This is a genomic window from Microthrixaceae bacterium, from assembly GCA_016702505.1.
Lineage (GTDB): Bacteria > Actinomycetota > Acidimicrobiia > Acidimicrobiales > Iamiaceae > Aquihabitans.
On sequence record JADJDU010000011.1, the window covers coordinates 115,344 to 173,014 of the forward strand.

Genomic DNA, 57,671 nt, shown 5'->3' on the forward strand with positions numbered 1-57,671 from the left:
TCGGAATCCTGAAACGTGATGTCGAAGACCTTGGCGAAGTTCTGACCCAGCTCGTGGCTGGTCCCCATCTGGAGGGCCTTTCCGTCGCCCATCATCGCCTCACAGGCCAGGGTGTTGGTGGCGCCGGCGAAGCGTTCCTGACGGGTCTTGCGCCCCACCAGCACCGGCAGCGCCAGCACCTCCACCATGAAATCCCGGTACACGTCGTGCAGGATCCGCAGCGCGTAGGCGGCAGCGTCGGCCTGGGTGGCATGCGCGGTGTGTCCCTCCTGCCACAAGAACTCGCTGGTACGCAGGAAGATCCGGGTCCGAAGCTCCCAGCGCACCACGTTGGCCCACTGGTTCAACAACAGCGGCAGGTCACGGTGGCTCTGCACCCACTTGGCCATGAACTCACCGATGACCGTCTCGCTGGTAGGGCGAACCACCACCGGCTCCTCCAACTCCTTGCCCCCGGCGTGGTGACCACCGCCAGCTCGGGGCTGAAACCCTCTACGTGCTCGGCCTCGCGGGTCAGGTAGCTCTGGGGGATGAACAGCGGGAAGTAGGCGTTCTCGGCGCCGGCCGCTTTGATGCGCCGGTCGACCTCGGCCTGCATCCGCTCCCACAGCCCGTAGGCGTAGGGCCGGATGACCATGGTGCCCCGCACCGGCCCGTTGTCGGCCATCTCGGCCTTGGCCAGAACATCCTGGTACCAGCGGGGGAAGTCGTCAGCCTGGGGGAGTGAGAACGGGAGCCTTGGCCATGGACGCCGAGCGTAATGGCCCCCTCGTCGCCTCCTCGTCGCCACTTCCGCAGCGGGCGACGTCTGCTTCCCTGCATCTCGCATCGAGGGTCAGAGGCGTGAACCTCGATCGTGGTGTGCCACACAGGCGACCGTGACGCTCAGTCGTCGGGCTGGGCCCACAGCTCGGTAATGGAGCGGCCGAACTCGGCCAGCAGGTCGCGCAGGGTTGGCAGGCTGAGCCCCACCACGTTGGTGTGATCGCCCATCACTCCATCGATGAAAGGGGCAGACCGGCCGTCGAGGGTGAACGACCCAGCTACCACCAGCGGCTCACCCGTGGCGACGTAGGCGTCGACCTCGGCGTCGGTCATGGGACCGAAGTGGACGGTGGTGGCCGCCACCCTTCCCGCGGCCTGGCCCGAGGCGGTGTCGATTAGGTGATGTCCGGTGTAGAGGGTGCCCTCCCGGCCCCTCATTGCCCGGATCCGTTCGGCGGCCTCGCCCGGCCCCGACGGCTTTCCCCACACCCGACCCTCGATCTCGAACATGGAGTCGCATCCGAGCACCAGGGCATCGTGGACCCGGGTGGCCACCTCCTCGGCCTTGGCCCGGGCCAGGGCGCCGACTAGTTCGGTGATCGGAGTCTCGCCGATCACCGAACTCACCTCGTCTTCGTCGACCCGGCTCACCACCACCAACGGTTCGATGCCTGCTGCCCTCAGCAGGGACAGGCGGGCCGGTGAGGCCGAGGCCAGGACGAGGGTTGAGGTCATGGCCACAATCTTGACCGGCGCGTTCGCCCGCTTTGAGCCATACCGCCACGCAACCGGTCTCGACGTCGGCCACAATGGCCGGGTGACCGAGGAGCATCAGCCCGCCGCACACTCCGGCGCACAACCGCCGCAGTCACCGATCGAGGAGCCATACGGGGTGCGGGCCGAACTGGCCGAACGCCTCGAGGTGCTTCGTGATGCCGCCATCGAAGCTGAGTACGCCACCGGCAAACGCGAAGCCACCGAAGAACTGGCAAAGCGCCACGTGCTGATCCGGTTGGCCACCATCGTCGTCGGTTTCGTGGTGCTGACCGGCGGCTTGGCCATGCTGGTACTGCCCGGCCCCGGGGTGGTCGGCGTGGTGGCGGGCTTGGGCATACTGGCCCGGGAGCTGCCGTGGGCGGCCCGGATGGTTGAGTATGTCAAGCGCAAGGCTCGCTACGAGGACATCCAGGCCCAACCCATGTGGCTCCAGGCGTCGCTGGGGCTGTTGGCGCTCACCACCATGGCCGGCTCGCTGGTGTACTTCACCGTCATCCGCTGACTCGGTCGGCCGATGACGTCGCCGCGCTCGCGCATCGGGCCTCGGCCAGACGAGTAGTGATACCGAAACGGGGACTCACTTCGTGAGGTGATCGTCACCTCGCTCTCGGTGGTCGTAGGCAAGGCCATTTGGGTGTGGTACACCATGGCCAACCCAGTCAGTCGTTCCCGGATCCACGGGAACGGGAACGAAAGTGGTGCAGCATGCGGGCACGGAAGTACTTCACCGTGGGGGTGGTGACCCTCGGGTTGCTCGCCTCTGCCTGTGGTAGCAGCGGCGGTGGCGACGCCAAGAAGGATGACGCCAAGGGAGGCGACAAGCAATCGACCTCCTCCGGTGCTGTCGACAGTGTCGAAGATGTACAGACCGCGGTGGTCCAGATCATCGCGGCGGGATCCTTCGTGGAACCCTCCGAATCCATCGCCGTCAGCGAGACCTATGAGGGCAAGAGCAGCGGCACCGGGTTCATCATCGACCCGTCGGGCATCGTCGTAACCAACAACCACGTGGTCACCGGCAACGCCAGCCTCGAGGTGTACGTCGACGGCAAGGACAAGCCGGTCAGCGCCAAGGTCCTCGGTGTGTCCGAGTGCAGCGACTTGGCCGTGATCGACCTGGAAGGCGACGGCTACCCGTTCCTGGCCTGGTCCGACAAGGACCCCAAGGTCGGCCTCGAGGTGCGGGCCGCCGGCTTCCCCCTCGGTGACCCCGAGTTCACCATGACCAACGGCATCATCTCCAAGGCCGAAGCCGCCGGAGACACCAACTGGGCATCGGTGGACAGCGTCGTCGAGCACGACGCCAACATCCAGCCCGGTAACTCCGGTGGTCCCCTGGTCGACGCGGCCACCGGCAAGGTCGTGGCCGTCAACTACGCCGGTGGCGACGTAGGCGGCACCGGGACTTCGCAGTTCTTCGCCATCTCCAACGTGCTGGCCGAACCGCTCGTGGAAAAGCTCCAGAAGGGCGACGTCGACTCGCTTGGCGTGAACGGGCGGGCGATCTACGACGAGGAATCGGGTCTGTCGGGCATCTGGGTGTCGGGCGTGGACACCAACAGCCCCGCCGGTGAGCTGGGCCTCCAGGGCGGCGACATCATCGAGAAGATCGAAGGCCTGTCAATGGGCGCCGACGGCACCATGGCCGATTACTGCAAGGTGCTGCGGTCCCGCAACGCCGACGACAAGCTGGCCGTCCAGGTCCTGCGCTTCGATGAAGACGTCCGCATGCGGGGAGAGTTCAACGGCGACGAGTTGGAGCCCATCGAGTCGCTGGGAACCGCGGTCGAAGAGGAGACCGGACCACTCCAGACCGGTGGCGCCTACTCCGGCTTCACCCGGGTGTCAGACGACTCTGGTGCCATCAGCGTAGAGGTGCCCAACGAGTGGACCTCGATCGACGGGGCTCCGGTCACCCTCGAGGACGGCAGCACCTGGGCCAACGTGACCGCATCCACCAACGTGCAGGGATACAACGACACCTGGAACACCCCTGGTGTGTCGATCACCGCAGCACCTGGTTCAGCGGTAGACGCTGATCCGACCACGGTTCTGAACCTGTTCTCAGAGGGTGCTCTCGGTGCTTGCACCAACGACGGCCAACAGCCCTACGACGACGGGCTCTACACCGGCACCGTTCAGTACTTCAGCAACTGCGGTGGTAGCGGTGCATCGGCGGTGTACCTGGCGGCCAAGCCAGCCGACGGGTCCTTCATGGTCCTGGTCCAGGTCCAGATGGTCACAGAGGCCGATCTGGCCGCCCTCGACCAGATCGTGGCCACCTTCATCGTGACCGTCTGAGTCACGCGGGCCGGCCCAGGCCGGCAGCCAGCTCCCTCGGGGGCGGAGTCTTCGGACCCGCCCCCGAGGCGCGTCACAGCCCGGGTTCAGACGATCGGCCCGAACCTTCGACACAGAGCGGACAGGTCACTCCCAAGTCGGCTCATGTCGCGAACCGCGGCCGGGACCGCCCGTCGAGACGTCAGTTCTCGGCCAGGTGACGGCGGATCAGCTCGACCGTCTGTTCACTGTGGTTGGCATCGGCGCCCTTGTCGTCGAGCAGCGCGGCCCGATCGGCGTCAGCCTCGGCTTGAGCCTTGGCATCTGCGTGGGTGAGCGCCCCTTCGATGCCTTCGTCATTGATGCGGTTGGCCCACTCGACCAAGGCCTCGACCATCGCTCCCTCGGGCACCACCTTGACCACTTGGCCCTTTACGAACAGGTGACCCTTCTGACGACCGGCGGCAATACCCAGATCAGCATCTCTAGCCTCTCCCGGCCCGTTCACCACGCAACCCATGACCGCCACCTGGATGGGGATCTTGAGCTCCTCCAACGCCACCTGGGCATCGTTGGCCACCTGGATCACATCTACCTCGGCCCGACCACACGAGGGACATGCGATCAAGTCCAGGCCCTTGCGTTCGCGCAAACCCATGGCTTCGAGCAACTGGCGCCCCGCCTTGGCCTCCTCCACCGGATCCGCGGTGAGCGAATAGCGGATGGTGTCGCCGATGCCCTCGGCCAATAGCGCCGCAATCCCGGCGGTGGCCTTGATCAGGCCCGCCGGTGGAGGTCCGGCCTCGGTGACCCCGAGGTGCAGAGGGTGGTCGGTGACTTCCGATAGCTGCCGGTAGGCCTCGATCATGAGCGGCACGCTGGACGCCTTGACCGAGATCTTCACCTGGTCGAAGCCGACCTCAGCGAAGTAGGCCAGCTCCATCTGTGCCGACTCCACCATGGCCTCGGGGGTGACCCGGCCGCCGTACTTGCGGTAGAGCGACTCGTCGAGTGAGCCGCCGTTGACCCCGATGCGAATCGGCACGCCACGATCTCGAGCTTCACTGGCGATCAGCTTTATGTGTTCAGGTCGGCGGATGTTGCCAGGGTTGAGGCGCAGGCAATGAACGCCAGCCTCCAACGCGGCCAGCGCCATCCGATGGCTGTTGTGCACATCGGCCACGATCGGCACCGGAGCCCGGGGCACGATGTGGGCCAGACCGGCGGCAGCATCGGCGTCGTTGCACGTGCAGCGCACGATGTCTGCCCCGGCTCCGTAGAGGGCGTAGATCTGTTGGAGAGTGCCCTCCACATCGGCCGTCTTGGTGGTGGTCATGGACTGCACCGACACCGGGGCGCCACCCCCGACCGTTACCGGATGAGACCGATGGTTCAACAACAACGCCCGGGTGGGGCGACGTTCAGCTACAGCAGCCGTCTCGTTCATCGGGCTACCAACGGGTTGGCGATGTCGAGGTAGATGGTGGACACGAACAGCATCCCCATGAGCACCACCACCGCATAGGTGAACGGGATGAGCCGACCTACGTCGGCCAGGTAGCGGCGACGGCGCAGTCGGACCTCTTGGATCCGTTCGTACACAGCGATGGCCACATGGCCACCATCGAAGGGAAGCAGGGGCACCAGGTTGAACACGCCGATGAACACGTTGATCATGGCGAACAACACGATCAGAGCGCCCGGATCGATCGCAGCCATGTCCGAGCCGATCGACACCAGCCCGTAGATCGACAAGAGCCGGTTCTCGCCCGAAGCGGATACCTCGCTGTCGTCGACCAGCCTGGTGGTGTTCTCTGTGACCGGGGCCGACGACTGGCGCTCCTCCTCCACCACCGCGGCCCGATCGGTGCGGGCGCCGGTCACCTGACCGGCGAAGTCAGAGATTCCGCTGGGGGTGAAGAACTGGCCCAGAGCTGCCACCGAGGTGACGGTCAGGTCGAAGAACTCCCGGGGCGCCGCCACAAGGCCCTCGACCACGCCGAGCCGTTCTGGCTCTGGCATCTCCCGACCGATGCCCACATATCCAGGCGATCCGGCCAGGGCCAAGGTATCCACCTCCATCGATGTGGTCCTGACCACCTCGTCTCGTTCATAGGTGACCTCGACGGGACCAGAGACCCCGGCCAGCATCTCCTCCAGCAACTGAGGGGTGGTGGCCTTGCTGAGCAGGTTGCCGTCTATGCGAACGATCTGATCGCCGGTTTGAAGGCCGGCTTCACGCGGGCTGACTCCCCTCGTGGACCCGTTCTGCCAGCCAGGTCATGAACGGTTCGAGGGTGACCGGAACCTCATGGCTTTGACCATCGCGCTCATAGACCACCGGGACGGTCTTGCCCTTCAACGGTTCGACCACCTCTCGTAGGTGGGTGAAGTCGGCGATCTCGTGACCGTCGATGACCGTGATTCGGTCACCGGGCTGGATCCCGGCCGCTTCGGCGCCGGATCCCTCCACCACGCCACTCACCCGCCAAGACGCCGCCTGTTCGGCACCGTCGAGGGTGCCGGCCGGCTGGCCGACCACCACCAGGGCCACATAGATCAGCACCGTGGCCAACATGAAATGCATGGTCGACCCGGCCACCGCCACCCCCACACGAGGCCAGAACCCCTTCTGCCGGTAGGTCCGGTCCTCGTCGGCGGGGTCGACAGGCTCGATGTTGTGCATCCCGATGATCTTCACGTACGCACCTGCCGGTATGGCCTTGATGCCGTACTCGACCTCGCCGCGCCGGGTGGACCAGATCCGAGGTCCGAAACCCAAGAAGAACTCGGTGACCTTCATGCCCGCTCGGCGGGCCATGACGAAGTGGCCCAACTCGTGCAAGAAGATCATGAGCACCAAGGCCAAGACCACCACCAGCGTCCACGGGCTTGAAACCCCGAGCAGGACCAATGCCCCAATCAGGCCGGCCAGACGGAGACCGGCAAATCGCACCCCGACGGAGCTTCGACGGGAGGAGCCGGGGTGACCAGCACCCACGGCGACATCCGACTCGGTGTGCGCCTCGGCGGCGGGAATGTGGTTCTCGAGCTCGGTCATGGTCCCGTGGCGGTCGACGGCGGATCAGCCATAAGGGTACGGGCAACCGAGCGGGCCTGGGCATCGGCCTCTACGACATCTTCCACCGTTGCCAACGGGCGCCCATCGTGGCGGTCCAGCACCGCGGCGCACACCCCGGCTATGTCCACCCAACCGATCGCACCGGACAGGAACGCCGCCACCGCCTCCTCGTTGGCGGCGTTCAACCAAGCTGGCGCCGAACCCCCGGCCCTACCGGCGGCGTAGGCCAGACTCAGGCAGGGAAACGCGTCCAGGTCAGGGGGTTCGAAGTCCAGGCGAGCCAAGCTGGTCCAGTCGATGTCACCAAACGGTGTGCCCAGCCGATCGGGCCAGGCCAGGGCGTAACCGATGGGTAGGCGCATGTCGGGCATGGATAGCTGAGCGATCGTGGAGCCGTCGGTGTAGGTCACCATCGAATGGACCACCGACTGGGGATGAACCACGACATCGATCTGATCGAAGCCGATGCCCACGCCGTGGACGCCGGCTGGGACGCCGAACAGCTCGTGGGCTTCGATCACCTCCAAGCCCTTGTTCATGAGCGTCGACGAGTCCACGGTGATCTTGGGACCCATCGACCACGTCGGATGGGCCAAGGCGTCGTCGATGGTCACCCCGGCCAGGTCGGAGGCGCTGCGACCCCGGAACGGGCCACCACTGGCGGTGAGGACCAGGCGGTGCACCCGGGCCGGACCGGTCTCGTCGCGGGATCGGAGGCACTGGTGGATGGCCCCGTGCTCGCTGTCTACCGGGACCAGCTCGGCCCCTGGGGTCAGCCGGGCCTCCTGCACCACCGGACCACCGGCGATGAGCGACTCCTTGTTGGCCAGGGCCAAGCGCCGCCCGGCCTCCAGCGCGGCCAAGGTCACCCGGAGCCCGGCGAAACCGACCACCCCGTTGACGCAGACCTCGGCCTCGGCCCCGAGGCTGGCCAGGCCGTCCTCACCGGCACGCACCTCGATGCCGGGAGACGAGCCGACAGCTCTGACACGCCAGCCGGATCGGCCACCGCCACCACCCTCGGATGGAACCGCTGGGCCTGGTCGATCACCTCGTCCAGTCGACGGCCGCTGGCCCCCAGCGCCACCACCTCGAACCGATCGGACTCGGCCTCTACGACCTCGAGCGTCTGCGTGCCGATCGACCCGGTGGACCCGACCAGAGAGACAGTGGTCACCCTGCGAGGGAGACGGTGAGCCAGTACATCACCGGCACCACGAACAACATCCCGTCGATGCGGTCCAAGGCCCCGCCGTGGCCGGGGAGAAGACCCGACATGTCCTTGACCCCGAGATCACGTTTGAGCAGCGACTGGCACAGGTCACCCAGCGGCGCCGCCACTGCGGCCCCGATTCCGAGCAGGATGCCGGGCCCGGCGCCGGTCTCGACACCCCATCCAAGAATGGCTACGCAGATCAACGTCACCGCGAAGGCCGCGCCCATGCCTCCCAGAAGCCCTTCGAGGGTCTTGTTGGGGCTGGCTGCCGACAACGGCCGGTGGCCCATGGCTCGCCCGACGAACAAGCCTCCGACGTCGTAGGCCACCGTGGCCAGCAGGGCGACCAGCAACAACCAGCGCCCGTCCTCGGGGATGGCGAGCATGGCCGCTGCCGTGGCCCCCAGGCCACCGATCCAGGCGATTCCCAGCAGGGTTGCCCCCGACCCTTCGAGCACGCGGGGATCAGACCCGCCCGCACCCACCAGGTACCAGGGGTTCGCCGGCCGTACCCGGCTCGGGGAAATCGCTGGCCTCGGCGTTCCAGTCCTCGTCGCCAGCCCTCTCCCGGGCCCGTCGTCGTAGCTGTCCACCGATGCGCTCCAGTCGTCGTCCGATGCAACTGCTGTCTCACCCGCCTCCGAGCGTCGCTCCTCCACCCGAGCCTCCAGGTCGTCGAAGTCGACTGGTCGGTCGTCTCCACCCAGGGCGCCCATCTTGACCTGCTCGCTGTCGGTGGCGAGCCGTTCCATGAAGCCGTCGTCCTCCCAGGCATCGTCTGCGTCTCGCCAACGAGGAGTGGATGTGGCGAACGACGACCAGGCGTCGAGGTCCTCACCGTCTTCGGAAAAGGGCGAATCGTCGCCGATGAGCACCGCCGGCACCTCCCCGGTGGGGGGTTCGGTCCAGTGGGGCATGTCGACCGGTCCGGTGACCGGATCAGGAGCGGGCTGGATCGGTGGGCGCTCGATGCGGGTCGGGTCCGAACTGGCGTCTAGGGGGAAGCGCAGCGACGGCCGGGGCCCGACCGGCGGGGAAGCGGGACGATCGCCGTAACGCTTCTGGTTGTCTCCCCGCCTCTCCGCCACGTCGCCCCGCTCCATGGCCTCGGCCGCCTCGTCGGCGCCGATGATCCGCACCCCCTCACCAGGTTCGGTAGGTGGGGTGTCATCTGAGTGGGGCCTGCGCTGGTCGTCCATCGTCTCTCCTGTAGCCCGGGGCGGCGGTGGCCGTCAGTCCTCGAGCAGCTCCTGCTCCTTGATTCCCAGGGCAGCATCGATCTCGGCCTCTGAGGAGTGGGTGATCTTGTCGAGCTCCTTCTCGGCTCGGGCCAGCTCGTCTTCTGACAGCTCCCCGTCCTTTTCGAAGGCCTCGAGCTCCTGACGGCCCGAACGCCGGACGTTTCGCACCGCGATGCGCCCGTCCTCGGCCATGCCCTTCACCACCTTCACGAACTCCTTGCGGCGTTCAGCGGTGAGCGGCGGGAACGACAGACGAATGCTGGCACCGTCGTTGCTGGGGTTGAGCCCGAGGTCAGACATGCGTATCGCCTTCTCGATGGCACCGATCGCCGCCTTGTCGTAGGGCGTCACCACCAGCATCCGAGCCTCGGGCACCGAAAAGCCAGCGAGTTGCTGCAACGGCACGGTGGAGCCGTAGTACTCAACGGGGAGCTTCTCGACCAGGGCCGGGGCGGCCCGGCCGGTGCGTACGTTCCCGAACTCCGAGCGGGTCCGAGTGACCACCTTGGCCATGCGCTCGCGGGCGTCGTCCAGCACCATGGACACGGTTTCGTCGGTCATGACTGGGGCTCGTGGAGAACGGTCACCGGACCAGGGTACCGACTCCCGCCTCGCCGGTGAGGACACGCCGCAGGTTTCCTACCAGCAACGCATCGAACACCACGATGGGGAGGTCGTTGTCCATGCAGAACGTGATCGAGGTCGGGTCCATAACCTTCAGGCCCCGGTTCAACACATCCATATACGTGATCTCGTCGAGCTTGGTGGCCGACGGATCCAGCTTGGGGTCGGCGGTGTACACGCCATCGACGCCCGAGTGGGTGCCCTTCACCACCGCACCGGCCGACAGCTCGGCGGCCCGGGCGGCCGGGCGTGTCGGTGGTGAAGAACGGGGCGCCCGAGCCCGCCGGCCAGGATCACCACTCGGCCCTTCTCCAGGTGACGCTCGGCCCGGCGACGGATGTAGGGCTCGGCGATCTGCTCCATGTGCAGCGCGGTCATCACCCGGGTGGGCTGCTCGAGCTGTTCGAGGGTGTCCTGAAGGGCCAGGGAGTTGATGACCGTGGCCAGCATGCCCATGTAGTCGGCCTGGGCCCGATCCATGCCGGCTCCGGCGCCGGTCATCCCCCGCCAGATGTTCCCGCCACCGATGACGATGGCCACGTCCACGCCCATGGACCGGGCGTCGACCACCTCCTCGGCCAGCTGGCGCACGATGGTGCCGTCGATGCCGAAGCCGGCCGAACCGGCGAACGCCTCGCCCGACAGCTTGAGCACGATCCGACCCCAGCGGGGGGTCACCCCGCCGGATCGGGTGCCGGCATCCGTGGCGGCCACCGTCAGGAACCGATCGCGACCAGAGCGAAACGCACGATCGACGCATCACCCAAGAGCTGGGTGATGGTCTGCTTCTCGTCCTTCACGTAGTTCTGCTCGAGCAAGACCCGCTCCTTGAACCACCCGGTGAGACGGCCGTCGACGATCTTGTCCCAGGCTGCCTCGGGCTTGCCCTCGGCCTTGGTGATGTCCACCAGGGTCTCGCGTTCCTTGGCCACCTCTTCGGCGGGCACCTCGTCCCGGTTCAAGAAGCCGGGCTTGGCGAAGGCGATGTGAACGGCGATGTCGTGGGCCAGTTCGTCGGAGCCGCCCTGGAGCTCGACGGCCACGGCGAGCACGCCCCGGCCGTCCTGGCGGTGGACGTAGGTGTCGACCACGGCACCCTCGGAGGCGGCGATCCGGACCACGCGGCCCAGCTCGATGTTCTCCTTGAGCACCACCTTGAGGTCGTCGATGGCGTCGGCCTTCTTGGCGGCCGCCTCCTCGCCGTCGATGGCGACGATGGTGGCGATCTCCTGCACCAGGGTGGAGAACTGGTCGGACTTGGCCACGAAGTCGGTCTCGCACTTCAGTTCGGCGATGGCGGCCACCCCGTCGAGGGTGGACACGGCAACCGTTCCCTGGCTGTTGTCACGGTCCTCACGGGCACCGGCCTTGGCCAGACCCTTCTCCCGCAGCCACTTAGTGGCGGCTTCGCGGTCTCCGCCGTTCTCCTGGAGGGCCTTCTTGGCGTCCATCATCCCAGCGCCCGTGGCCTGGCGAAGGGCCTGGACGTCCTTGGCGGTGAACTCAGACATCGGGGGTGCTCTCCTCGGTGGTGTCGGTGGCCTCGGCAGGGACCTCGGCGACGGGGGCTTCGGCGGCAGGGGCAGCGGCCTGGGCGGCGATGCGGGCCTCTCGCTCGGCGGCCGCAGCCGCGGCCTGGCGGCGGGCCTCGGCCTGCTGGGCGGCGATGGCAGCTTCTTCTTCGTCGGTGCGCTGGCGCGGCGGCGGGGTGGCACCAGGGCGCTTGGAGGCCATGAGGCGCCCCTCCTCGACAGCATCGGCGATCACCCGGCACATGAGGGTGCCCGAGCGGATGGCGTCGTCGTTACCCGGGATCACGTACTGGATGACGTCGGGGTCGCAGTTGGTGTCGACCACGGCCACGATCGGGATGCCGAGCTTGTTGGCCTCGGTGACGGCGATGTGCTCCTTCTTGGTGTCCAGGATGAACACCACATCGGGGAGCTTGTCCATCTTGGCGATGCCGCCGAGGTTGCGCTCCAGCTTCTCGAGCTCACGGGAGATGAGCAGCGCTTCCTTCTTGGGCATGGCTTCGAACTCGCCCGAGATGCGCATGCGGCGGTACTCGGCCATCTTGGAGACGCGCTTGGCCATGGTCTCGAAGTTGGTGAGCATTCCGCCCAGCCAACGCTGGTTGATGTAGGGCGAGCCGCTCTTCTCGGCGTAGGACTGGATCGGGTCCTGAGCCTGCTTCTTGGTGCCCACGAACAGCACGGTTCCACCGTCGGCGACCGTGTCACGGATCAGGGTGTAGGCCGTCTCGATGCGCTGCAGGGTCTGCTGCAGGTCGATGATGTAGATGCCGTTGCGGTCTCCGAAGATGAACCGCTTCATCTTCGGGTTCCAGCGCCGGGTCTGATGGCCGAAGTGGACTCCGGCGTCTAGCAGTTGCTTCATGGTCACGACGGGCTGCGTCATGGACCTCTCCTTTTCCAGCGGTTGGGCGAAGCCCGGATCCCACGTCGGAGGCGACAGAAAGCCGATCCGACGACCGTGGGTGGACCCGGGCGAAGGTTGACAGACGGCACATCGGGGTGACGGGCCGACGGATGATTGTAGCGACGTCGCCCAGCAGGCTCCCAAAGGGCGCAGGAGGCGAGCCGATCGTGAGCCGATCGCCTGTCTATCCGTGAACCACACCTGGCTACAGCGCGGGGCTACCCCGGCAAAGCCGGTTCTCTGGGCGGCCACCGCAGGTGGTTCAGCTGTCTGACGATCCCCAGCGCGAAGACTCGGCGGAGGTTCGGGGGCAGAGCCCCTTGTGGCGGAGTCCCCGACCTGCGGAGATCGGCTTTGCCTGTCGCAGCAGTGAAGACGTCGGCCGTCAGGCCGGCGACCGTCAGGCCGGCGACCGAACTCCGCCGGAAGGCTCTGCCTTTCGGCGGATCCAGGGGCCCCGGCGGCGACCAACACCGCGCCACTCACCGACCGGGCGACGGCGGCCAACTGCTGACCGATGGCGGTAGTTGGCCTGAAGGGGGCCGGTGGGGATCTGGTCCCACCCTGTGGAACCAAGAACACCGTCGCCGCCCCCACCACCTGGCCGAAGAGAGCGGCCGGGTCTATGTAGGTGGAGCCGACCCGGGCTCCGAGGTGGAACGTCTCACCGGTGGAGCCGACCACCTGCCCACCTCGGACCCGCTCCCCCACCTCGACGGCGATGGACCCCAGGAACGAATACGACGACCGGATTCCGTCGGGATGGAGGATGGTCACGTGAAGGGAGCCGCCAACCTGGCCGGCGAACACCACCAGCCCGGGACCGATGGCGCCTACTGGAGTGCCAGGGGCCGTCTGGTACTCCAACCCCCGGTTACCGGCCAGCCACGGCTGATCGGGGGGTCGGAACGGATCGACCACCGCGGCGTGAACCGGAGGTTGGTAACGGGGCGGGCCATCAGTCGCGGCCGGAACCGCTGCCGAGACCAGGCCCTGGACCAGAACCAGGAAGGGACCAAGCAAACCGATCACCCCTCCACCGGCTCCCGGCCCGACGGAACCTCGAGGCCCGTGCCGTCACACCAGCCGAGCCGCTCGATCGGCTTGTCGGCCCAGCCGAAGGCTCGGCTCAGGCGGGTTCGCGCTGGGCCGCCTGGAGGCGGCTCCTGAGTTGCAGCACCGACTTGGTGTGGATCTGGCTGACCCGGCTCTCGGTCACTCCGAGCACCTCGCCGATCTGGGCCAGCGTGAAGTTCTCGAAGTAATAGAGCGAGAGCACCACCTTCTCCCGCTCGGGCATCCGGTCTATAGCCGCCGCCAGTTGGCTGCGCAGCTCTCTTTGCTCGAGCATGGCCATGGGCCCGTCGGCCTGATCGGGGATGGTGTCGGCCAGGGTGGTGGCGTCTCCTCGATCTCCCAGCATCTCGTCCAAGGCAGCCATGCCGGTCAACGAGAGCTGACCGAGCACCTGATGGAGTTGAGACTCGGTGTAACCCAACTCTTCGGCCAACTCGGTCTCGGTGGGTGACCGGTGCAGCTTGGCCTCCAGTTTGGAGAAGGCTCGCTCCACATCTCGTCCACGGGCCCTCACCGATCGAGGCACCCAGTCGATGGCCCGGAGACCGTCGAGGATCGCGCCTTTGATCCGAGAGATGGCGTAGGTCTCGAACTTGAAGCCACGCTCCACGTCGAACTTCTCGATGGCGTCGATCAACCCGAAGATGCCGTAGCTCACCAGATCGGCCTGCTCGACGTTGTGGGGCAGACCGGCCGCCACCCGACCGGCCACGTACTTGACCAGCGGCGAGTAGTGCAGGATCAGTCGATCGCGCTGCTCGCGCGAGGGATCGGCCCGGTACGAGCTCCAGAGCTCGGTGATGGCTTCGGCCGTCATCACGGCCGCTTCCGGGGGTGGGACGCGCTACGCACGGGGATGAGTCTGGTCGAAGACCCGACGTAGCCGCTCCCGGCTCACGTGGGTGTAGATCTGGGTGGTGGCCAGATCCTGGTGGCCCAACAGTTCTTGCACGCTTCTCAGGTCTGCCCCGCCGTCCAGGAGGTGGGTGGCGAAGGTGTGACGAAGCGCGTGGGGGTGGGTCGGCTCGCTCGAGCGGTGGTCGAGTATTCGTCGGACGTCTCGCGGCGTCAGCGGGTTTCCCCGCAGGTTCACGAACACCACGTCGCGAGGGGTGGTCGGCGCGGCCAGGATGGCCCGCCCATCGCTCGACCAGCGCCTCAACGCCGCCACAGCCGGTTCGCTCAGGGGCACGAGGCGGGTCTTGGAACCTTTCCCGATCACCGACATGCGTTGAGCGTCCAGATCCACGTCTGCGGCGCGCAACGAGCACAACTCTGCCACCCGAAGACCCGCTGCCATAGAGCACCTCGACCACCGCGTCGTCGCGCCAGCGCCTCGCCTCGGCTACCTGGCGTGCACGTTCTGTGGTGCGGGTGCCGTCGGCTCCGGGGTGGTGGAGCAGGGCGTTGAGCTGCTGATCGTGCACGACCCTGGGCAGACGGCCAGTCCCCCGCGGAGCCCGCAACGAGACCGACGGATCCGACGCGGTGATACCAACCCGGGTGGTCCAGCGGAAATAGCGCCGCAGGGCCGAGGCTCGACGGGACATGGTGCGGGGGGCAGCGTCGTTGTCTGCCAAGTGCACCATGTACAGGCGCAAAGTGCGTCGGTCGACCTGACCTGGACCTGACACTCCCTGATCGGAGGCCCAGGATCCGAAGTGAACAAGGTCGCGTCGGTACGCGTCGAGTGTGGCCGGTGCCGCCGCGGTCAATGCCGCCAGGAACCCATCGACGTCCCAGCCCACGTGCACACCGTACCGGCCCGGCGAGCATCAAGCTCCCAGAAACGCGCTGGCCTCGAACGGGAGTCATCTGGCTGCCCGGATGTGGGGCGACGGCTCGTACCAGCCCTGGCTTTCCTGGACGAGCCCATCGGCCAGCAATCCGGCCAGGGCATGGGAAACCTCGGCGACTGTCCTCCCGGTCTCGGCCACCACCTCGGCCAGGCTCGATGGCGTGGGTCCCAACACGTCGAGCACCGCACGCCGGGCCGGATCCAGCGGCTGCGCCGCCAGGAGGGCGCGGTCCTCGGTGGCGGTGACCGGAGGGGTGATGCCGAGAATCATTAGAACATCTGGCGCGTCACGAACCAGGCTGGCTCCGTCGTAGAGCAAGGCGTTGGTCCCTGCCGACGCCGGGGCCGACGGGTGCCCGGGCACGGCCGCGACCGGTACGCCTCGAGCCAGCGCCTCGTCGACGGTGAGCAGGGAACCTCCCGCGACGCGCGATTCCACCACCACCACCAGATCGGCCAGAGCGGCCAGGATCCGGTTCCGGGCCGGAAACCTCCACGGGTCGGGACGAACGCCAGCGGGGGTCTCTGAGATCACCAACCCGCTGCGAGCCAGGTCTCGCTGGAGGTGCAGGTGGCGACGGGGATAGGCGATGTCGAGACCAGAGGCGATCACAGCGACGGCAGGGGCGGATCCGGCCCGCAATGCCCCACGGTGTGCCGCTCCGTCTATTCCCAACGCCAGGCCCGAGAGGACCGCGATCCCACATCGGGCCAGGTCGGCGCCCATCTCCTCGGCCAGGGACCGGCCCGCCAGGGTGGCGTTGCGGGTCCCGACCAGTGCCACCCCGGGAGACAAGAGCGCACCTAGGTCTCCTTCGGCGAAAAGCAGGGCCGGCGCTGCCGGATCAGCCAGAAGCCGTTGGGGGTACCCCCGTCGGCCGTGAACGAGCACCTGTCGGCCAGCGTCTAGCTGCCGGGCCAGATCGGCGGCGGGGTCACGCAGACGGGCCTGTGCCACCAGCCGCTCAGTGAATCCGGCCTTGGATCTCGCCGCTTGAGTGGCGATGGGCACGATTCGCTCTGGTCTCCCGGCGAGGAGATCTGACCACGTCTCCTCGGCACCATGTTCCAGATGGCATCGCCTCAGGGTGGCCGGCCCGATGCCGTCGAGGTACGCCAGCGAAACCAGGCAGGCCGCGGTGCGATCTGCCGTCTTCATCCCACGAAGGGCGGGGCCGGTCACGCGGCCAGACCCCTGGTACCGACCACGTCTATCCGCATCGCCATGGCCGTGGTGATGTGGAAGGCGGTGAGCCGGTCGGAGTGCCCGGCCAGATCTGCCACCGTCAATGCGACCCTTCTGACCTTGGTCAGCCCTCTGGCGCTCAGCCGACCGGTGCCCAGGGCTGTGGCCAAGGCAGCTGTGGCCTCGTCGTCCAGCGGGGCCACGTCTTCCAGATGGGCACCGTCGAGCATGGCGTTGCACGACACCCCCCGCTGCGCAGCCCGTTCCCGAGCAGCAGCCACTCGACGAGCGGCATCGGCGGTCGAGGGACCTGGTTCACCGCCTAGCAGCCGATCGACCTCGGGCCGGAAGACCTGGACTCGGAGATCGAAGCGGTCCAGCAGCGGGCCCGAGAGCCGACGCCGGTACCGGGCCAGCATCCCGTCGGGGCACCGACAGGCTCCCGGTCTACCTGCTTCTCCGCACGGGCAGGGGTTCATGGCCGCGATCAGCAGAACCCGTGCCGGTAGGTCAGCGCTGAAGCGAGCCCGGCTGACCCTGATCACGCCTTCTTCGAGTGGTTGGCGGAGCGAGTCGAGGACCGTCGGTGAGAACTCTCCCAACTCGTCCAGGAAGAGCACACCCCCCGAGGCCAGGGATATCTCGCCGGGCCGGAGGGCGTCGGTACCACCCCCGACCAGGGCCACGGTGGTGGCGGTGTGGTGAGGTGCCCGAAATGGCGGCCGCCTCACAACACCGCCCACCGTGAGGCCTGCTGCCGAATGCGCCTTGGTGGCCTCGATGGCCTGGCGGCGGTCCAGGTCGGGAAGAAGCCCGGGCATCCGACTGGCCAGCATCGTCTTGCCCGCTCCCGGCGGACCGACCATCAACAGGTGATGACCACCAGCGGCGGCAAGCTCCAGGGCGAAACGGGCCGCCACCTGGCCTCTCACATCGGCAAGATCTGCAACGGGAACCTCGGGCACGGGTGACGCCGGTATGGGGTGGTCGGGCCATGCTCGGGGTTCGGTCCGCAGCGCCACGAGGACCTCACCGAGGCTGACCACACCGTGCACCGCGGCGGAACCCAACAAACAGGCATCTCCCACCACCGACTGTGGGACCACCACCGCGGGCGCAGAGACGGCATCCACTCGACAGACGACCCCGGGGACGGCCCGTACGGTCCCGTCGAGCCCGAGCTCGCCGATGAAGGCCAGGTCTTCCACCTGCTCGGCCGTCAGTTGTTCCGATGCCACCAGCACCCCGACCGCCATGGCCAAGTCCAGCCCGCTTCCTACCTTGCGGGTGTCCGACGGGGCCAGGTTGATGGTGATTCGCTTCAGCGGCCATTCGGCGCCGGCTGCCATGACCGCGGCACGCACCCGGTCTCTGGCTTCACGACAGGCAACGTCGGGCAGGCCGACGATGGTCAGGCCGGGAAGGCCATTGGCCACGTGGACCTCTACGGTGACGGGGCGACCGTCGACACCCACGACGATGGCCGAGGGAATGCTTGCGAACATGGCGGATCTCCTGCTCCGGTGGGGAGTCCACGAACGATCGTGGTGGTTGACCCGAGACCGTCACGTCGGTCACCAACGGGGTCTGAGACCCGAACGGTGCCGCCGCACCGAAGAGCGGCCCACGTACCCACCCCCGTGCCTCCGCAAACACAAAGCCGTCAACCGCCATACTGAGCCCATGGGCTTCAACCCGCACCGCCAGTACAAGCGAACGCCTGCTGACTACGCCATGGTGATCGCCGCGGTGCTGGTGTGCATCGCCCTAGTGGCTTGGGCGTTCCTTGGTTAAGGAGGCGAGCCGTCAGGCGAGCCGACTCATAAATACGGCATGGCTGAACCGAGGCGAAGTCTCGGTCTGATCAACCTCGCAGCGACGACGGCCAGCCCTGTCCGCGATTGCCCTCGACGATCAGAACGCGGCCTGGATCACTTCTAGCTTGCCGGCTAGCACCGATGCCACGTCGAAGCGAAGCGAACATCCCGCCGAGCCCGTCGATGATTCCAGCCAGCGGACAGCCAGCAGCCGGAGTCGTTTTTGCTTGGCCGGCGTGACCGCCTCGGCTGGGTGCCCGAAGGCCGCCGATGACCGAGACTTCACCTCACAGAACACAACCACCGATCCCCGACGGCACACCAGATCCAGCTCGCCTTCTCGACACCGCCAGTTGCGATCCAACACCCGATACCCATTGGCCTGGTACCAGGCCGCGGCCTGAGCTTCGCCTGCCGCCCCCAACTGACGGCGGGCCTCGGTCACAGCTGGAGATCGGGTTTGGGGAGCTCCTCGATGTTCACGTCTTTGAACGTGACAACCCGTACCGACGGCACGAAGCGCATGCGCGTCTCGCGGTACATGTCCCACACCCAGGCGTCGTGGAGCTCGAGCTCCACCCTGGTCCGTCCCCCCACATCGTGGACGGTCTGGTCGACCTGGTTGGCCAGGTAGAACCGGCGTTCGGTCTCCACCACGTAGCGGTAGGTGGGCGCGACGTCCCGATACTCTTGAAAGAGCTGGTGCTCGATCTCTGCTTCGTACTGCTCGAGGTCGTCAGAGCTCACGACTGCATCGTATGCACACGCGGTGACGACGAGGCCCGTGGAGGGGACCGGGCGCGATCAGTTGTCGCGCTTCTCCTTGACCTTGGCCGCCTTACCGACCCGGTCACGGAGGTAGTAGAGCTTGGCCCGGCGGACGTCGCCCCGGGTGTGAACCTCGATCTTGTCGATGATCGGGGTGTGCACCGGGAAGGTGCGCTCGACGCCGACGCCGTAGGAGAGCTTGCGGACCGTGAAGGTCTCGTGGACGCCACCACCCTGACGCTTGATAACCACGCCTTGGAACACCTGAACGCGCTCCTTGTTGCCCTCGATCACGCGGACGTGCACCTTGAGGGTGTCGCCGGGCGCGAAGTCTGGGACATCGGTGCGGAGGCTGGCCTGGTCGACGAGCTCGGTGGAGTTCATCGGGTTTCCTGAAACGGGGTGCGACATCTTGGACGGGTCCCGCCGGGGACCCATACGGCAGAGGGCAACGCTAGACGGCGACCCTCCGGGCGGCCAACTCAGGGCCGAGCATCGGGATCCGAGGCCGACACCTCGGCGGGAAACTCCGCCATGAGCCTCTCTTCGTCTGCGGTGAAGCCACCGCGAGCCACAACGAGGTCGGGCCGGTTCCGCAGCGTGCGGTGTAGGGCCTGGGCCTGGCGCCATCGGGCGATGCGACCGTGGTCTCCTGACCTCAGAACCGGGGGTACCTCCCAACCCCGGAACTCGGCCGGGCGGGTGTAGTGGGGATACTCGAGGAGACCCTCAGAGAACGACTCCTCCTCGGCCGAGGTGTTGTTGCCCATGACGCCGGGGACCAACCGGCCCACGGCTTCCAACACCACCATGGCCGCAACCTCACCCCCGTTCAGCACGAAGTCACCGATGGACAACTCACCGTCGACGAGGTGTTCAGAAACTCGGGCGTCGACCCCCTCATAGCGCCCGCACAGCAAGCTGAAACCCGACCCGGTGGCCAACTCCCGGGCCATCGACTGGTCGAAGCGCCTGCCCCCAGGGCCGAGCAGGTAGAGCGGACGCGGCGGGTTGACGGCCTCCACGCAGGCGAAGAGGGGCTCGGCCATCAGGACCATTCCCGCTCCCCCGCCGAATGGAGAGTCGTCTACAGAGCGGTGTGGGTCTTGGGTTTGGGACCTCAGGTCCTGGGCCCGCACGTCGAGCAGCCCGGCCCTGCCGGCCTTGCCCAGCAGACTCCGCCCGGCGAAGTCGGTGATCAGGTCCGGGAAGATGGTGAAGACGTCTATGCGCATGGCCACCCTCAGAGGTCAGCGCCCAGGAGCCCCTCGGGCGGATCTACCACCACGACGTCGGGCAACCGTGACGAGTCGGCCACGAACCCCACCGGGATCAGAGTCCCGTCGGCCAGCTCCAAGAGGTCATCAGCGGGGTTCTGGAGTACGGCCACGACCTCACCCCATGAACGTCGATCCGGGGTTTCGACCGTGGCCCCGACCAGGTGGTGGACCCACAGGGCGTCTGGGTCGTCGATCTCTTCGGCCCGAACCACCTGTCCGGTCAATGCTTCGGCGTCTTCACGGGTGTCCACACCGTCGAGGCGAGCGATCCATCGCTGTTGGAACGGGCGGATGGCGACGACGGTGACCACTCCCCCGTCGAGGACCCAACGGGCACCCGGTTGGGTCCGTTCGGGCCGGTCCGATGTGATCGCCACCGTCACCTCCCCCTTGAGGCCATGGGCCTTGCCCACCCGCCCGATCTCCAACAGGGCGGCGGGTCCGAGACCCGATTGGGACGATGACTGCATCGGGTCAGTCTCGCCCACCGACCTGCCCGACGCGCCAACCGGCAACCAACAGCCCGACCGCAGATCCCGCGTGAGCCGGCAAAGAACGGGTTGCAAAACTCTGAATGCTGTTCAATAATTTGGGAGCGCGGCACTGGGGACCGCGCCCTGAAGACCAAGGACGGCTCAGATGGACCCGACCACGATCATGGCCGTGACCGGCGCTCTCCTGTTCGGCGCCGCGGTATGGACCCTGGCCGAATACGTCCTGCACCGCTTCGCAATGCACCACCTCCACGGCAAGGGCATCATGAGCCGCGAGCACCTAGAACACCACGTCACCTCGCAGTGGCACTTCGACGTCAACCACATCTTGAGCTGGACCGGGATGCTTCTGGTCGGCTTCGGTGGCTTCGCTCCCCTAGTGGCCTGGCTGAGCTCGTGGCCGCTCGGCGTGGCAGTGGCGATCGGTTGGGCCCTCGGGTACTTCCACTACGAAGCTCGCCACGCACTGGCCCACCTCAAGAACCCGACTACTACCTACACCCGATGGGTGGCGCGCCATCACTTCCACCACCACTTCGGCCACCCGATGGCAAACCACGGCGTGAGCGTTTCGTGGTGGGACCACGTGTTCGGCACATACGAACGCCCGGTACAGGTCAGGGTTCCCCGTCGACTGGCACTGCCGTGGATGGTCGACGACAACGGTGACCTCATTGCCGAGCACGCCGGCGACTACGTCCTGGTCGGTTCCGCTGACCCCACCGACCGGACCGCACACCTGGACCGGGCTCGTGCCTTCGCCTCGGTAGCTCCCGTCGACTGAGCCGAACCCCTGACGCGACGGAGCCGGACCCGAGGGTCCGGCTCCGTCTAGTTCGATCACTCGTTCAGACCGACGTCAGTCTACGAACTCGATGTCTACCGTGGTGCCGTCCTTGGTGGCAGCGGCCCGGGTGACGGTACGAATCGACTGGGCGATACGACCCCGCTTGCCGATCACACGCCCCATATCACCATCTGCGACCCGCACATCGAGCTGCACCTCGGACCGACGGCCCGGACCGGTGGTAACCGACACCTGATCAGGGTTGTCCACCACCTGCTGCACCAGGTACTCGAGCACCCGGTTGGCGTTATCGACAGACCCGGAGGTCTCAGCCGAGTCGGTCACGACTCGGCGCCAGCGGGCGCGGGGGCCTTGCCCTTGAACTCATCCCATGCACCGGAGACCTTGAGGAGCTTCTCCACGGTGTCGGTGGGTTTGGCGCCGTTGCGGAGCCACTTCAGGGCCTTCTCGTTGTCGATGTTGATGCCGGACGGCTCGAGACGCGGCTGGTAGGTGCCGACGATCTCGATGAAACGGCCGTCGCGTGGGGCCCGCGAGTCGGCGGCGACGACGCGGTAGGTGGGCTGCTTCTTCTTGCCCATCCGCATTAGGCGGAGCTTGACGGCCATTGGAATCCTTACTGTTTCGAATGTCTCGTGATCGATCGATGGCGGGGGCACAGGTCCCAATCGGCCATACATGGTGGGCCACCGGAACCCCCGAGCGCAAACGTGGAAACGCGATCGACGATCCGACACCCACTACTCGCTGGCCCGATAGCCCGGACGTCATCACAGCAGGGTTGGCCAGCCCGAGACTTTGCCTCGGATCGCCGTCGGCTTTGCCGGCAGCCGAACTGGGCCGGAAGGCTCAGTCTTTCGGTGGATCCGGGCTAGTTCGGCGAGCACCAGCGACCAGAGCCTTCGGTGAAGGGAGTCATGGTCAACCTCAAGCCATCGGCTATTGCCACCACCGCCACCGGTCCCTCTGAAGACACGGGCAACGGCACCGATCCGTGCGACGCAACCTTGACCCAGGCGATCCACTGACCCGAGACCACCACCGATGCGCCCCGCTCCAGAACCACGTCCTTGGACACTGAAGCCTCCCGACAGGCGATCGAGGAACCGGCTACGGGTTCCACTTCGAAGGCGAGCCGCCTGGTGGCCTCGGTCACCGCCCAGTCCGATGATGCATCGGAGGGGATTTTGCCGTCATGACGGGCATCGACCAGCCAACCTGCGGTCACGTGCCGGAAACCGGTGACCCCAGGGAAGACCTCCCGATCCCGCTCGACATCCTCGAGCAGCGCTGAGTTGGCCACCGCCAACACGAGATCGGGCGGAACATCTCGGTTGGAACGGATCTCAACCGATTTCAAGTTGGCCGGCACACCGGCCAACAGGACCGCCAGGACAGGGACCAGCAGGAACCGCCACCGCCGGGCCACACCCTCTACGCCGACCACCACCAGCGGTAGGCCCATCGCCAAGGCCAGATGCGAGTAGCGCGGCCGTTGGGAGAACTCCACGCCGTGCGACTCGGCACGGGAGTAGCCGATCATGAACCAGTTGGCCAGCGCGGCCACCGCCAGACCCAGCGGTGCCGCTACCCGTCGAGCAAAGGGTCCAAGTCCTTCATCACCGATTTGCAAGGCCAGACCAAGGCAGGCCACCAGCCCCACCAGGACCGAACCCCAGAGCCCTACCGTGGTCCGCTCCACCGTGATCCGAACCCCCTCGGCCACGAAGCGGACAACCAGAGCGGGGGCCGACCCCGCACTTGCGTCACGGCCGAGCAGGAACCAGAGTCCCATCGGTCCCAGGAGCGGGACGGTGTGGAATGCGGCCACCCTCAAACCCCGACGCAGCAGGGAAGTGATCCCGACAGCCACGACCATGGCCACAGCCGGACCCGAGCTGAGCACCGCGACAATGCCGACCGCCAAGGCCGCAACGTCCCGTCGCCGCAGAGGCCCGTCGTGCATGGTGAGGTACAGGTACAGGTATCCCGTGGCGATCGAACCGCTCAACCCCACCTGGAAGGCCCAGACGATGTTCTCGGACCCCCGCCCGAAGGCAAGGAACACAATCGCCCCCGCCGTCGCCACCCACGCGCCAACTCCGGAGCGGACCAACACGAGGCGCATGAGCACAGCGATGGCAACGTGCGTCACCACCACCACCACCTGGTAGGGCAGGTACTGGTTCAGACCGAACACCGGCCACAACACCAGATACATCAGCCGAGTCGGCACGATCAGGTGCTCGTTGTGCGGGTGGAACAGATCGAGCGGCGAGCGGACCTCGCTGACAAGGACCGCGAACTCGTCCTGGAAGAACCACTGGTCCCGTCCGGCCCACAGGTAGAACGGCACCGCCAGCACGCAGACGGCAAGGAAGATCCCCAGGGCCAGACGATCCCCCGTCGATCCTTGGTCTGGAACCGGATCTGCTCGGGACTGAACCACGGCCACGGGGTTCAGCCACCAGGCGTCGGCTCAGAGGCCGGGAAGCCGGAAACCACCGGTCCCACCGTCGGAGTCACCGCCCGATGGCGGCAGCGTGAACTTCGGTTGCCCTCCGCCCTTGGGGGTGGTGCGACCCCCGCCCTTGCCCTTCTTCTTGGCCTTCTTGTTCATGCTGCGCCCGAGCAGGCCCCCGCCGAGCCCCTTCATCATCTTTTGCATCTCGGTGAACTGGCGCAACAGGGCGTTCACCTCAGAGGTGGTGACCCCGCTGCCGTTGGCGATGCGAAGGCGACGGGAGCCATCGATGAGCTTGGGGTCGCGTCGCTCGGCCGTGGTCATCGAGTGGATGATGCCCTCGATGCGTGCCAGTTCCCGATCGTCGATCTCGGTGTTGCGGAGCTCCTTGGGCATGCCCGGCATGAGCTTCATGAGGTTGCCGAGGTTCCCCATCTTCTTGACCTGGGCCATCTGCTCGAGGAAGTCCTCGAGGGTGAACTGGCCCTCGAGAAGCCGGTTGGCGGCTTCTTCGGCCTGCTTCTCGTCGAAGGCATCCTTGGCCTTCTCGATGAGGGTGAGCACGTCGCCCATCCCCAAGATACGCCCGGCCAGCCGGTCGGGATGGAACAAGTCGAACTCGTCGAGCTTCTCGCCGGTGGAGGCGAAGGCAATCGGCTTGCCCACGACCTCCTTGACCGAAAGCGCGGCACCGCCACGGGCGTCACCGTCGAGTTTGGTGAGGATCACCCCGTCGAGCGAAAGGGTGGCGTGGAAGTTCTCGGCCACGGTGACGGCGTCTTGGCCGGTCATGGCGTCTACGACCAAGAAGGTGTAGCGGGGGTTGGTGGCCTCGGAGATCTGGCGCACCTGCTCCATGAGCTCGGCGTCGATGGCGAGCCGACCGGCGGTATCCACGATGACCACATCTCGGCCCAGGCGTTTGGCCTCGGCCAGACAGCCCAGCGCCACGTCGACGGGGTTGCCGGTGCCAGAAGCGACGACGTCATCGGGAGCGGAGTAGACGGGTACATCGACCTGGCGAGCCAGCGTTCGTAGCTGTTCGACTGCGGCCGGCCGCTGGAGGTCGGCACCGACCAGCATCGGGTTGCGGCCCTGCGCCTTGAACCAGCGGGCCAACTTGGCCGAGTTGGTGGTCTTGCCCGACCCCTGGAGTCCGGCCATGAGGATCACGGTGGGAGGCTTGGCCTCATATGTGATCCGAATGGTCTCGCCGCCCAGGGTGGCAACCAGCTCCTGGTGGACGATGTCTATGACCTGTTGCGCCGGGTTGAGCGCCTCGTGCAGGTCCGCCCCCACCGCCCGGTCTCGAATACGACCTACCAGGCCTTTGACCACGGTGAAGTTGACGTCTGCTTCGAGGAGGGCGAGACGGATCTCGCGCAGGACCTCGTCTACGTCGGCCTCGCTCAGGCGGCCTTTACCCCTGAGCTTCTTGAAGATTCCGTCGAAGCGATCTGAAAGTGACTCGAACATGGCCCGGCGATGCTACCGGACGAGGTCAGGGGGCGAACCCGGCACCCTCAGGCACCTCACGGTTGGCGCGGATGCGAGCCTTGAGCTCGGCCCGGAGCCGGGCCCCCGACGTTGGGGCGACCATCGTGCCGATGACAACGCCTACCGCCAACAGCAACGCCCCGCGGACCCCGGCCAGCTTCAGGAAGGTACGAACGAACTTGATGGGGAGCATCAGCAGCTTGGTCACGGAATCTCCTGGGAACGGCGGGGGCGAATGGGCCCGGGCTGGGATTTGCTCGAACCGTAGGCGACACGCAGCCGCTTTGATCCAGTTCTCGGTGAGGGGCAGGCTCAGACAGCGAGCAGGCCTTCGACGAACTCCTCGGGATCGAAGTCGACGAGATCGTCGGCGGTCTCACCCAAGCCCACCAACTTCACCGGGATGCCCAACTCCTGGTGGATGGCGAACACGATCCCGCCCTTGGCTGAACCGTCGAGCTTGGTCAGGACCACGCCGGTCACCTCGGTGGCTTCGGTGAACTGCCGAGCCTGCACCAGGCCGTTCTGGCCGGTAGTGGCATCTAGCACCAGCAGGACCTCGGTCACATGCCCGGGGTCTTTGTCTGCCACCCGCCGCACCTTGCGCAGCTCTTCCATGAGGTTGGTTTTGGTGTGGAGACGGCCAGCGGTGTCGGCCAGCACCAGATCGGCACCGCGGGCCGCGGCGGCCTCGATGGCATCGAAGATGATGGCGCTCGGGTCTGCCCCCTCGGCCCCCCGCACTATCTCGGCCCCGGCCCGGCCAGCCCAGGTCTCGAGCTGCTCGGCGGCAGCGGCGCGGAAGGTGTCTCCCGCCGCCATCACCACGGTGTGGCCGTCGGCCACCTGGCGTTTGCCGAGCTTGCCGATGGTGGTGGTCTTGCCCACTCCGTTGACCCCGACGAATAGCCAGACGTTGGTACGGCCGTCATCGAGCCGCAGCGAACGGTCAGATACCGCGAGCTGGGCCTTCATCTCGGACTTGAGCGCTTCGACCAGTTGCTCGCCGGTCTCCAACCCCTCAGCTTTGACCCGTGCTCGGAGCTGATCGAGGAGCTCGGTGGCAGGTCCGACGCCGAGGTCGGCGCGGATCAGAGCTTCCTCGAGTTCGTCCCACGTCTCCTCATCGATTCGGGTTCGACCGAGGAACCCGGCAAAGGTGGCTCGGGCTTTGGCCAGTCGGTCCCGGAACGACGGTTTGCGGACAGGCTCGACGACCTCGGGCTCGACGACCTCGGGCTGTGGGACCGTCGGCTCCAGTACCGAGGGCTCGCGGTCGAGCACCGCAGTCGACCCACCCGCGGCCGATTCCTCGGGGGTGGCGACGTCAGGCTCGGAACGCCGCTCGGTCAGGACCCCGCCACGGGCGGGAGGCTCTAGGTCTGGCCCCCGCCGGCCGGTGCTGCGGTTGACGAAGAAGAAGGTGCCGGCGATCAGAACGACGGCGAGCACCGTGAGGATTACGAGGATTGGCTCCATGAGGCGTCCGAGCCTACCGGTGACCTCAGTACGGCGAGCGGTCCAGCACCACCGTCACCGCCACCCGTTCACCGTCTCGCACCAGGGTCAGCTCGACCTCGTCACCAGGGGCATGGGTGGTGACCGCAGCCACCAGGTCGATGGCGCTGCCGATCGAACGGCCGTCGAAACCGACGACGATGTCCCCGACCGCCACACCGGCGCCGTCGGCGGGCGAGCCGGTCTCGACCTCTTGGATCTCGGCACCGGCCGACGAACCAGCCGAATCCGAGCTGCTCACGCCCAGGTATCCGCTGACGGGCGACGTACCGGCCACGAGCCGGTCGGCCACCGCCTTGGCGATGTCGATCGGAACCGCGAACCCGACGCCCACGTTTCCGCTGGAGGATTGGTCTGCGGTGATGATCGAGGAGTTGATGCCGATCACCCGACCCTGACGGTCGGCCAGCGCGCCACCTGAGTTGCCGCTGTTGATGGGGGCGTCGGTCTGGATGGCAGGGATGGCCCGGATGACCCCATCTTGGCCCTGGGTTTCGGTGGAACGACCGATGGCGCTCACGATGCCGGCAGTGACGGTCTGGTGCAGACCGAACGGGCTACCGATCGCCACAGCGGTCTGGCCGACCTGGAGGTCCACGCCGAGAGCGAGGGACGCGACCTTGAGGTTCTCGACCCCTTCCACCTGCACGACACCGACATCGGTGCTGGAATCGGTCCCGACCACGGTGCCGGTGACGCGGGTCCCGTCGGCGAAGCGCACGGTCACCGATCGGGCCCCTTCGACCACATGGGCCGCGGTCATTATGAGGCCTTCGCCGTCGTAGACGAACCCTGATCCCAAACCGGTATCGGTCTCGATCTGGACCACGGCGGGAGCGAGTACGGAAGCCACTGCGGCCACCGGCTCGGCCGTCGAACCCGACACCGGGCCCGAGGTGGGTACTGCGGTGCTGTCCATGTTCGGGGCTTCGGCGACAGTGTCGCTCCCCCCTGTTCCACCGACCACGTTGGCGCCGACGGCAACGCCGGCTGCGCCCGAGGTGAACACGGCCAGAGCGACCAATGCGGCCTTCATCGACCTACCCGCTCCCCCACCGCCGCCTCGGGAAGGGAGGGGACCCGAGGTGGCTGGTGAGGGAGCGAACGGTGGCCCCGCGAGCCCGGCTGGTGCGTTCCACGGGGGCGGTGACGATGCCGGCGGAGGGGTCGGGGGACGGTCCCACGACGTCGTGGGGCCGCCGCCGGTCGGTGGCGACGGGGGCAGCGACGAGCTGGGCCGCGGGTCGGCCCACGGGCTGGCCTTGGGCTGGCTGGCTTCGAACGGGCGGGTCGTATCGGTTTCCATGAGATGGTTCGTCCTCCTGTGCGCTCAACCTAGGGAGGGGTGCCGAAAGCGACGGTAAGCCCGGGCCATTCGCCGCAAGTCTTTCATCGGGCGTCTCGGTGGGTCGGTAGGTGGATGGTGAAGGTGGAGCCGCCGGTGCCCGAATCTTCCAGATCCACCCGGCCACCGTGGTCTCGGGCGATCTGGTCGACGATGGCCAGGCCCAGTCCGCTGTGGGTGCCGGCGTCGCGACTCGAGCGATCTCCGCGCCAGAACCTCTGGAACACCTGGGAGCGGTGCTCCTCGGAGATGCCCGGTCCATCGTCGCTGACGCTCATCCATGCCGAGGTTGCGTCGCCCCCCGATCGGACCCTGATGGTGGTGCCGGCTGGCGCCAACCGGACGGCGTTGGCCAACAGGTTTGCCAACGCCTGGCGCAGTCCCAGACGATCCCCCCATGCCGCTGGAGCCGAGACGACGTCGACGTCGACGTCCACGTGGAGATGCCGCTCGGCCGCCGGGGCCCTGAACTCCTCGGCCACCTCACCGACCAGTGGTCCGAGGTCGACCGGTCCAAGCTCGTGGGCTGGTGCTCCGAGGCGGCCGTAGACCAGGAGGTCGTCGACCAGGTGGCTCATCCGGGCGGCGGTGCGCCGCACCACGTCGAGCGTGCGGCGCAGGTCGGCGGGGTCGGGATCCGGGTCCGACAGAGCCACGTCGAGGTTGGTGCGGATCACCGCCAGGGGGTTGCGCAGCTCGTGGGAGGTCTCCTGGATGAACCGGCGCTGGGCGCCGAAGGCATCGTCGAGGCGTTCGATCATGGCGTCAAAGGTGTCAGCGAGCTCCTTGAGCTCATCGGGCGGACCGTGGAGGCCGATTCGGCGAGACAGATCTGTGGCCTGGATATCTCGCGCCACCGCGGTGATCCGCCCGATCGGGGCCAGGACCCGCCCTGCCACCAACCATCCCACCAGCAGGCTGACCAGGAACAGGAGCAGGAGCGCACTGGCCGAGTACGTCCGCAGCAGGCTCAGGGCTCTCTCGTTGGCCAACTGTTCGACGCTGCGATAGCTGGACTGAACCTGGGTGGGGGTGAGGATCACCCCCCCCGGTACAGGTTCGACCCTGGTCACCTGATAGCTGCGGTACAGGTACTCGTCACCCAAACGGGAGGCCAGGACGCCGTATACCCCGGCCACGGTGAAGGCGGTCAGCCCGAACAGCACCAACGAGTAGATGGCGGTCAGCCGGAACCGCACCGAGCCCAGCCAGGCCGGCAAGGCGTCGACCAGTCGGACCGCCGCGCGTGCCGTAGTCGACATCTCTTCCATGCCGCTCGACTCGAATCGGCCACCAGGGCCGGCTGGGTTGGGGACCGGGATCGGGCTGTCGGCGGTGGGCGGCTCAGCCGGAATCTGGGGGGTCGATGGACCCGAGGAGGTCACTGCGTGTCGTCCCGGTCCGGTCCGCTCGGGGCGAGTAGGTCGGGGCGAAGTCGGTATCCGGCACCGATGACCGTCTCAATTGGCGGTTCGGGGTCGTCGTCTCTGGTGATCTTGCGTCGCAGGGTCCCCACCGTCACTCGGACCGTGTTGGTGAGCGGATCCGCGTTCTCGTCCCAGACGTGTTCGAGCAGCCGCTCCTGACTCAGAACCTCGCCGCAGTGGGACATGAAGTAGCGCAGCAAGGCGAACTCCTTGGCTGTCAGGTCTACGAGCCGTCCCCTACGGGTCACCTCGAACCGGGCCGAGTCCAACACCAGATCACCCACCGACAGTCGGGCGCCGCTACGACCCGCGTCACGGCGCAGCAGGCTGCGGATACGGGCCGTTAGCTCCGCGAAGTCGAACGGCTTGACCAGGTAATCGTCTGCGCCCTCGTCCAAGCCGATGACCCGCTCTCCCACGCCGTCTCGAGCGGTGAGCATCAGCACCCGGGGCGCAGGCTCGTCATCTGTCGGGGCCAACAGCGGGTCGCTGCGAAGCCGGGCCGCCAACTCCAGGCCATCGCCGTCGGGCAGGTTGAGATCCAACGTCACCAGGTCGTAGCTGGACACGCTCAGACGATCGACCGCTCCGGCCACGTCATTGGCGACGTCGACGGCGTACCCCTCTCGTCGCAGACCCATGGCAATCGCCTCGGCCAGGTCCACCTCGTCTTCGACCACCAGTACGCGCATGGTTGGACCGTACCGGCCGCCACCGAAACGAGGGCGAAACACATTTGAGCCGAGCGGATGGGCCACACCTCGCCTGGACCGGGCACATCCCTGCCGGAGTTTGGAGAATCCCGGTTGGCTTTACGCTGACGTTCGCCTCGGTCGACTCCACTGGGGCGGACCAGCCATTCGAGGAGCGTCCATGACCAATCCCATCACCAACGCCGAGGTCGGCCAGGCCGCCGAACGACTCGAGCAAGCGCTGTTCGAGGTCAAGAGGGTGATCGTGGGGCAGGACCGGGTGGTCGAGCGGCTGCTGGTCTGCGTGCTGGCCGGGGGACACACCCTCCTGGAAGGTGTCCCAGGTCTGGCCAAGACACTGGCTGCCGAGACCATGGCTCGGGTGGTCGGGGAACCTTCGCCCGCATCCAGTTCACGCCCGACCTCCTGCCCGCCGACGTCATGGGCACCCGCATCTACCGGTCCGGCAGCGAGACGTTCGACGTCGAGCTGGGCCCGGTGTTCGCCAACTTCGTACTGGCCGATGAGATCAACCGGGCCCCCGCCAAGGTCCAGTCCGCCTTGTTGGAGGTCATGGCCGAGCGACAGGTCTCCATTGGTGGCACCAGCTACCCGGTGCCCCGTCCGTTCCTGGTGCTGGCCACGCAGAACCCGATCGAGCAGGAAGGAGTGTATCCGCTGCCCGAGGCCCAGCGGGACCGCTTCCTCATGAAGATTGTCGTGGGCTACCCCACGCCGGCCGAGGAGGTTGAGATCGTCCAGCGGATGGGGGTCACCCCGCCCGTGCCGCGCGAGATGCTGACCGTCGATCGATTGGCCGAGATGCAGTCCGTCACCCAACGGGTGTTCGTACCTCGCGAAGTGGTCGACTACGCGGTGTCGCTGGTTCTGGCCACCAGAGAGCCCGAGCGGTTCGGGTTGTCGGACCTGCTCGAGCTGGTGACCTATGGGGCCAGCCCCAGAGCCAGTCTCGGGCTGGTGGCTGCCGGCCGGGCCCTGGCCCTCATGCGGGGCCGCACCTACGTCCTGCCTCAGGATGTCTTCGACGTCGCGCCCGACATCTTGCGGCACCGCCTGGTGCTCTCCTATGAGGCACTGGCTCGCGACATCGGCGTAGATGACGTGTTGGTCCGCTACCTGTCCACCGTGCCCGCACCTCGGGTCACCCCGTCCCAGGACCACTCCGCGGTGTCGACCGCGGCGCGCCCCGCGCCGACGACGGCCGGGGCTCCGCCTGGGGCTGGCCTTCCGGCAACCGGGGTGATCACCGCCGCGCCTGGGCCGTTGCCTCCAGCACCGAGCTCACCATGGGCGCCCACCGGCCCCGGAGCCGAGCCGGGCGACGCCACCGCCGACGGCCGGAGCGCCTGAGATGGCCACGCCCGGCGCCCCGCCACCGCGCATGGTCCACACCGGACCCGACGAGGTGCTGCGGAGGCTCGACTTGGCGGTCACGCACCGTATCGACGGACTGCTCCACGGCGAGTACCAGGGCCTGGTGCCCGGTCACGGTTCCGAACTCGGCGAGACCAGGGCCTACACCCCTGGCGACGACGTCCGCCGGATCGACTGGAACGTGACGGCCCGCACCATGGCTCCCTACGTCCGTGACACCATCGCCGACCGAGAGTTGGAGACGTGGACGCTGGTGGACCTGGGTCCGTCCATGGACTTCGGGACCGCGCTGTGCGAGAAGCGGGACCTGGCGGTGTCGGCCGCGGGAGCGGTCGGGTTCCTGACCGCCCGGACCGGCAATCGTTATGGCGCCGTCATCGCCCAGCCCGGGCTGACCGATGTGGTCCCTCCCCGCGGCGGCCGAACCCATCTGATGGCCACCCTTCACCGGATGGTCACCGCGCCCCGAGTCGAGGCAGGCACCGTCGATCTGGGCGAGGCGATCCACCGCCTCGGGACCTATGCCCGACGACGTGGCCTGGTGACGGTGGTGTCGGATTTCCTCGCCGAACCCGATACGTGGGCGCAACCCCTGCGACGGCTGGCCACCCGCCACACCGTCATCGCCATCGAGGTGATCGATCCCCGTGAGCTCTCGTTGACCGACGTGGGTCTGCTTACGGTGGTCGACCCCGGCACCGGTAGGACCCGGGAGGTACCGACGGCGTCGCGCAAGCTGAGGGCCCGCTATGAGGCCGCCGCTGCCGAGCAGCGATCGGCGACCGCCGGGGCCATCACCGCCGCCGGCGCCGACCACCTGGTGTTACGCACCGACCGGGACTGGCTGCTCGACGTGGTCCGCTTCGTGGTCGATCGTCGAGCCCGGGTCAACGCGCGCCGGGCCGGAATTGGAGCACGGTGATGGATCCGTCCTTCGAATTCGTTCAGCCGCACCGGCTTTGGTTGCTGTTGGCGGTCGTGGCCCTAGCCACGTCCTACGTGGCTTCTCAGGCCCGGCGCAACCGCTATGCGGTTCGTTTCACCAACCTGGCCCTGTTGGACAAGGTGGCTCCTCGTCGGCCTGGTTGGCGACGTCACCTTCCCGCCCTGTTCGTCCTGGTGGCGTTGGCCGGAATGGTCGGCGCGTTCGCGGAGCCGGCCCGCATGACCAGGGTGCCCCGAGAACGCGCCACCATCATGGTGGCGATCGACACGTCCTTGTCCATGAAGGCCACCGATGTGGAACCAAACCGTCTGGTGGCGGCCCAGGCCGCGGCTCACACGTTCATCGACGGCCTGCCCGATCGGTTGAACGTGGGGCTCGTGACCTTCAACGGCATCGCCAAGGTGGCCGTCCCCCCCACCCAGAACCGAGAGGAGTTGCACGCGGCGGTGGACCAACTTCGGCTCGGTGAGCGGACCGCCATCGGCGAGGCGATCTTTGCATCCCTCGATGCCCTCGGTGTGGACACGTCGGACTCGTCGACCTCAGCCGGTGATACCGGTTCCGGTTCTGGTGACAGCGCTGACGGCGGCGCTGGCGACGATACGGCGAGCGGGAGCGAGGACAGCAGCAGTGGCACCGAGGAGGACCCGGTTCCGGCCCGGATCGTGTTGATGAGCGACGGGTCCACCACCGTCGGCCGACCGGACGCGCAAGCGGCAGCGGCGGCCAAGCGGGCCGGCGTTCCGGTGTACACGATCGCCTTCGGCACTCCCTACGGAACCATCGACCTGCCCGGCCAGGAAGGCCCGATATCGGTGGCGGTCAACCCCGAGGCTCTGGCAGCTATCGCCAACGCCACCGATGGCAAGGCGTTCACCGCCGAGACCGGGGCCGAGTTGGAACAGGTGTACAGCGACATCGGGTCCTCTATCGGGTTCACCACCGAACAGCGTGACGTCACCACCACGTTCGTGGGCGCGTCGCTCGTGTTCATGTTCGGCGCTGCGGTCTTGTCCCAGCTCTGGTTCAGTCGCCTGCCCTAGAACCTCGGCTCCAAAGCCTGGATCCACTCACCCCGTCGACGGGGCTCGACACGCAGAGTATTCTCCTCACCACTTACCGAGCCCAGAGTACGGGGGGACGAAATGACTCGCAGCCGAACACCACAACGCATCCTGGCCGGGATTGCACTCACCGTCGGTGCCTGGCTGGCCGCCCCCACCCCATCGGCCACCGCAGCCCCGTCCCAGGCCATGGTCGAGTACGGCGCCTCGGTGGAAGCCGCGGCCAAGGCCACCGACAAGGGTCAGAACGGCAATGCCAAGGACAGCGCGGGCGACACGCTCGGGAACATCGTCGATCAGGCCAAGAACAACATGCCGCTGGTGATCGTGGGCGGCGGCGTCCTGTTGGTGACCGGCCTGTGGAAGACGGTCAGCCGCTGACGGCACCCGCCAAGCCTGGATCCACCGAAAGGGGCTCTGCCCCCGAACCCACGCCCTGCCCTCCGACTGGCCCTACCCGTTGGGCCAAAGAGCTGCTGGTCAGCCCTCGGAAGTCTTTTCACTTACCACCTTCGAGGACCCACCGGGTTGCATGGTGACCCCGTAGAGGCAGTCGGCTGCCTCCATGGTCCGCTTCTGGTGCGAGACGATGATGAGCTGAGCATCGTTGCGGAACTCCTGCACCAACCCCAAGAAACGGGACAGGTTCACGTCGTCCAGTGCCGCCTCGACCTCGTCCATCACGTAGAACGGACTGGGCCGCGCCCGGAACACCGCGAACAGGTAGGCCAGTGCGGTCAGCGACCGTTCACCACCCGACAGCAGCGAGAGCTTCCGAACGTTCTTGCCCGACGGCCGAGCCTCCACCTCGATGCCTGTGTTGAGGAGGTCTTCGGGCTCGGTGAGCTTTAGGCGACCCCGGCCCCCCGGGAACAACATCTCGAACAGCTCTGTGTAGTTCTGGGAGACCTCTGCGAATGCAGCAGCGAACACACTCACGATCTCGGCGTCAATGGCCCGGATCACCTTGGTGAGGTCCCGACGGGTGGTGCGCACGTCTTCGAGCTGACTCTCGACGAAGGCATGCCGTTCCTGGAGAGCCTGGAACTCCTCTAGGGCCAGGGGGTTGATCGGACCCATCAGCCGTAGATCTCGTTCCAGCTCACGCACCCGACCGGTGGGCGAGACACCTTCGGCCAGCTCTGGGGCGGGAGCCGACATGGCGGTCTCGGGTTCGGTGTCGAGGTCGCGTCGTAGCGCCTCGACCGCGTTCTCCAACCGCAGCCGGACCTCGGCCTCTTCGATCTGGCCACGCTGGATCAATTCGCGCACTTCGGCCAGGGACCGTTCGGCCGCCGCTCGCTCGGCCCGCAACCCCTCAAGCCTCGAGGTGATGGCCCGGTTGGCTTCTGACTGCTCGCGACGCTTCTCCCGTAGACCCACCAGTTCGGCCTCTATGCGGGTGGAGCGCTCGTGCACGTATGCGGCCAACGCTTCGGTGGCCACGGATCGGCGATCGAGCTCCACCCGACGCTGCTCGGCCTCGCGACGCTCGACCTCGTGGCGCGACAGCCGAGCATCGATCTCGGTGAGCCGATTCGCCAATCCCTGACGTTGCTGGTTCAAGCGCGCCGCTTCGACATCGAGCTGGTTGCGGCGAGAAGCCAAGGTGCGGGCCCGTTCGTCGATGCGGGATCGGGCTTCGTCCATGGCCCGCCCCTGCTCGGCCACCGCCGCCTCTTCGGCTTCCAACGCCGGCAGGCGGGCGGCTAGCTCCTCGACTCGGGCCGACTCGCGGCGAGCCCTCTCCTCCAGCTCGGCCACCTGAGCCCGAAGGGAATCCAGCTCGACCACGGCGTCAGCACGGTCTCGTTCGACACGGGCAAGGGCATCGCTATCGGCTCGGTGTTGGGCCGCCCGACGTTCCAGATCACGAGACAGCTCGGTCTCGGTCTTGCGGGCCTGGCCGAGTGTGGCCCGGCAGGCTCCGACCGCTTCGCCGGCCAGCTCCGCGGCTTCCGCCGCGGTAGCAGCCCGGGTCTGGGCTTCCTCCAGGGCGGCGCCAGTGGCTCCGCTGCCAGTCGAACCCAGCCTCCAGCCGGTGGGACCGAAGCGGTCACCGGAGCGGGTCACGACCACCGACCCCGGGTGGGTAAGGGCGACATCGACCGCCTCGGTCCAGTCATCGACCACCACCGCTGCGCCGACCAGCACGTCGAGCAGGTCATCGACGCCCGGGCGGATGCCCTGCACATGGCTCCTTACCCCCCTCAACCCTGCGGGCGGGCCGGCGGGTGACCCGCTGGCCCCCAAGGCGACCACGGCACCGGTGGCGTCGCCGGCACGCAGCTCGCTCAGGGCCCGGCGCCCGGCGTCCACCGAGCTCACCACCACCGCCGAGATCGCTTCTCCGGCCGCTGCTTCGAAGGCGTCTTCCCACCCTTGGTCCACTTGGACGACGTCGAGCAAGGTTCCGACCACGCCTTCCACGGCCGCCAGCCGTTCGGCACCGGCCCTGGCCCGGGCTTGGTCCAAAGCGTCGGCCAGGGCGTGGGCTCGGGCCGCCCATGTGTGGCGGTCCGCCTCGGCTTGGCGGGCCACCTGCTCGGCGGTCTCCAGGGCCAGTTCGGCGTCGTGGCGCGACGACTCGGCCCGCTCCAGGTCGGCCGGTGTCGGGGCTGGTCCCGACTCCTCGCCTGGTGTCATCGCCCCGTCGGCCCCGCTGAGTCGACGGTTCAGGCGCTGAGATTCCTCGTCTAGACGGGTGGCTCGTTGGGTGGTGGTCTCCAGCCGGGCCTGAGCTCGTTTCACCTCGGCCTCATTGCGTTCCACCCCGGCGCGCACTGCGGCCAGCTCACCGCGCACCTCCGCGGCTGCGCCGGTCACCACCGGAGCGCCATCGGCCCATTCCCGGGTGAAGTCCTGCCGGGCCGCCACCAGGTCGGCCTCGGCTCGGGCCAGCTCTGCAACCTGAGGTTCCAAGGCCGCGGCTGCGGTCTCCACCGTGGCCAGCGTCCCGGTGACCTGCGCCGCCTCGGACTCCAAGGAGGCCACCACGTTCTGGTCGACCGCCACGTTGCGATCCCGTTCGATCCCACGCTGACGTTCGGCCAGAACCGCCTCGAGGCCACGGGCCCGTTCCCGAAGCGACTCGAAGCGGACCAGGACATCTCCCAGGCGATCTCCTCCCACCGCGCCGAGGCGAGCTTCGGTGGCCATCACCTCGGTGTCGAGTTGGCGCAGCGAGGTGCGCAGTTCACGCTCGCGGCGTTCGTGGTCACCGGCGGTCGCATGATTTGCTTGGAGCTTGTCTCGGTAGCGGGCGATCTCGCGCCCGGCCAGATGAACTCGCAGGGCCGTGAGCTCCGAGACGACATCTCCGTGACGGCGAGCAGCGTCGGCCTGCTTCTCCAACGGTCGGAGCTGACGGCGAACCTCTCGCAGAAGGTCCTGGAGACGGGTCAGGTTGCCTTCGGTGTTGACCAGTCGCCGCTCAGCCTTTTCCTTCCGGCGCCGGAACTTGAGCACCCCCGCCGCTTCTTCGATAATCAGCCGCCGGTCTTCGGGCCGGGCGTTCAGCACTGCGTCGATCTGGCCTTGGCTGATGATCACGTGCTGCTGGCGCCCCACACCCGAGTCGCTGAGCAGCTCTTGGATGTCGAGCAGCCGGCAGGGCACCCCGTTGATCGAGTACTCGCTGTCTCCGGTTCGGAACAACGTGCGGGTGATCGTCACCTCGGTGAACTCGATGGGTAGAGCGCCGGCACTGTTGTCGATGGTCAGCGACACCTCTGCCCGGCCCAGAGCTGGCCGCTTCTGGGTCCCGGCGAAGATGACGTCGTCCATCTTCTGGGACCGCACCGCGCTGGGGGCCTGGGCGCCGAGCACCCAACCGATGGCGTCCACGACGTTGGACTTGCCGCTGCCGTTGGGGCCGACGACCACGGTTACGCCCGGCTCCATGACCAAGGTGGTGGCGTCGGCGAAGGACTTGAAGCCCTTGATGGACAACGATTTCAGGAACACGAGAACTCCGAGTGAACCGGGTTGGGCCGTGGGCTCAGACCTGACAGGACTCGCACATGTACGCGGTGCGCCCGCTGATGCGGACCTTGGACACCACGTCGCGGCAGCGCAAGCAGGCCTGCCCGTCACGTTCGAACACCTGGAGCTGGTCGGTCCAGCCACCGGTCTTGCCAGCCAGGTCGTGGTACTGCCCGTCCGAGGTGGTGACGCCGCGGTGCTTGGCCCCTTCATGAAGGGTCTCGACCACGGCCCGGAAGAACCGGCGGATCTCCTGGGTGGACAGTGAGGAGACCTCGCGGTCGGGACGCAGACCCGAGGCGTGGAGGATCTCATCCGCGTACACCGGACCGATGCCGGCGATCACAGAGCGGTCCAGAAGGAGGTTGCGAAGCTTGACGTTGCGGTGGTGCAACATCCGCTCACCAAAGGTGGTCCAAGACACCGGTTCGTCGAGCAGGTCGAAGCCGAGGTTGGTCAGCTCGGGCACGGCGGTGGCGAGGTCTTCGTAGGCAACCACGAACATCTCGGCCTTGCCGGTGGTGTCGAGCAGACGGAGCTGCCCGCCCTGGGTGAAGGTGATGATCGCCTTGGTGGGCTTGTCCACCGCGTCCTTGGCCGCGTTCCGGCGGAGCTGGCCGCCGTCGTGGATGTCGATCACCAGGGCGTCGCCGGTGTCGAGCTTGGCGACCAGGAGCAGGTCCTTGCGCTGAACCGCTCCGACCTTGGCTCCTTCGAGAAGGGTTGTGAACTGCTTCTTGTTGGTGTGACGAGGGATCAGGCCCGAACCGGGCACGTCCACCGTCTTGATCCTCTTGCCGCCGATCTCGCGGTCGAGGTCTCGCCGCAGGGTCTCCATCTCAGGCTGCTCAGCCATCGGTTTCCTCTCGTACGGGGTCTGTTTCCCCGTTGTGGGGGCGGAGCCGGAGCCACGCCTGCTGGGCGGCCTCCTGCTCGGCCGTCTTCTTAGATCGTCCAAAACCGGTTCCGACGGGTTCGCCGTCTAGCAGCACCTCGGCTTCGAAGGTCTTGTCGTGTTCGGGTCCCTGTTCGGTCATCCGGTAGGCGAGGCGCCCTTGGCGGGTCTGGGCCACCAGTTCGTGCAGCCTGCTCTTGTGGTCTTGGGATCCGTCGGCGTCGAGCCTCGGGGCTACCAGCCGTTCCACCAGCGCCTGGGCCGAGTCCATGCCCCCGTCCAGGTAGACAGCACCGATGACCGCTTCCATGGCATCGGCCAGGATCGACTGGCGTTGTCTGCCACCGGTAGCGGCCTCACCCTTGCCGAGGAGCAGCACCGGACCGATGCCGAGTTCGGCGGCCATCTCGGCCAGCGCCGGAGAGCACACCACCGATGCTCGCACTCGCGACAGGTGCCCTTCGGATGCGTCGGGGATTCGGGAGTAGATGTCTGCGGTGACGATCAGCCCCAGCACCGCATCTCCCAGGAACTCGAGCCGCTCGTTGCTGAGGAAGCCCGAGTGTTCAGCACACCAGGACCTGTGGGTGAGGGCCCTGCCCAACAGGGCCGAGTCATCGAAGCGGTAGCCGAGCCGGGCCAAGAAGGTCTCCAGGGCCGGCGCCGGGATCGGGTATTCGAGTTGGGGCGCGGAACGCGAGACCGTCACCGATGAGACTCCGTCGGTTCCGATCTCTCCAGGTGGGTTTGCCCCCCGGGCACGACTACTTGCCGTCCAGCTTCTCGAAGACGTAGTCGACGGCATCTCGAACGGTCTTGAGGTCTTCGAGGTCCTCGTCTTCGATGCGGAACCCGACCGAGCGCTCGCCCAGTTCCTCTTCGAGCTCTTCGACCAGCTCGATCAGGGCCAGCGAATCGGCACCGAGATCGTCGCTGAAGGAATCTCCCTCGCCGATTCCGCCTGGTTCGATCTCCAAGATGTCGGCCAGACGATCTCGGACGAGCTCGAAGACCTCCTGGCGGCTCATGGGTGACTGCTCGACATGGGTCTCGGCGGGCACGTGCTTCTCCTGTTGGTGATGCTGCATCAGGGCCGGGGGCACTGTAGTCGCTGGAAAACTTTGTGCGCTCGTGAACAGTGGTGTTGGGGTCGTGCGGTGCCTTCCGGACCTTCCTCCCACCGCGGTCACCGACAGCCAGACGCCGCTTGCCGGTACCGGATGGGCATGATGGGCGTGTCAGTGACCCGGTGGAGGACCCGACGAGATGCCAGACGACATGCCCGACGAGACCCAAGACTCCGCGCCCGGCTCGGACCCGATCGACCGACCAGCCCTGGTCGAGGGCCCGCTCGAGGGCCCGCTCGAGGCGGCTCCGGCCAAGCCCAGCCGGGAGAAGGCACGTGAATTGGCCCGCGAGCAGGCCGAAGCGGAGCGGACCGAACGGGAAGCCCGCGCCCTCCAGGCCGCCCAGGAACTGGCCCGCGCCGATGCCGAGCGACTGCTGGCCGGCCCCGGTCTGATCTCACCCGACCCGCCGATCCCTCCTGAGGTGCTGGAGGAGAGCTGGTCCGACACAGCGCGGACCGCTCTGCGCGATCTGAAGGCGGACCTGGACTCGCATCGAGTCGGTCTGGCCATCAGCGGTGGCGGATCGCTGGGTAGCTTCGAGGCCGGGGCCCTTCGGTTCCTCTACGACCACACCGCGGTCCAGCCGGTGGCCATCAGCGGCAACTCCGCCGGTGCCCTCAACGCCGCCAAGTTGGCCGAAGGTGACACCGACGGTGAGCGCCCCATAGACGAGGTCGAACGCATCTGGCGTTCGATGCGCATCAATTCGGACATGTGGGAGCCCGAACCCTGGCTGGTGCGACTCCAGGCCTCGGCCTCGTGGGCGGCGGAGCTGCGCGAACAGGTCAGCGACTCCGACAGCGCGGCCAGCGCGGTGCGGGTGGCAGTGCGGGTGGTGGGCAGCCTGGTGCGGCGGCCACCCGAGACCGACGGCGCCATCGAAGCCATCCGGGACTCCCTTCGAGCTCAATCCCTGTTGTCGTTGGCCCCCATTGCGGATCTGGTGCGCCGGGAGCTGCGACCCGAGCGGGTGAAGTCCTCTGGCATCGCCTTGCGGATGGGAACCGTGTCCTTGGAGGCGGGCGAGCTCCGCTATGTGACCGAGACCGGTGACCTGGTCGACCGCCATGACCGACCGGTCGGTCAGCCTCCTGTCGAGCTGGCCGCCGGAATGTTGGCTTCTGCCTCGATCCCCTTGGCTTTCCCGCCGGTGGCCCTCAACGGCGAGCACTACGTAGACGGTGGCGCCCGAGAGATCCTGCCGCTCGAACTCTTGGTGGAACGGATGGGCGTGCAACGGGTGGTAGCGGTGTCAGCCAGCTCGGCGTCGATCAAACGGGCACCGTCCTTCGCTGACCGCAACATGATCGACATCCTTCGTCGTGTCAGTGCCGAGATCGGACCGAACGAGACCCTTCGCAAAGAGCTCGACCCGCCGGGTGGGTGGCGGCCCGAGGTCCGCCTTGTCGTCCCCCATTTCAACGTCCACGACTCGATGACCATCGACCCCGCCCTGATCGCCATCTCTCTGGACCACGGCTATCTCCGAGCCGCCGATGTGTTGTTGCGCCTAGGCCCGGACGCATCAGAGCTAACCGACCAGATCACCAGGATCCGCGTTCAGCTCCGCCATCTGGCCGGACCGGTACCCACCATCTTCGACACCACCTTGGGCCTGGCCCGCCTCCAGTTCACCGAACCGACCGACAACACCACCGGTGAAGGGTCCGACATTGATGTGACCGATACCCGTGAAGCGCTGGCCGTCGACGCCGATACCGCACCCGAAGATCCCGACGAATCGGTGGCTCAACGGGCCGCCGAGTCGGTGGTCAAGGCGGCCAAGGACCTGACCGCCACCGGCAAAGCTCGACTGGCCAGCTTCATCGCCCGCGAAGAACAGGAGTGGAGGGAAGGTCACGACGAGCCGGGGCACGACCTCGCCGCCCAGGACAACCCAGGAGCCGGCACCGCCGAGAACGAAATTCCCGACGTTGGACCCCCCGCCGCAACGACGATCCCGCCAGACATCGCACCGGTGACCCCGATGGAAGCAGTGGAGCGCGCCGCTGAGGTTCCGCTGGCCCAAGCGGCCGCCGACCTTGCTCGCCAGGCCCAGGCCCGCGCCGATCAGGCCGAAAAGACCCGGCTGGAAGCCAACACCATCGAGATCGGAAACCTCACCGCCGAACTTCGAGACCTAGTCGAACGCCGTCTGGCCCTCGGCTACCCCTTACCCCCCACCCTGGTTTCGTGGCTATCCGAACCATGACGCTCGGCGTCACCGCCTTTCGCGGCGACCAATAACATCCAGACACCCATCTGCCCTCGCGCTGGAACGCGGTCTGTGCCATGCCCGCGGCACCGCCACCTAGGAGCGTCCACTTGCCCTGCGTCGCCTCACCCACCACGCCTGACCATCGCCATTACGGCCTGCTGCTGCGTGGGTTGGTGGCCGTGGCTCTCGTCGTCGCCATGGTGGCCTCGGGATGTTCCGGACAGAGCGAAGACAAGGAAGAGACCGAGGAGTCGGCGCAAACCACTTCGACGACAACGCCAGCCCTGACCCTGCCGCGGTATCGGACCGAAGGCATCCGCCTAGCGGTATCCAACACCGAACCCCTAGTGATCTACAACGTCTAGACGCCGACCCCGGGACGACCACGCTCACCTTCACCTACCCCAGCGGCACCGACCGCCCCAAGGTGACCGCCAAGGGCGCTGACCTAACTCAATCCTGGGACGAAACGACCAACAAATTCACCGTGAAGTTCACCCACCGAGGCCCAGTAGAGCTAACCATCGCCTAATCCTGGATCCGCCGGAAGAGACTGCAGGTCCGATGGATCGGCCCTGCGCTGGGTCGTTCAGGCTGGGGGCCGGATGGTGGTGGCTATGGCGCCTACCAGGTCGGTGTCGACCATCTCGGCGGCCACCTTCACCGCGTTCACGATGGCGGTGGCCGACGAGGACCCGTGACTGATGATGCACGGTCCATTCAGGCCCAACAGCAGCGCACCACCGGTGTTGTCGGGGTCGAGCTGACCGTAGAGCGGAAGCAGCGCCGGGAGCAGGACATCACCGGCGGCCCGAGTGGCGTCGTCGGTGCCAAAGGCGGCCAAGATGGCCTTGACCAACGCCTTCATTCCGCCTTCGAGCGTCTTCAACACGACGTTGCCGGTGAACCCGTCGGTGACCACCACATCGACGTCGGGCGACATGATGTCTCGACCTTCGACGTTGCCCACGAAGGTGCCGCCCGACACCGTCGACCAGCCACCCTCGGCCAGCAGCTGATGGGTCTCCTTGACCAAGGGCGTGCCCTTGGACGGTTCCTCACCGATCGACAACAGCCCGACCCGGGGCTGATCGATGCCGTAACGCTGACGGGCATAGACCACACCCATCTGAGCGAACTGAACCAACCATTCCGGCGTGCATTCGGCGTTTGCACCAGCATCGAGCAGGACCGTCGGGATGTCGGCCCCCGGGCAGGGAATGGGCGTGGCTATGGCAGGCCTGCCGACGCCGGGCAGTCGCTTCATGCGCAACAACGCCGAGGCCATGGTGGCACCGGTGTTGCCGGCCGAGACCATGGCGCAGGCCTTACCGTCGCGTACCGCCTCGGCGGCTCGTACTAGCGACGAATCCTTCATGGTGCGCACGCTGCGGCCGGGATCGGCATCCATGGCGATCACCTCGGAGGCGGCGATCACGTCGAGGCCAGCCGTGTCACCGATCTCGTCGGGGCGCCCTACCAGTACAACGTCGATGCCGAGTTCGTCACGGGCCCTGATTGCTCCGGCAACGATCTCGGCAGGGGCGCGGTCGCCACCCATGGCGTCGACCGCTACGGGGAGGCGAGGCTGTCCGCTCAAGTGGGGCTCAGCGAATGTTCAGTGCAGGTCGGGGTCAGTCGACATCGATGGCCTGGCGGCCGTGATACCAGCCACAGCCACCGCAGACCACGTGAGGCACCTTGGCGGCGCCACAGCGCGGGCACAGGCTCCGCGACGGGGCGTCCAGCCGCCACGCCGATGCCCGGCGGCTACGGCTCTTGGCCTTCGAGGTCTTCTTCTTTGGGACAGCCATCGTCGTGGTCCTGGAGGTGAGTTCGGGAGCGCGCGGTGGCACGCCTTGCGAGGCGATGATCGTAGCTGGACCGCTTCGCAGGGGTCCAAGCGAGCACCCCCGAGGGCCTCCGCTCAGGACAAGTCGAGGTCGTCCAGGGCGGCCCACCGGGGATCACGAGGCGGCTCGGTATCGACGACGCCATCGTCGCCGGCCACCGCCGCCGGATACGTGTCGGGAGCAGGACCTGCACAGTCTTCGTCGCACAGCGGAGCCAGCGGCAGTGCCAACAAGGCGGTGTCGTGCAGCAGGGGACCCACATCGATGTGATCGTGGTCAAGCGGCCAGGTTTCACCGTCGACGGCGTTGACCTCCCAGACCTCTCGGACATCGACTGACGAAGTCCCCTCGACCGGGCCGAGACAGCGGCGGCACTCCCCAACCCAAGGCACCGCGACCTTGCCCGTGAGCACCACCCCTTCTGAGATCGACTCGACCTCGCCGGTGAGCGTCACGTCGGATCCATCTAGGACCCGCACGTCGCTGAGGGCGAGGCCGGACACCTCGATCGAGGTCTTTACCGGAAGCCTGGACCCGAGATGGCGGCGGATCTCGGTTACCGAGATCAGTTCCCGCGGCGGATGGGGGGCCGGGTCATCCATCGTCAACCCCGGTCGTCGTCGAAGAAGGAGCTGTCCTCCAGCCCCTCGATCTCCGGCATCGGGATGGAGGTGGCCTGCATCTTCTCGCGGCCCTTTGCCACCCAATCCAACGTCCGCTCCAGAACGATCTCGAAGGCGGCCAGCCGCTGATCGCAGTAGTCCTCGCACTCCAGGCGCAAACGCCGAGCCTCGGCATCGGCCCGTTCGATGATCTGTCGGGCCCGCATCTCTGACGCCTTGACCACCTCGGTGCGCTGCACCATCTGGGCGGCCCGGGCCCTAGCGGCATCGACCATGTCCTCGCCGTCGGCCTTGACCTTGGCCAGGTATTCCTCGCGTTGCTTGCGCAGCCAGCGGGCATCGCGGAGCTCGGTTGGGAGGCGGTTGATGGCCTCCTGGAGAAGCTCCACCACCTCCTCTTTGTTGTTGATCTTGGCTGATGCCGACAGCGGGATCGGGCGGGCCGCGTCGACCAGGTCGAGCACTCGCAACAGCAACGTCTCGGTGTCGGGTTGGTTGCGGCCCCGCCCGACTCGGGCCGTGGTCTCCACCTCGCCCGGCTCGGGCTCCAGTTCTTCGTCGAAATCGTCTTCGGCTTCCACGTCGTACAGGTCGTCGTTCACAGGTGCCTCCTCAGGCGAAGCGCTCGGCGAGCCGGCGGGCGACCGACGGCGGGACCATGGAGCTGACGTCTCCACCGAAGCGGGCGACCTCACGGATCAGCCGGGAAGCCACGAAGGAATGGGTGGTGGCCGACGGCAGGAACACTGTGTGCACCCCCGAGATGGCCAGGTTGGTCTGCGCTTGTTGAAGTTCGGACTCGAAATCGGACACGGCCCGCAGGCCCTTCACGATGAAGTCGGCCTGAATCTCCCGGGCCAGGTCCACCACCAAGCTGCCAAAGCTAGTGATCGACACGTTGGGAAGGTGGGCCACCGCCTCGGCGATCATGGCGTGGCGTTCGTCCAGGTCGAACAGCCCGCTTCCCTTCTGCGGGTTGGTGATGGCGGCCACCACCACCTCGTCGAACAGGCGCGCGGCAACCTCGATCAGCTCGATGTGGCCGGTATGAATCGGGTCGAAGGACCCGGGGTAGAGGACGCGCGTCACTCGTTGACTCCAGGGGGAACGGCGAACAGCACAACCGTACCGCCGTACCGCTTGGATCTGATGACACGGAGATGCGGGGCCAATGAGACCTCCCGGTCGGACTCGACGACGACCACGGCGCGGCCCGAAAGATGGTCGACGATCACGCCCAACAGGTCTTCCCATTCGTCGAACCGGTACGGCGGGTCGAGCAGGACCAGGTCCCACGGACCGCCGACCTCGATGGCGGCCAGGGCGTCACCGGAGCGGACCTCGGCCCGGGTCGCGAAACCGGAGGCCGCCAGGTTGACCGAGATCGCCTGGCGAGCCGAGTAGTCACGGTCCACCAAAACGGCACGGTCGGCTCCCCGAGACAGCGCCTCGATGGCCAACGCCCCGCTACCGGCGAAGAGGTCGAGCACCACTGCTCCGTCGACGGCGTCCAAGCTCTCCAGCGAGTTGAACAACGCCTGGCGAACCCGATCCGCGGTGGGGCGGGTATCGGTACCGGGCGGGGTGGTGAGCCGAATGCCCCTGGCGGATCCGGACACCACCCTCAAACCCCCGGGACGGGCCGGACTCATGCCGACGTCTCTGCCCTCGCCGACGTTTCTTCCCTCGCTGACGGGTCCGCACCACGGGCCGAGTCGGATTCGGCGACCATCCGCTCGCTCTCCTGCCACAGGCGTTTGGCCGCCTCCAGATCTCGAGCGGCCCGCGACGGACGCCACTGTCGGCCGTGGCTGAAGTAACCACCGGTGACACCGGCGACCCGCGGATCTTGCGACGACGCCAGCAACACCGAGGTCCTCGCCCCCGTTTCCACATCTGACATCACCAGACGGCCTACGCCCGAGATGAGCCGGCCGAGAAGCCTGGTGTCACCGTCACCGCCGAACCCGCTCGAAATGGTTCCGGGGTGCAGGCAGTTGACCGTCACTCCGGTTCCGTCCAGGCGACGGGCCAGCTCCAAAGCGTGCATGGCGTTGGCCAGCTTGGACCGGCCGTAGGCCGGGAACATCGCGAACCGACGCGCCGACTGCAGGTCGTCGAAACGGAGACCACGGGGGGCGAAACGGTGCGCCACCGAGGACACGATCACGACCCGGGCCGGCGCGCTGGCCACCAGACGCTCGGTGAGCAGGTCGGTCAACAAGAAGTGTCCGAGGTGGTTGACGCCGAACATCTCCTCGAACCCTTGGGCCGTTTCCCGACGTTCGTCGGCGATCACCCCCGCGTTGTTCACCAGGACGTGGATCTCGTCGAGGTTGGCCAACAACGCCTCGGCCCCAGCCCGTACCGAATCCAGGTTGGACAGGTCGGCCTGCTCCACTCGAACCTGATCGCTACCCGAACGGCGACGGATCTCGGCGACGGCCTCCTCGGCCCTGACCGGGTTCCGGGCCACCATCGTGACCGAGGCACCGAGGCGAGCCAGCACGATCGCGGTCTCCTTGCCGATCCCGGAGTTGGCCCCGGTGATAACCACCGTCTTGCCGGTCAGGTCTGAATTGCGGGGAGTCACGGATCGATTGTCGCACCCCACGTTCGTGGCCCGGACACCGACACGGTGGGGCATGTTCGCTGTGGAGCACCGAGGTCCGGCCCTATACGGTCCGGACCGTGAGTGACAGCGGCGTCGGCGCAAGCAACGCGGAACCGGGCGATGTTCCCGACGAACTGGCCCCGGCCCGAATCGATTGCATCGACTGCGGAGGGGTGGCCCACCTGCTCACCCGCCCCGACGACACCGGCCGCTTCTGGCCCGGCGACCTGCTGACCTACCGCTGCGAAGACTGCCTGGACCGATGGGATCTGATCATCCCCGACGGTGACGACCAGACCCATGCCGGCTGACCGGCTGACCGGCTGGCTGACCGATCACATCAGAGCTTCTTGACCACCCGGTCCGGTGTGATCTGCAGGATCACCCGATCCGAGCCGATGGGGTTCGCGTAGGGACCGCCGGTGTACTTGTGGGACAACTCGTCGATCTGGCGGCGAGCCTCGTCGCCTCCGACCGTTCCGGTCACCCGACCCCGGGCCTCGACGTAGCGGTAAGGCGCGGCCGGATCGAACACGGTCACGGTGACCCGGGGGTCGCGTTCCACGTTGCGGAACTTCTGGCGACCCACCTCGGTGTTGATGAGGAGATGGTCATCGCTGGCATGCACCCACATGAGTTGGGTCTGAGGTTGTCCGTCGGCCATGAGCGTGGTGAAGGCGGCGAAGTTGGCGGCAGTGGCCAGCCCGTACAGGTCGCTGTCGATCGTCATCCCCTCACGGTAGAGCCATCGCCAAACGGTTCCGACCCGAGCATGTACGAGACGCCTCAGGCCGGCGACCGAACTCCACCGGAAGGCTCCGCCTTTCGGTGGATCCAGGCTTAGGAGGCGAGCCGATAGGCGAGCCGACCCATAAGCACGGCATGGCTAAACCGAGGCGAAGCCTCGGTCTGGTCAACCTGGTAGCGACGACGATCGGACCTATCCGCTAGGACCCTTAGGACTTGAGGAGGAAGTCGGCTTCGCCCTCGTCCAAGAACAGCGACACCTCGGCCCGCAGGGCGGGATGGCCGGCCAGATCAGGGTCTGAGTCCGCCAACTCGAAGGCCACCTCGCGGGCCCGTTCCACCCACACCCGATCCCGCCGCAGCGAGGCCAACTTCAAGTCGTTGCGACCCTTTTGACGTTCGCCCATAAGCGTCCCTTCACCGCGCAGGTCCAGGTCCACCTCGGCCAGATCGAACCCGTCGGTGGTACGGACCATGGCCTCGAGCCGGGCCTGGCCATCCGGTGTCGTGCCTGCCCCCACCAACCAACACGACGAAGCCTGCGAACCGCGCCCGACCCGGCCCCGAAGCTGGTGAAGCTGAGCGATTCCGAAACGGTCGGCGTCGAGGATGACCATGACCGTGGCGTTGGGGACGTCGACGCCGACCTCGATGACGGTGGTGGCCACCAACACATCGATTTCACCGGCCCGGAACGCGGCCATGGTGGCTTCCTTGTCGGCGGCTGGCACCCGGCCGTGCAACAACCCGAGCCTCAAGCCGTGGAGCTCGCCACCAGCCAGGCGTTCCAGAGTTTCCTCCGCCGAGCGCACCTCTAGCTTCTCGGACTCCTCAACCAGTGGGCACACCACATAGGCCTGTCGACCAGTCTCGACCTCGGCTCGGACGTGATGCCACACCGGAGCCTCGGCATCGATGTCGTCACCCCCGTTCGTCTTGACCCACGTCGTAGAGATGGGAGTCCGACCCGGCGGGAGCTCGTCGAGCACCGAAACGTCCAGGTCGCCGTAGACGGTCATGGCCGCAGTGCGGGGAATGGGCGTGGCCGTCATCACCAGGACGTCGGGGGTGGTTCCATCGGCTCCCTTGGTCCGCAACGCCGCCCGTTGCTCGACGCCGAAGCGGTGCTGTTCGTCGATCACCACCACCCCGAGCGACCGGAACGTCACCGCGTCCTCGATCAGAGCGTGGGTACCGATCAACAGGTCGACCGAGCCGTCGGCCAGGGACTCGGCCAGCTTCCGCCGGTTGGCGGCCGTGGTCCGGTTGGTCAACAGCTCGACTCGCAGTGGCCGCTCACGGGCCATCCCCTCGAACAGGGATCCCTCGTCGGCATCGCCGGGCACCATGAGCCCGGCAAGCAGCGCGCTGATACCCGCGTGGTGCTGTTCGGCCAAGACCTCGGTCGGGGCCATCAACGCGCCTTGGTGTCCCCCTTGCACCGCGGTCAGAAGCGCGGAGACGGCAACCACCGTCTTGCCGGCTCCTACGTCGCCCTGCAACAACCGATGCATGGGATGAGGTCCGGCCAGATCGGTGGAGATCTCGGCGATGACCCGACGTTGAGCTCCGGTCAGCGGAAAGGCGAGGCGGTCGTGAAACCGGTCCACCAGTTCCCCGGTGGTCACCTGGACGATTCCCCGGGCCGTCCGTTCCAGCGCTCGCTTGCGCAAGACCAGTGCCAACTGCACCCGCAACAGCTCGTCGAACACCAGACGTCGACGGGCCAACTCCACATCGGCCATGGAACGGGGTACGTGGATCGACGTGAACGCCTCGGCCCTACCGACCAGCTCGAAACGACCGAGCACGGCGTCATCGAGGGGTTCGGCCAAGCCTCGCTTCTGACACTTGCCCAGCGCCGCCTCCACCCACGAACCGATCTCCCAGGTGGTGATGCGGTGCTTCTCGCTCTGGGCGTAGAGGGGGACTATCCGGCCGGTGCGGTCGCCGCCGATCAGATCCACGACCGGGTTCGAGAGCTGCTTGCGCCCTTGGAAGATCTCGACCTTGCCGAAGAACACCGCCTCGGTCCCCACCGGGAGCTGGCGTTCCCGCCAACCCTGGTTGAAGAAGCTCACCCGCAGGTAGCCAGAGCCATCACTCACCTCGGCGGTTACCAGCACCTTGGGCGGACGTCCCCGGGTGCGCCGCGACGAGACCCTGGCCACCGACGCAATAACCATGGCCTCGTCTCCGGGCGAGAGGTCACTGATGCGGGCCTGGCGAGTCCGGTCCAGGTAACGGCGGGGATAGTGGGTGAGCAGGTCCAGGACGTTCTCCACACCCAGCTCGGCCAGACCCGCCACCTTCTTGGGCTTCGATGCCAGAGCGGTGAGGGAGCTGAGCGGAAATCCGCTCAGCTCGGCCAGGGTGATCGGGTCGCCGGTCACGACCCTGCGTCTCTCACCACCGTCGGACCTACTCGATGCCGAACAGGTACGGGTACAGGGGTTGACCACCGTGGTGGACGTCGGGTTCGACCTCGGGATGGTTCTCGTCCAGCCACCCGGTGATTCGCCGGGTCTCAGCCGCCGATGCGCCTTCACCTTCGATCACGGTGAGGATCTCCTGGCTGCCGTCGAGCAACTTGGACAGCAGGCCGATGGCGGCATCGGCGGCGGTGGGTGCCACCGAGCGAATGGCGGAACGATCGATGCCGATGTGATCGCCCTCGGCGATCGGCCCCGCCTCGCACGTCGACGCTCGAACCGCCCGCGTCACCTCACCGGCGATCACGTTGGACGCAGCCTCAGCCATGCCTGCCGCGTTCGTCTCTCCGGCAGCCTCTGGGTCATAGGCCAACAGCGCGGCGAAGCCCTCGGGAATGCCCTTCGTGGGTACCACCAGGACCGTCTTGTCGGTGGTTGCGTCCACCTGTTCGGCCACGGCGATGATGTTCTTGTTGTTGGGAAGGATCACCACCTGATCGGCTGGCACCGCCTCGACCGCCTCACGGAGCTGGGCCGTCGAGGGATTCATCGACTGACCGCCGGTGATCACCTGGTGGACACCCAAGGACCGGAAGATCCGCTTGATCCCGTCTCCGGTGGCCACCGCCACCACCGCAGTGGTGACCGGTTCCAGCGGTGCATCCGGTTCAGGTTGACCCGCCGCATCACGGACCCAACGCTCTTCTTCGACCTCTTCGAGCAGATCGGTCACCCGGATCTTCATCGGACGACCGATCTCGATGGCGGCCTCGATGGCGGCACCGATGTCGTCGGTGTGAATGTGGCAGTTGAACAGGCCGTCGCCGCCCACCACCACGATCGAATCGCCGATCCCGGCCCACACCTCCTTGAACGCACCGATGGCGTCGTCGGGGGCCTCCAACAGGTACATGACCTCGTAGCGCAGGTCGGCCAGGCCGCTGTGATCATGATCGTGGTCGGACGCCATGGCCGGCACCGCGGCCGCCACCAAGGCCGGGTCCACCTCGGGCATGGGCCGCCCGTCGACACGGGTCAGCGCCGAGTCCAAGAACAGGAGCAGCCCGGTGCCGCCGGCATCGACCACTCCGGCTGCGGCCAGTACCGGCAACAGTTCTGGTGTGCGGGCCAGCGCATCTCGACCGGCGACCAGGGCGGCCTCGAGCACCTGAACCAAGGGCGCGTCACCGGCCGCGACCGCACCCTCGGCGGCGCATCGGATCACGGTGAGGATCGTTCCCTCCACCGGATTTCCCACCGCCTCGTAGGCGCCGGCGGCCGCGACGGTGAGCGCCTCGGCCACCTGAGCCCCACCCACGGCGTCGTGGCCGGCCAGGGTGGCGGTGAGGCCGCGCATGATCTGAGACAGGATCACTCCGCTGTTGCCACGGGCCCCCATGAGCGCGCCGTAACCGATGGCCTTGCAGGTGGAGGCCATGTCGGCCTCGGCACCTTCGAGTTCGGACACGACCGACTCCAACGTGAGCGCCATGTTGGTACCGGTGTCTCCATCGGGCACGGGATAGACGTTGAGGCGGTTGATCCCCTCCTGGTGGAGCCGCAGCGCATCACGGAACCCGATGATCACGTGGCGCAGGTCGCTGGCGTCCAGCCGGTCGAGCGTCGTCATGGCGGCGCAGCCTAGAAGGTGACGCCGGGTCCCACCGCGGCCCAAGCCGGGTTTCACGTCGAGTCCAAGGTTCCAACCGGGTCGAACCGACTGCCAACCGCAGCTTCCCACCAGAGGGGAGCACGGAGACACCCTGTGAGCTTGTGATCGGTGGTGCCCGGCTCCTAGCCTTGCCCGTCGGCCCTTCCGGGCCTTCCCTCGACAGAGCAAGCGACCTTGGAGTGCAGTGATGGCCTCGACCTGTGACGTGTGCGGCAAGAAGCCGTCGTTCGGCATGAGCGTGAGCCACTCGCACCGCCGGACCAAGCGCCGCTGGAACCCCAACATCCAGCGGGTGCGGGCCGTCATCGCCCCCGGCACCATCCGCCGGGTCAACGTGTGCACCGGCTGCCTCAAGGCCGGCAAGATCACCAAGGCCGCCCGGGTCTGACCCATACGATCTGGCGGACCGGCTCGTACCGGTCCCACCACGGCCGACGCCCAGCGTCGGCCGTCGGCGTTTTCAAGGTCCGACACGACCACCACCACACGACATCACCGTCGGCGATGGCCGACATCCCAACCTGGCATGGCCCAGATGGGTGTGCGTTGTGCACGACGTTGGCGGGTGCGCCTAGGCTTTTCCGATCCCGAGCCGTGGAGGCGTCGCTTTGCAAGGTGTGATCAAGTCGTATGACCCCGGGACGGGCGACGGCATCATCATGTGCGACACCGACCTCGCCGACTACGACCTAGCCCGCGGCGCGTTGGTCGACTCCCCCTTCCGCATGCTCCGCCAGGGGCAGCGGGTGATCTTCGACCTCGACTCCGAAGGGCGGGCCGTCGGTCTGCGACTCGGTTCCGAGGTCGACATGGGCACGCCGGGCTTCGCCCCGCCGCCCGAGATCTGAATCGCCGCGCCCCGCTCCAACCGTCTTTCGGAGGAACTCATGACTGCCAGCACCACCAATGCCAACCTCGAGGCGTGGGTCCAAGAGTGGGCGGCGGTGTTCCAACCCGCCGACATCCACTGGTGTGACGGATCGGCCGAGGAGTACGACAACCTCTGTCAGGTCCTCGTCGACGGCGGCACCTTCGAACGCCTGAGCGATGCCAAACGGCCCAACAGCTACCTGGCCCTGTCCGATCCCGGTGACGTCGCCCGGGTGGAGGACCGCACCTTCATCTGCTGTGAGAACGAGATCGACGCCGGCCCCACCAACAACTGGCGGGCCCCGGCCGAGATGAAGGCCGAGCTCACCGGTCTCTACTCAGGGGCCATGAAGGGGCGCACCATGTACGTGGTGCCGTTCTCGATGGGTCCACTCGGCTCGCCCATCGCCCACATCGGGGTGCAGCTCACCGACTCGCCCTACGTGGCGGTGAGCATGCGGATCATGACCCGCATGGGCCAGGGTGCTCTGGACGTGCTCGGTGACGGCGAGTGGGTTCGCTGCCTGCACTCAGTGGGTGCCCCGCTCGCCGAAGGTCAGGCCGACGTGGCTTGGCCCTGCAACGCCGACAACAAGTACATCACCCACTACCCCGAGACCAACGAGATCTGGAGCTACGGCTCGGGCTACGGCGGCAACGCCCTGCTGGGCAAGAAGTGCTTCGCCCTGCGCATCGCCTCCACCATGGCCCGCGACGAGGGCTGGATGGCCGAGCACATGCTCATCGTGGGTGTCACCAACCCTGCCGGCGAGAAGAAGTACATCGCCGGCGCCTTCCCGTCGGCCTGCGGCAAGACCAACATGGCCATGCTCATCCCCACCCTGCCGGGCTGGAAGGTGCGAGACCATCGGCGACGACATCGCCTGGATGAAGTTCGGTGAGGACGGACGGCTCTATGCCATCAACCCCGAAGCCGGCTTCTTCGGCGTGGCTCCCGGCACCGGCGAGCAGACCAACCCCAACGCCATCCGGGCCTTGTACGGCAACTCGATCTTCACCAACGTGGCCCGCACCGACGACGGCGACGTGTGGTGGGAAGGCCTCACCGACGACGAGCCCGCCCACCTCACCGACTGGAAGGGCAACGACTGGACTCCCGAGTCCGGCTCGCCGGCTGCTCACCCCAACGCCCGTTTCACTGCTCCGGCCTCACAGTGCCCCTCGATCGACGCCCAATGGGAAGACCCCAAGGGCGTGCCGATCTCGGCCATCCTCTTCGGCGGGCGTCGAGCCACCAACGTCCCGCTGGTGACCGAGGCGTTCGACTGGCAGCACGGCACCTTCCTCGGCTCGATCATGAGCTCGGAGAAGACCGCAGCCGCGGCCGGCACCATCGGTGAAGTCCGCTTCGACCCCTTCGCCATGCTCCCGTTCATGGGCTACAACGCCGGTGACTACATGCAGCACTGGCTCGACATCGGCAAGGCCACCGACGCCGCCAACCTGCCCCGCCTGTTCTGGGTCAACTGGTTCCGCAAGGGAGACGACGGGTCGTTCCTGTGGCCCGGGTTCGGCGACAACAGCCGGGTCCTCAAGTGGGTGTTCGAACGGCTCGAAGGCACCGCCGACGCGGTGGACACCGCCATCGGCCGGGTTCCCACCGCCGATGGCATCGACACCACCGGCCTCGACATCACCCCCGAGGTGCTCGGCGAGCTGCTGGCGGTGGACAACGAGGCCTGGAGGGGCGAGATCCCCCTCATCGAGGAGCACTTCAACTTCATCGGCGAACGGCTCCCTGCCGAACTGGCCGACGAGCTGCGCGAACTCGAGAAGCGCCTGTCCAACTGAGCGAGCCGCCTGGGCGGACCGACCCCTCGAGCCGAACGAGGCGCGGTCTGCCCGCGGACGGCTAGCCGGGCTGGTTCGGGTTGAGGTGGATGGCCCGAAGGGCCAGCCCCATCAGGAACAGCCCGCCCACCCCGTACAACAGGTACACCTTGTCCTTCAGTTGTGCGCGATAGCTGTAGATGATCGCGGCCGCGAACAGGGCCACGAAGCCGTAGAACATGTGGAACGGAAGATGGTCGGGGTCGTTTCCCTCGAACAGTTTCTGACGCAGGACCACGCCGGCTAGCACCTGCACGACGATGGTGGCCTGCGCCGCTCCGGTGAACCACCACAGCGATTTGTGCCGCAGGTTCAGGAACCGGTGGGCCGCCAAGGCCCAACCACCGGCGACCAGGTTGGACACCACCACGACCCAGGCGAAGGTCTCGTGAAACCTCACCAAGGCATCAGTGCTCATCGACTCCGACCCGGTCAGCCGGTGTAGCGGGGCTCAGCCCGACGAGGCTCGGCCGCTGGGGGTGTCGGCACGGGCCGGGTCATCGGAGAGGTGGTGGATGTGGTGCCACCTGGTGCAGTGGTGCTACTCGGCGTGGTGGTGCTCCCCGGCACGGTGCTGGCAGGAATCGAGGTGGAGGTAGATCCGGGCCTGGTGGTCGACCCCGGCGTCGAGGTGGACGGCACCATGGAACTCGACGGCGGCTGAGTGGGTCGACCCAGGTTCTCGAGGTCCCCGTCGCGACAGGTCGCGGGGCCGTTCACCGGGTTGCACCGCGCCACTGTCCCACCGGGGATCTCGACCACGAAATCGGTCTCGAAGCCCACCGCCATGCCCCGAACCGGGTAGTCGGTGCTGACCCACTGGGCCCCGCTGGCCAGCGCAGCGTCGCGGGGTCCGGTGTCGTTGGCCCGGGCCTCGAGGGTGTCAGAGTCCGACCGGGTGCGAACCACGAAACCCTGGGTCACCAGATCGGGGATCGAGGGATCGAACGGGTCGTTGCGCTTGATGAAGGCAGCATCATCGTCACCGGGGTCGGCGTTGGTGAACAGAACCCGACCTTCCAACGACGGGTGACCGCTCAGGTAGTCGGTCCGGTACCCGCCGCCGTTGTCCATCATGAACATGACCTGACCACGACTCTCCCCAAGGGTGGGCCAACCGTCGGACACGACAGCGTCGCGCAGGGTGGAATGCCCGCCCCGGATGTCGTCGGGCGTGATCATCTGGTTCTCGGGGAACACGGAGCGGATCTCATCGTCGAGGCCGTTCATGGCCGCTGGTGTCCACGGCTCGGGCTCGGTGAAGTCGAGATCACCGACCACCAGCGGTGAGTCCTTCAGCTCCACCAGGATCGCGATGGGAACGTGACCGGGGTTGGCGTCGCTCCACCCCTTCACCTGCTGGAGGCAGAGACGGAAGGACGGACAGGTCGATCCGTAGTCCACGTCTTGGATGTGGAAGGTCTTGGTACCGGGTTGGTCCATGATCTCGGGCTCATAGGGTCCGAGATCCAACGCGGTGCGGAGCAACGGTTGACGGAACCGGCCACCGGCCGCATCCACCCATACGTCGAGCTCGATCTGGCGCACCTTCTGGGAAGCGAACTGGGTTGGCAACGGAGCGTGCTGATACTGCATGCGGTCGGCACCGGCACCGATGAAGCTGCGGATCATGTCTTGCTCAGCCTGACTGGGCAGAACCTTGTAGCTGTTGTGGCTACCGACCACCTGGATCTCGTTGAGGCGGACGTCGTCTCCAGGCAGACCACGACCGGCGTGCGCTCCGCTTGGATCAGGACCAGCGCCCGAGGTTGTCGACCCGGCCCCGACGACGGCGAAGGCCAGGGCCAGCACCGCTGCTGTGGCCGTGGTGATCTTGGTGTGGTTTCGTGCGCGCATCTCGTACCCCTGTGCCCGGCGTGAGGATTTCGACCCTACCGGCAACCCGCCGCCTCGGCCGGGTTCGGGTTGGGTCACAGGGCCTTGAACAGCTCGCCGAACACGGCCGGCGGGTTGTCGAGGAGATCCTCGACGATGAACCACTCGGTGCCGAACACGTACTCGAACGCTTCCAGGGGCATGGCCGCCATGAAGTGATCGGCACCGATCTGACTTCCATGGGCCAACATCGAGGACCGCTTGCGTTGTATCACCGGCTGGGCGTCGACAGAGTGGGTGATGATGGACTCGGCGCTGCCGAAGCCCTCGGGTAACTCGGATGGCAGGTCATCGCCGAGGTCCACGTTCAGGTCCACCGCTGCTTGGCGGGACCGGTTGATGTGGTCGCGGTTCATCGTGCTCTGAGCCACCACCGGCACCCCGGCCAGTTCTGCGGCCCGCTTGCCGACCCGATGGACCTGGACGTGGTCGGGGTGGCCATAACCACCGTGGTCGTCGTAGGTGGTGATCACGTCGGCCTTCTCCTCCTCGAGGATCACCGCCAGACGACGAGCGGCATGGTCGACGTCGGCCTGCCGAAAGCTCCACGGAGCATCGTTGGTGGCCTCACCCTCCATGCCCGAATCGGTGAAGCCGAGGAACTCCACCCGGTGGGCGCCGATGACGGCGGCCGACTCGTAGCACTCGGCGGTGCGCCTCAGCGCCAACTGCTCGTCCTCATCGAGCACCCCGTCCACCGGCGTGCCCAGCTCACCTCTCGTGGCGAACACCAACACCACGCGGTGACCGCCGTCGGAGGCTCGAGCCAGCAGGCCGCTGGTGGCGATCGACTCGTCGTCGGGATGGGCATGGAAGCTGACGATGGTCCCCATGGCCGGTCACGCTAGCGATCGGGTCAGGCGATGGCGCCCGAAGCGCGGCGGCC

General features: G+C 67.0%; 54 protein-coding genes and 7 pseudogenes (2 of these 61 cut by a window edge). 13 read left to right on the forward strand and 48 right to left on the reverse strand.

The annotated features are described in order from the left end of the window. Both IPG97_12685 and maf read right to left on the reverse strand, forming a co-directional pair. Positions 1-667 (reverse strand): annotated as a pseudogene (locus IPG97_12685) (proline--tRNA ligase) (it extends 667 nt beyond the left edge of the window). Between the two features lie 218 nt (positions 668-885). Further along, positions 886-1,500 carry a septum formation inhibitor Maf gene (gene maf, locus IPG97_12690; GenBank protein MBK6857368.1) on the reverse strand — a complete coding sequence of 205 codons (615 nt, stop codon included), beginning with the start codon at positions 1,498-1,500 and terminating at the stop codon, positions 886-888. On the opposite strand from maf, the gene IPG97_12695 reads away from it, so the two are divergent. Together IPG97_12695 and IPG97_12700 are read left to right on the forward strand one after the other, a co-directional pair. Beyond that, positions 1,499-2,044, forward strand: coding sequence for a hypothetical protein (locus IPG97_12695; protein MBK6857369.1), 546 nt, complete (start codon positions 1,499-1,501; stop codon positions 2,042-2,044). The genes maf and IPG97_12695 overlap by 2 nt on opposite strands. Before the next feature lie 203 nt (positions 2,045-2,247). Continuing rightward, positions 2,248-3,843, forward strand: a complete 1,596-nt coding sequence (locus IPG97_12700) for a serine protease (GenBank protein ID MBK6857370.1) — start codon at positions 2,248-2,250, stop codon at positions 3,841-3,843. 181 nt (positions 3,844-4,024) lie between these two features. Here the strand turns inward: IPG97_12700 and ispG are convergent, their stop codons facing one another. The 19 genes and pseudogenes from ispG to rimM form a co-directional block, all read right to left on the reverse strand. After that, positions 4,025-5,269, reverse strand: coding sequence for a flavodoxin-dependent (E)-4-hydroxy-3-methylbut-2-enyl-diphosphate synthase (gene ispG / locus IPG97_12705; protein ID MBK6857371.1), 1,245 nt, complete (start codon positions 5,267-5,269; stop codon positions 4,025-4,027). Beyond that, a complete protein-coding gene (locus tag IPG97_12710) occupies positions 5,266-5,973 on the reverse strand; it encodes a site-2 protease family protein (protein MBK6857372.1) in 708 nt (235 codons plus the stop codon). Before IPG97_12710 ends, ispG begins: the two co-directional genes overlap by 4 nt. Positions 5,974-6,058: 85 nt before the next feature. After that, positions 6,059-6,883 carry a site-2 protease family protein gene (locus IPG97_12715; protein MBK6857373.1) on the reverse strand — a complete coding sequence of 275 codons (825 nt, stop codon included), beginning with the start codon at positions 6,881-6,883 and terminating at the stop codon, positions 6,059-6,061. Beyond that, a pseudogene (locus tag IPG97_12720) lies at positions 6,880-8,081 on the reverse strand (1-deoxy-D-xylulose-5-phosphate reductoisomerase). The gene IPG97_12715 and the pseudogene IPG97_12720 overlap by 4 nt, the downstream one beginning before the upstream one ends. Then, the gene (locus tag IPG97_12725; protein MBK6857374.1) at positions 8,078-9,319 is read right to left on the reverse strand and encodes a phosphatidate cytidylyltransferase; all 1,242 of its coding nucleotides are present in this window, start codon (positions 9,317-9,319) and stop codon (positions 8,078-8,080) included. The pseudogene IPG97_12720 and the gene IPG97_12725 overlap by 4 nt, the downstream one beginning before the upstream one ends. A gap of 33 nt (positions 9,320-9,352) precedes the next feature. Continuing rightward, positions 9,353-9,907: a ribosome recycling factor gene (gene frr / locus IPG97_12730; GenBank protein ID MBK6857375.1), complete on the reverse strand. Its 555-nt coding sequence runs from the start codon at positions 9,905-9,907 to the stop codon at positions 9,353-9,355. A 37-nt stretch (positions 9,908-9,944) separates the two neighbouring features. Next, positions 9,945-10,663: pseudogene (locus IPG97_12735) on the reverse strand (UMP kinase). A gap of 38 nt (positions 10,664-10,701) precedes the next feature. Continuing rightward, entirely contained in the window at positions 10,702-11,496 is a 795-nt protein-coding gene (gene tsf / locus IPG97_12740; GenBank protein MBK6857376.1) for a translation elongation factor Ts, read from the reverse strand. Then, positions 11,489-13,456, reverse strand: a complete 1,968-nt coding sequence (gene rpsB, locus IPG97_12745) for a 30S ribosomal protein S2 (protein MBK6857377.1) — start codon at positions 13,454-13,456, stop codon at positions 11,489-11,491. The genes tsf and rpsB overlap by 8 nt, the downstream gene beginning before the upstream one ends. Positions 13,457-13,553: 97 nt before the next feature. After that, complete coding sequence (gene whiG, locus IPG97_12750) at positions 13,554-14,318, reverse strand: RNA polymerase sigma factor WhiG (protein ID MBK6857378.1); 765 nt, start codon at positions 14,316-14,318, stop codon at positions 13,554-13,556. Positions 14,319-14,345: 27 nt separating this feature from the next. Next, positions 14,346-14,801 carry a tyrosine-type recombinase/integrase gene (locus IPG97_12755; GenBank protein MBK6857379.1) on the reverse strand — a complete coding sequence of 152 codons (456 nt, stop codon included), beginning with the start codon at positions 14,799-14,801 and terminating at the stop codon, positions 14,346-14,348. A 199-nt stretch (positions 14,802-15,000) separates the two neighbouring features. After that, a pseudogene (locus IPG97_12760) lies at positions 15,001-15,255 on the reverse strand (site-specific integrase). 57 nt (positions 15,256-15,312) lie between these two features. Next, positions 15,313-16,458, reverse strand: a complete 1,146-nt coding sequence (locus IPG97_12765; protein ID MBK6857380.1) for a DNA-processing protein DprA — start codon at positions 16,456-16,458, stop codon at positions 15,313-15,315. 20 nt (positions 16,459-16,478) lie between these two features. Continuing rightward, positions 16,479-17,990 carry a YifB family Mg chelatase-like AAA ATPase gene (locus IPG97_12770; protein MBK6857381.1) on the reverse strand — a complete coding sequence of 504 codons (1,512 nt, stop codon included), beginning with the start codon at positions 17,988-17,990 and terminating at the stop codon, positions 16,479-16,481. A 409-nt stretch (positions 17,991-18,399) separates the two neighbouring features. After that, positions 18,400-18,747, reverse strand: a complete 348-nt coding sequence (locus IPG97_12775) for a YraN family protein (protein ID MBK6857382.1) — start codon at positions 18,745-18,747, stop codon at positions 18,400-18,402. Further along, positions 18,744-19,049: a DUF2469 family protein gene (locus tag IPG97_12780; GenBank protein ID MBK6857383.1), complete on the reverse strand. Its 306-nt coding sequence runs from the start codon at positions 19,047-19,049 to the stop codon at positions 18,744-18,746. The genes IPG97_12775 and IPG97_12780 overlap by 4 nt, the downstream gene beginning before the upstream one ends. A gap of 57 nt (positions 19,050-19,106) precedes the next feature. After that, entirely contained in the window at positions 19,107-19,454 is a 348-nt protein-coding gene (rplS, locus tag IPG97_12785) for a 50S ribosomal protein L19 (protein ID MBK6857384.1), read from the reverse strand. Between the two features lie 98 nt (positions 19,455-19,552). Beyond that, complete coding sequence (trmD, locus tag IPG97_12790; GenBank protein ID MBK6857385.1) at positions 19,553-20,305, reverse strand: tRNA (guanosine(37)-N1)-methyltransferase TrmD; 753 nt, start codon at positions 20,303-20,305, stop codon at positions 19,553-19,555. An 8-nt stretch (positions 20,306-20,313) separates the two neighbouring features. Next, entirely contained in the window at positions 20,314-20,820 is a 507-nt protein-coding gene (rimM, locus tag IPG97_12795; protein ID MBK6857386.1) for a 16S rRNA processing protein RimM, read from the reverse strand. A gap of 169 nt (positions 20,821-20,989) precedes the next feature. Here rimM and IPG97_12800 point away from each other — a divergent pair, with 169 nt between their 5' ends. After that, positions 20,990-21,628, forward strand: coding sequence for a sterol desaturase family protein (locus IPG97_12800; GenBank protein MBK6857387.1), 639 nt, complete (start codon positions 20,990-20,992; stop codon positions 21,626-21,628). A 75-nt stretch (positions 21,629-21,703) separates the two neighbouring features. Here IPG97_12800 and IPG97_12805 read toward each other — a convergent pair whose 3' ends face one another. The 9 genes from IPG97_12805 to IPG97_12845 all read right to left on the reverse strand — a co-directional run bounded on the left by IPG97_12805 (position 21,704) and on the right by IPG97_12845 (position 30,595). Continuing rightward, positions 21,704-21,928 (reverse strand): KH domain-containing protein, encoded by a 225-nt coding sequence (locus IPG97_12805; protein MBK6857388.1) that lies wholly within the window; start codon positions 21,926-21,928, stop codon positions 21,704-21,706. 44 nt (positions 21,929-21,972) lie between these two features. Further along, complete coding sequence (gene rpsP / locus IPG97_12810) at positions 21,973-22,260, reverse strand: 30S ribosomal protein S16 (protein MBK6857389.1); 288 nt, start codon at positions 22,258-22,260, stop codon at positions 21,973-21,975. A 263-nt stretch (positions 22,261-22,523) separates the two neighbouring features. Beyond that, complete coding sequence (locus tag IPG97_12815; protein MBK6857390.1) at positions 22,524-24,107, reverse strand: hypothetical protein; 1,584 nt, start codon at positions 24,105-24,107, stop codon at positions 22,524-22,526. 24 nt (positions 24,108-24,131) lie between these two features. Continuing rightward, positions 24,132-25,592, reverse strand: a complete 1,461-nt coding sequence (gene ffh, locus IPG97_12820) for a signal recognition particle protein (protein MBK6857391.1) — start codon at positions 25,590-25,592, stop codon at positions 24,132-24,134. 25 nt (positions 25,593-25,617) lie between these two features. Continuing rightward, positions 25,618-25,821 carry a hypothetical protein gene (locus IPG97_12825; GenBank protein MBK6857392.1) on the reverse strand — a complete coding sequence of 68 codons (204 nt, stop codon included), beginning with the start codon at positions 25,819-25,821 and terminating at the stop codon, positions 25,618-25,620. A gap of 104 nt (positions 25,822-25,925) precedes the next feature. Continuing rightward, on the reverse strand, positions 25,926-27,092 hold the full coding sequence (gene ftsY / locus IPG97_12830; GenBank protein ID MBK6857393.1) for a signal recognition particle-docking protein FtsY: 1,167 nt from the start codon (positions 27,090-27,092) through the stop codon (positions 25,926-25,928). Between the two features lie 25 nt (positions 27,093-27,117). After that, a complete protein-coding gene (locus tag IPG97_12835) occupies positions 27,118-28,167 on the reverse strand; it encodes a trypsin-like peptidase domain-containing protein (protein MBK6857394.1) in 1,050 nt (349 codons plus the stop codon). Between the two features lie 353 nt (positions 28,168-28,520). Continuing rightward, the gene (locus IPG97_12840; protein ID MBK6857395.1) at positions 28,521-29,747 is read right to left on the reverse strand and encodes a HAMP domain-containing histidine kinase; all 1,227 of its coding nucleotides are present in this window, start codon (positions 29,745-29,747) and stop codon (positions 28,521-28,523) included. 110 nt (positions 29,748-29,857) lie between these two features. Then, positions 29,858-30,595: a response regulator transcription factor gene (locus IPG97_12845; GenBank protein ID MBK6857396.1), complete on the reverse strand. Its 738-nt coding sequence runs from the start codon at positions 30,593-30,595 to the stop codon at positions 29,858-29,860. A 181-nt stretch (positions 30,596-30,776) separates the two neighbouring features. On the opposite strand from IPG97_12845, the pseudogene IPG97_12850 reads away from it, so the two are divergent. From IPG97_12850 to IPG97_12865, 4 genes and pseudogenes are all read left to right on the forward strand, one after another. Beyond that, positions 30,777-31,966 (forward strand): annotated as a pseudogene (locus IPG97_12850) (MoxR family ATPase). A 31-nt stretch (positions 31,967-31,997) separates the two neighbouring features. Further along, complete coding sequence (locus tag IPG97_12855) at positions 31,998-32,912, forward strand: DUF58 domain-containing protein (protein MBK6857397.1); 915 nt, start codon at positions 31,998-32,000, stop codon at positions 32,910-32,912. After that, positions 32,912-33,979 carry a VWA domain-containing protein gene (locus IPG97_12860; protein ID MBK6857398.1) on the forward strand — a complete coding sequence of 356 codons (1,068 nt, stop codon included), beginning with the start codon at positions 32,912-32,914 and terminating at the stop codon, positions 33,977-33,979. Before IPG97_12855 ends, IPG97_12860 begins: the two co-directional genes overlap by 1 nt. Positions 33,980-34,081: 102 nt before the next feature. Continuing rightward, positions 34,082-34,381, forward strand: a complete 300-nt coding sequence (locus tag IPG97_12865; GenBank protein MBK6857399.1) for a hypothetical protein — start codon at positions 34,082-34,084, stop codon at positions 34,379-34,381. A gap of 99 nt (positions 34,382-34,480) precedes the next feature. Here the strand turns inward: IPG97_12865 and smc are convergent, their stop codons facing one another. From smc to IPG97_12885, 4 genes are read right to left on the reverse strand one after another with little or no spacing between them, the layout of a single operon-like run. Beyond that, positions 34,481-37,966, reverse strand: a complete 3,486-nt coding sequence (gene smc, locus IPG97_12870; GenBank protein ID MBK6857400.1) for a chromosome segregation protein SMC — start codon at positions 37,964-37,966, stop codon at positions 34,481-34,483. Between the two features lie 34 nt (positions 37,967-38,000). Continuing rightward, positions 38,001-38,840: a hypothetical protein gene (locus IPG97_12875; protein ID MBK6857401.1), complete on the reverse strand. Its 840-nt coding sequence runs from the start codon at positions 38,838-38,840 to the stop codon at positions 38,001-38,003. Beyond that, positions 38,833-39,588, reverse strand: a complete 756-nt coding sequence (rnc, locus tag IPG97_12880) for a ribonuclease III (GenBank protein ID MBK6857402.1) — start codon at positions 39,586-39,588, stop codon at positions 38,833-38,835. The genes IPG97_12875 and rnc overlap by 8 nt, the downstream gene beginning before the upstream one ends. 55 nt (positions 39,589-39,643) lie before the next feature. After that, on the reverse strand, positions 39,644-39,907 hold the full coding sequence (locus IPG97_12885) for an acyl carrier protein (GenBank protein MBK6857403.1): 264 nt from the start codon (positions 39,905-39,907) through the stop codon (positions 39,644-39,646). Between the two features lie 238 nt (positions 39,908-40,145). Between IPG97_12885 and IPG97_12890 the strand changes: the two genes are divergently transcribed. Beyond that, entirely contained in the window at positions 40,146-42,221 is a 2,076-nt protein-coding gene (locus tag IPG97_12890) for a patatin-like phospholipase family protein (GenBank protein ID MBK6857404.1), read from the forward strand. Between the two features lie 113 nt (positions 42,222-42,334). Further along, on the forward strand, positions 42,335-42,592 hold the full coding sequence (locus IPG97_12895) for a hypothetical protein (GenBank protein MBK6857405.1): 258 nt from the start codon (positions 42,335-42,337) through the stop codon (positions 42,590-42,592). A gap of 224 nt (positions 42,593-42,816) precedes the next feature. Here the strand turns inward: IPG97_12895 and plsX are convergent, their stop codons facing one another. The 7 genes from plsX to IPG97_12930 all read right to left on the reverse strand — a co-directional run bounded on the left by plsX (position 42,817) and on the right by IPG97_12930 (position 47,350). Further along, positions 42,817-43,788: a phosphate acyltransferase PlsX gene (gene plsX / locus IPG97_12900; protein ID MBK6857406.1), complete on the reverse strand. Its 972-nt coding sequence runs from the start codon at positions 43,786-43,788 to the stop codon at positions 42,817-42,819. A 73-nt stretch (positions 43,789-43,861) separates the two neighbouring features. Next, positions 43,862-44,041, reverse strand: coding sequence for a 50S ribosomal protein L32 (rpmF, locus tag IPG97_12905; protein ID MBK6857407.1), 180 nt, complete (start codon positions 44,039-44,041; stop codon positions 43,862-43,864). 113 nt (positions 44,042-44,154) lie between these two features. After that, positions 44,155-44,682, reverse strand: a complete 528-nt coding sequence (locus IPG97_12910; GenBank protein MBK6857408.1) for a DUF177 domain-containing protein — start codon at positions 44,680-44,682, stop codon at positions 44,155-44,157. 2 nt (positions 44,683-44,684) lie between these two features. Then, positions 44,685-45,305, reverse strand: coding sequence for a hypothetical protein (locus IPG97_12915; protein MBK6857409.1), 621 nt, complete (start codon positions 45,303-45,305; stop codon positions 44,685-44,687). Positions 45,306-45,315: 10 nt separating this feature from the next. Then, positions 45,316-45,792: a pantetheine-phosphate adenylyltransferase gene (gene coaD / locus IPG97_12920; protein ID MBK6857410.1), complete on the reverse strand. Its 477-nt coding sequence runs from the start codon at positions 45,790-45,792 to the stop codon at positions 45,316-45,318. Beyond that, positions 45,789-46,322 (reverse strand): 16S rRNA (guanine(966)-N(2))-methyltransferase RsmD, encoded by a 534-nt coding sequence (gene rsmD, locus IPG97_12925; GenBank protein MBK6857411.1) that lies wholly within the window; start codon positions 46,320-46,322, stop codon positions 45,789-45,791. The genes coaD and rsmD overlap by 4 nt, the downstream gene beginning before the upstream one ends. Positions 46,323-46,351: 29 nt before the next feature. Then, on the reverse strand, positions 46,352-47,350 hold the full coding sequence (locus tag IPG97_12930; protein ID MBK6857412.1) for an SDR family oxidoreductase: 999 nt from the start codon (positions 47,348-47,350) through the stop codon (positions 46,352-46,354). A 44-nt stretch (positions 47,351-47,394) separates the two neighbouring features. On the opposite strand from IPG97_12930, the gene IPG97_12935 reads away from it, so the two are divergent. Further along, positions 47,395-47,628: a hypothetical protein gene (locus tag IPG97_12935; GenBank protein MBK6857413.1), complete on the forward strand. Its 234-nt coding sequence runs from the start codon at positions 47,395-47,397 to the stop codon at positions 47,626-47,628. Positions 47,629-47,657: 29 nt separating this feature from the next. Here the strand turns inward: IPG97_12935 and IPG97_12940 are convergent, their stop codons facing one another. The 3 genes from IPG97_12940 to IPG97_12950 form a co-directional block, all read right to left on the reverse strand. Next, positions 47,658-48,047, reverse strand: a complete 390-nt coding sequence (locus tag IPG97_12940) for a PPOX class F420-dependent oxidoreductase (protein ID MBK6857414.1) — start codon at positions 48,045-48,047, stop codon at positions 47,658-47,660. Positions 48,048-48,273: 226 nt separating this feature from the next. Next, on the reverse strand, positions 48,274-50,457 hold the full coding sequence (gene recG, locus IPG97_12945) for an ATP-dependent DNA helicase RecG (protein MBK6857415.1): 2,184 nt from the start codon (positions 50,455-50,457) through the stop codon (positions 48,274-48,276). A gap of 28 nt (positions 50,458-50,485) precedes the next feature. Further along, a complete protein-coding gene (locus IPG97_12950; GenBank protein MBK6857416.1) occupies positions 50,486-52,126 on the reverse strand; it encodes a DAK2 domain-containing protein in 1,641 nt (546 codons plus the stop codon). A gap of 229 nt (positions 52,127-52,355) precedes the next feature. On the opposite strand from IPG97_12950, the gene IPG97_12955 reads away from it, so the two are divergent. The 3 genes and pseudogenes from IPG97_12955 to IPG97_12965 all read left to right on the forward strand — a co-directional run bounded on the left by IPG97_12955 (position 52,356) and on the right by IPG97_12965 (position 54,850). Continuing rightward, entirely contained in the window at positions 52,356-52,556 is a 201-nt protein-coding gene (locus tag IPG97_12955) for a 50S ribosomal protein L28 (GenBank protein ID MBK6857417.1), read from the forward strand. 229 nt (positions 52,557-52,785) lie between these two features. After that, positions 52,786-53,016, forward strand: coding sequence for a hypothetical protein (locus IPG97_12960; GenBank protein MBK6857418.1), 231 nt, complete (start codon positions 52,786-52,788; stop codon positions 53,014-53,016). A 39-nt stretch (positions 53,017-53,055) separates the two neighbouring features. After that, positions 53,056-54,850, forward strand: a pseudogene (locus tag IPG97_12965) (phosphoenolpyruvate carboxykinase (GTP)). Between the two features lie 61 nt (positions 54,851-54,911). Here the strand turns inward: IPG97_12965 and IPG97_12970 are convergent. From IPG97_12970 to IPG97_12985, 4 genes and pseudogenes are all read right to left on the reverse strand, one after another. Next, a complete protein-coding gene (locus IPG97_12970) occupies positions 54,912-55,307 on the reverse strand; it encodes a hypothetical protein (protein MBK6857419.1) in 396 nt (131 codons plus the stop codon). A 290-nt stretch (positions 55,308-55,597) separates the two neighbouring features. Then, positions 55,598-56,746: pseudogene (locus IPG97_12975) on the reverse strand (phosphatidylinositol-specific phospholipase C1-like protein). 74 nt (positions 56,747-56,820) lie between these two features. Beyond that, complete coding sequence (locus IPG97_12980; GenBank protein ID MBK6857420.1) at positions 56,821-57,618, reverse strand: PIG-L family deacetylase; 798 nt, start codon at positions 57,616-57,618, stop codon at positions 56,821-56,823. A gap of 23 nt (positions 57,619-57,641) precedes the next feature. Next, positions 57,642-57,671, reverse strand: the end of a protein-coding gene (locus IPG97_12985; GenBank protein MBK6857421.1) for a CoA transferase. It continues 1,113 nt past the right edge of the window; 30 of the gene's 1,143 nt are visible here — the last part of the coding sequence; its start codon lies off the right edge, out of view; it ends in the stop codon at positions 57,642-57,644.

Coding starts and splice junctions, on each gene's coding strand:
- IPG97_12695 (MBK6857369.1), top strand. CDS start 1,499: ATGGCCACAATCTTGACCGGCGCGTTCGCCCGCTTTGAGCCATACCGC.
- maf (MBK6857368.1), bottom strand. CDS start 1,500: ATGACCTCAACCCTCGTCCTGGCCTCGGCCTCACCGGCCCGCCTGTCC.
- IPG97_12700 (MBK6857370.1), top strand. CDS start 2,248: ATGCGGGCACGGAAGTACTTCACCGTGGGGGTGGTGACCCTCGGGTTG.
- ispG (MBK6857371.1), bottom strand. CDS start 5,269: ATGAACGAGACGGCTGCTGTAGCTGAACGTCGCCCCACCCGGGCGTTG.
- IPG97_12710 (MBK6857372.1), bottom strand. CDS start 5,973: ATGCTGGCCGGGGTCTCTGGTCCCGTCGAGGTCACCTATGAACGAGAC.
- IPG97_12715 (MBK6857373.1), bottom strand. CDS start 6,883: ATGACCGAGCTCGAGAACCACATTCCCGCCGCCGAGGCGCACACCGAG.
- IPG97_12725 (MBK6857374.1), bottom strand. CDS start 9,319: ATGGACGACCAGCGCAGGCCCCACTCAGATGACACCCCACCTACCGAA.
- tsf (MBK6857376.1), bottom strand. CDS start 11,496: ATGTCTGAGTTCACCGCCAAGGACGTCCAGGCCCTTCGCCAGGCCACG.
- whiG (MBK6857378.1), bottom strand. CDS start 14,318: ATGACGGCCGAAGCCATCACCGAGCTCTGGAGCTCGTACCGGGCCGAT.
- IPG97_12755 (MBK6857379.1), bottom strand. CDS start 14,801: ATGGCAGCGGGTCTTCGGGTGGCAGAGTTGTGCTCGTTGCGCGCCGCA.
- IPG97_12765 (MBK6857380.1), bottom strand. CDS start 16,458: ATGAAGACGGCAGATCGCACCGCGGCCTGCCTGGTTTCGCTGGCGTAC.
- IPG97_12770 (MBK6857381.1), bottom strand. CDS start 17,990: ATGTTCGCAAGCATTCCCTCGGCCATCGTCGTGGGTGTCGACGGTCGC.
- rplS (MBK6857384.1), bottom strand. CDS start 19,454: ATGAACTCCACCGAGCTCGTCGACCAGGCCAGCCTCCGCACCGATGTC.
- trmD (MBK6857385.1), bottom strand. CDS start 20,305: ATGCGCATAGACGTCTTCACCATCTTCCCGGACCTGATCACCGACTTC.
- rimM (MBK6857386.1), bottom strand. CDS start 20,820: ATGCAGTCATCGTCCCAATCGGGTCTCGGACCCGCCGCCCTGTTGGAG.
- IPG97_12800 (MBK6857387.1), top strand. CDS start 20,990: ATGGACCCGACCACGATCATGGCCGTGACCGGCGCTCTCCTGTTCGGC.
- rpsP (MBK6857389.1), bottom strand. CDS start 22,260: ATGGCCGTCAAGCTCCGCCTAATGCGGATGGGCAAGAAGAAGCAGCCC.
- ffh (MBK6857391.1), bottom strand. CDS start 25,592: ATGTTCGAGTCACTTTCAGATCGCTTCGACGGAATCTTCAAGAAGCTC.
- ftsY (MBK6857393.1), bottom strand. CDS start 27,092: ATGGAGCCAATCCTCGTAATCCTCACGGTGCTCGCCGTCGTTCTGATC.
- IPG97_12835 (MBK6857394.1), bottom strand. CDS start 28,167: ATGAAGGCCGCATTGGTCGCTCTGGCCGTGTTCACCTCGGGCGCAGCC.
- IPG97_12840 (MBK6857395.1), bottom strand. CDS start 29,747: ATGGAAGAGATGTCGACTACGGCACGCGCGGCGGTCCGACTGGTCGAC.
- IPG97_12845 (MBK6857396.1), bottom strand. CDS start 30,595: ATGCGCGTACTGGTGGTCGAAGACGAGGTGGACCTGGCCGAGGCGATT.
- IPG97_12855 (MBK6857397.1), top strand. CDS start 31,998: ATGGTCCACACCGGACCCGACGAGGTGCTGCGGAGGCTCGACTTGGCG.
- IPG97_12860 (MBK6857398.1), top strand. CDS start 32,912: ATGGATCCGTCCTTCGAATTCGTTCAGCCGCACCGGCTTTGGTTGCTG.
- IPG97_12865 (MBK6857399.1), top strand. CDS start 34,082: ATGACTCGCAGCCGAACACCACAACGCATCCTGGCCGGGATTGCACTC.
- IPG97_12875 (MBK6857401.1), bottom strand. CDS start 38,840: ATGGCTGAGCAGCCTGAGATGGAGACCCTGCGGCGAGACCTCGACCGC.
- IPG97_12885 (MBK6857403.1), bottom strand. CDS start 39,907: ATGAGCCGCCAGGAGGTCTTCGAGCTCGTCCGAGATCGTCTGGCCGAC.
- IPG97_12890 (MBK6857404.1), top strand. CDS start 40,146: ATGCCAGACGACATGCCCGACGAGACCCAAGACTCCGCGCCCGGCTCG.
- plsX (MBK6857406.1), bottom strand. CDS start 43,788: ATGGGTGGCGACCGCGCCCCTGCCGAGATCGTTGCCGGAGCAATCAGG.
- rpmF (MBK6857407.1), bottom strand. CDS start 44,041: ATGGCTGTCCCAAAGAAGAAGACCTCGAAGGCCAAGAGCCGTAGCCGC.
- IPG97_12910 (MBK6857408.1), bottom strand. CDS start 44,682: ATGGATGACCCGGCCCCCCATCCGCCGCGGGAACTGATCTCGGTAACC.
- IPG97_12930 (MBK6857412.1), bottom strand. CDS start 47,350: ATGCCCCACCGTGTCGGTGTCCGGGCCACGAACGTGGGGTGCGACAAT.
- IPG97_12940 (MBK6857414.1), bottom strand. CDS start 48,047: ATGACGATCGACAGCGACCTGTACGGGCTGGCCACTGCCGCCAACTTC.
- IPG97_12950 (MBK6857416.1), bottom strand. CDS start 52,126: ATGACGACGCTCGACCGGCTGGACGCCAGCGACCTGCGCCACGTGATC.
- IPG97_12955 (MBK6857417.1), top strand. CDS start 52,356: ATGGCCTCGACCTGTGACGTGTGCGGCAAGAAGCCGTCGTTCGGCATG.
- IPG97_12970 (MBK6857419.1), bottom strand. CDS start 55,307: ATGAGCACTGATGCCTTGGTGAGGTTTCACGAGACCTTCGCCTGGGTC.
- IPG97_12980 (MBK6857420.1), bottom strand. CDS start 57,618: ATGGGGACCATCGTCAGCTTCCATGCCCATCCCGACGACGAGTCGATC.